We start from the raw sequence: 57671 nt of genomic DNA, 5'->3' as shown, positions 1-57671 counted from the left end.
GAGGCAATTTTTTTTCCTTTCTGTGTATTCATGAGATCTTTCAGCAACAAAAGTTTTTCGTAAAAATGATTGACTGTCGTACCATTAGATTTTTTATACTCTTCTTTCGACATATTCAGCTTCGGTTTAATTTCAGGATCGTACATCAGATTATTTTTAAAGCCCCCAAAATTGAAAGTTCTGGCGATTCCGATGGCCCCTATCGCATCAATTCTGTCAGCGTCTTGCACTATTTTAAGTTCAACAGGGAGATTTTGAGGAACATCATTTCTGTTTTTGAACGAAATATTTTTAATGATAAATAAAACTTTTTCTATCATTTCTTGTGAAGTATTCTGACTTTCCAGAAATTCTTTTGAAACCTTTAATGCCAGTGTTTCGTCACCGTCGTGGAATTTAGGGTCGGCAATATCATGCAAAAGCGCTGCAAGCTCTACAACTTCAAGATTACATTCTTCTGTTTCAGCGATTTTCTTTGCAAGTTTCCAGACTCTTTCAATATGATACCAATCGTGTCCGGCCTCCGCCCCTTTAAGTTTTTCTTTAACAAATTGCACCGTGTTTTCTATCAGGTTCTTCATTTATATCAATTCATTTAAAATAATATTCCAGAGTTTTTTGTTGTAGCTTCTAAAAAAATTAACGTGTCCGATTTCCCCTTTTTCAGATTCGGAGATTTTGATGAGTCTGTGAACGGGTCTTAGATTCGGATACGTTTCATTTAAAAGGCTTTTTACTCCTTTTTCAGTGAGCCATACATCATCCTCTGCTCTGATTACAAAGACTTTTTGCGTTAAATTTTTAGAGTAATCCTCGATTTTATCCAACAAACTATTGGTTGATTTTCTGTTTAAAATTAAGGTTCTCCAGTCATATGCGCAATTTTTTGGAAGACTTTCTCCCAGCCCGAACCATTGTGCAGGGAAATAGCCTAACAATGTTGTCGTTAAGGGTTGCATAATTCCGAAACCAAGATATGCTTCTATTTTTGTTCTGAATTTCAAATTTCCTACAAAAGCATTTTGAGTTCCTACAAAAACAAATTCATCAAACATATCAGAATTTTTATTCATCCCTAAAATTAAAGCCCCAACAGAATGTCCTAAACAATATTTTTTAAAATCTTTAAAATTAAGTCTGATATATTCCGTTAATGCTTTATAATCTTTTGACCCCCAGATTCTCATAGAAGCTTCAAAATTTTTCATTTTTCGGGGTTTGGAAAGTCCGATTCCACGATAATCGTAAGTGATTACGGTAAAGCCTTTTTCAGAAAAATATTTAGCAAAAGAGAAATATATCTGCTGTTTTACTCCTGTCGCGGAATTGATAAGCAAAAGCCGTTGATTGCTCTTTTCAGGTAAAAAAAGATGAGTTACGATTGAGAAAGAATCTTCTGTAGTAAGAACTAACTTTTCCATAGATAAAAGAAAAAATCCACCTATAAAAGTGGAAATTTTAGTTTGTATTTTAGAGTAAGTTCAACACTTTCGATATGTATCAAATAGCTTATGAAATAAAATCTGATAATCTTGGCAGGCCTGTTTGTGATCCTTTTTTAGCAGAGACGCTTGCAGAAACTTCATTTCCGAATTTCACACATTCATCAATATCATTGTTGTGGCACAAAGCAATTGAAAAACCAACAGTAAAGGCATCACCCATTCCCATTTTATAGATCGTGGTGTCCTTGTCATTCCTGCAGTATTTCATTTCGGTTCCGTCAAAATAAACAGTTGAATTGATATCGTCTCTTACAAAAAGCTTATTGAAGTATTTTTTAAGAATTTTTTCCCTCTGCTCTTCTCCGAAAAGGATATGAAGATCACTGCTTTTCGCCACCATAAAATCGAGATTTTCCACAATGCTGTTACTCAGCCGTTGTGCCGGAGAAGCGTACAACCCGACTTTTTTGCCATATTTTTTAGCTTTATTAATCGTAAATTCTACCACATCCATCGAAACCTCTAGCTGAAGGAGAATGAGATCTGCGGTCTGAAAATATTTATCGGCAGCTTCTATATGTTCATTGCTTAAATGATTATTGGCAGCGGGAACCACAACAATGGCAGAACTCCCTTTCGAGCTTGTTACATAAGCCGTTCCGCTGGCATCATGATCTGTTTCAAAAACGAAATCTATGTTTACGTTTTCACTCATCATATTTCTCATGATCTGTTGTCCAACAGGATCCATTCCCACACAACCTATGAAATGAACTTTCGCCCCAAGTCTTGCAGCACCTACCGCCTGATTGGCTCCTTTTCCGCCAAAAAAACTTTCAGTTGTATTCGCAATTACTGTTTCGTTATGGGAAGGAACTTTTTCGGTTTCCAAGATGAGATCTACCGAAGAGCTTCCGACAACGATGATTTTCGGTTGTTGTGATGAGAAATTCATTGCCTTTAATATTAATATTGTGTTGCTTGGGTTTGGTAAATAAAGTTAACTAATCTCAATAAATTCAGTTATTATCTTTACCGGTGAGTGATTTTTATCATAAGCAATATAGCTTGCATAAAATCCTTCCCCATATCCTGTTTCAAAGGCAAAAATAGTTCCAGGATGATTTTCAGAAGGTTTTAAGAATGCATACTGATCGATTGCTCCGTTTTCATCAAAAAAATGTTCATGGAAAAATTCTTCATAAATTCCCATAAAATCTACTCCTTTGCGATGATATAATTTTTGTTCAAGCTGATTAAGGCTATTTTGTGTATCGACATCCATAAAGCATCCCATACCGCTTTCTACAGGATATCCGAAGACTTCTCCATCGGCGAGTTCTTTTACCTCCTGTCCTTCTGTTGTAGCCAGTTTCCAATCTGCAATTTCCTCATTAGTAAAGACTACTTCTACGTAGGCTACGCAGTTGCTTTCCCGTTCTTTATGTACAAGAACCGAAAAATCTCCTTTAGGAAAGTCAGTAGAAAAAGGTTTCATATCATTGGTAACCAACGGATCGCAAGCGACAATCTTTCCACTGGAGAGATAAATTTTCCCGGCCTCAAAACTTTCCAGCAAAGGACTTTCTATAAAGCTTTTGGAGAATAGTTTTTTTATGTTTTCTAAATGTGTCATATTAAATTTAGGCTAAGATTAAGGTTCAGGCTAAACTTGAGACTCAACCTTAACCCGAACCTTTTATTATAAACTCTTTAATTTCTCTTCTAAAATCGCAATCTTATCAAGCGCATCTTTTTGTTTTTTACGCTCAACTTCTACAATTTCAGGTTTTGCATTGGCAACAAACTTTTCGTTGGAAAGCTTTTTGTCTACAGAAATTAAAAATCCTTTTAAATATTTTAATTCTTCCTCGGTTTTCTTTTTTTCTTCTTCCAAATCCAGGTTTTCACTTAAAGGAATTGAAATTTCCGTCGCACCAACTAAAAACGTAAAGCTTGGCTTATCGGTTTTTGTTCCGAAATGAATTTCTGAAACGTTAGCTAATTTTTTAATTACCGATTCATTAGCAAATTCTGAAGCATTTGTGAAAATTTCAACAGCTTCTTTTGGTGAAATTCCTTTTGTCTGACGGTAATTTCTTACCCCAGAAATAATTTCAGATGCCGTTTCGAAGTTTTTAATAATATCTTCATTGAACGATTCCGCTTTTTTCTGTTGAGCAATAATTAATGCATCTTCAATACTTCTCTCTGAAATTGTCTGCCATAATTCCTCTGTTAAGAAAGGCATAAAAGGATGAAGCAATTTCATTAATTCCTCGAAAAGAGCAACTGTTTTATTATAAACTTCTTTAGAAATACCTTCACCATAATTCGGCTTGATCGCTTCTAAATACCAGGAACAGAAATCGTCCCAGATCAATTTATAAATTAAATGCAACGCATCAGAAATTCTGAACTTTTCAAACTGGTCATTAATCTCAACAATTGCTTTATTTAATTTATTTTCGAACCATTCGATTGCCTGAAGTTCTGTTGAATTTGCCGGCTTATCTTCATGATTCCACATATTAATTAAACGGAATGCACTCCAAATTTTTGACATGAAGTTTCTTCCCTGCAACATTAAATCTTCATCAAACAGAAGATCATTTCCAGCTGCAGAACTTAATAAAATTCCTACACGAACACCATCCGCGCCATATTTATCCATCAATTCCAGCGGATCCGGAGAATTTCCTAGAGATTTAGACATCTTTCTTCTTTGCTTATCTCTTACAATTCCTGTAAAATAGACATTTTTGAACGGAACTTCTTTTCTGTACTCCAACCCTGCCATAATCATTCTAGCAACCCAGAAGAAAATAATATCCGGACCTGTTACCAAATCTGATGTCGGGTAATAATAATTGATGTCTTTATTTTCAGGTTCAAGCAAACCGTCAAAAACAGACATTGGCCACAACCATGAGGAGAACCAGGTATCAAGCGCATCTTCGTCCTGTCTCAAATCATCAAGATTAGCTATAATTCCTTTTTGTTCTTCTAAGACAACAAGAGCTTGATATTTATCTTCCGCAACTACAAAATCGTTTTCTCCGTCACCATAATAATAAGCAGGAATTTGTTGTCCCCACCAAAGCTGACGGGAAATATTCCAGTCGCGGATGTTTTCCATCCAGTGTTTATAGGTATTTTTAAACTTTTCAGGATAGAATTTAACCTCATCATCCATTACTACATCCAAAGCAGGTTTTGCAATTTCAGACATTTTCAGGAACCACTGAACAGAAACTTTAGGTTCGATCACCGCGCCCGTTCTTTCAGATGTTCCTACTTTATTTACGTAATCTTCTGCCTTTAACAAGAGATCCTTTTCTTCTAATTCTTTAGCAATCTGCTTTCTTACTTCAAACCTGTTTTTTCCGGCGTAATGTAAACCGTAATCATTTAAATTACCATCATCGTCCAAAGCATCAATCATTTGAAGACTGTGTTTTTGTCCGATTTCATAGTCATTGATATCGTGAGCCGGCGTAATTTTCAAAGCTCCGGTACCGAACTCAATATCCACATATTCGTCTTCGATAATAGGAATTACTCTGTTTACGATGGGTACGATAACTTTTTTACCTTTTAAATGAGCATATCGTTCATCATTAGGATTGATACAAACGGCAGTATCCCCGAAAATAGTTTCAGGACGCGTAGTAGCAACTGACAAATATTCGTCGGTATCTGAGCCTGTCGAAGATTCAATTTTATATTTAAGGAAATATAATTTTCCGTTTTGTTCTTTAAAGATTACTTCTTCGTCGGAAATATTGGTTTTTGCTTCAGGATCCCAGTTTACCATTCTGTAACCGCGATAGATCAGTCCTTTATTGTATAGATCAACAAAAGATTTGATAACCTGCTGAGAAAGTTTTGGTTCCATTGTAAAACGCGTTCTGTCCCAATCGCAAGAGCAACCCAGCTTTTTCAGCTGCTCCAGGATTGTTCCACCGTATTTATCAGTCCAGTCCCAGGCATGTTTTAAGAATTCTTCACGGGTAATGTCAGACTTGCTGATTCCTTCTGATTTCAGTTTAGCAACAACCTTCGCTTCCGTAGCAATAGAAGCGTGGTCTGTTCCCGGAACCCAACAGGCATTGAAGCCCTGCATTCTTGCACGACGGACCAGAACATCCTGAATGGTATTATTCAGCATATGCCCCATGTGTAAGATCCCCGTAACGTTTGGCGGAGGGATGACAACAGTGTAGGGCGGCTTATCATTAGGCTCTGAATGGAAGTATTTGTTTTCCAACCAGTAATTGTACCACTTTTGTTCTGTTTCCTGTGGATTGTACTTTTCTGAAATCTGCATAAATTCTTTTACTTTACTTTACAATTTGCAAAAATAGTCTAAAGAAAAAAAATTTTAAGTATGAATTAAAATAATTTTTAACTTTGTTACTCAAAATTTATCTAACAACATATTTAATATTCAAGAATATGAAAAAATTAATCGCAGGAATTGCTTTATTCGGAACATTCGCATTAGCATCTGCACAAACAATCACATTTGATAAAACTACTTTCGATTACGGTACTATCAAACCTAATTCAGACGGTACAAGATTTTTTACAGTAACAAATACCGGTGATAAACCTCTTGTTCTTTCTAATGTAAAAGCATCTTGTGGATGTACAACTCCGGAATTTAAGACAGATCCTATTATGCCAGGAAAATCTGCTCAGATCAAAGTTGGGTACAATACCGCAATCAATGGAGGATTCAACAAAATGATTGAAGTATTTTCTAATGACCCTGCTAACAGCAGAAGCGTAATCTACATCAAAGGAAATGTAGATCCAAATGCACCGGAGCCTAAACCATTAACTCCTGCAGAACTAAAAGCTAAAGCTAAGGCTGACAAAAAAGCTGCAAAACAAGCTAAAAAAGTAGCTGCAAAGTAAGCTCTACTCAAAAAAAATAGAAGAACCGTCTCGCCGAGGCGGTTTTTTTATTATATTTAAGTAACTGATATAATCTTTAATTAAATATATATGGACATCAACTTTTCGGATGATTTTTTGGTAAAAGGTAAATTTTCAATAAAAAAATCTTCAACAGCATATAAAGGAAAACTTACAAAAGAAGAAGGCGAAAAGTTGCTTATTCTTGAAAAAGTAAAACTTCGTGAGCTTCAGGAAAGATTATACTCCGATGGAAGCCAATCACTTTTGGTTGTACTTCAGGCCATGGATGCTGCCGGAAAAGACAGCATGATAGAACATGTTTTCGGAGGCGTAAATCCGCAAGGGTGTAACGTCATCAGCTTTAAAACCCCAAGCTCAAGAGAATATTCACATGATTTTCTGTGGAGACACTATCTTGCGTTACCCCAAAAAGGTATGATTGGGATTTTTAACAGATCACATTATGAAAGTGTATTGGTTTGTAAAGTTCATCCCGAATATAATCTGAACGAAAAAACTTGGAAATCCTTAAAAGATTTTGATGAAAACTTCTGGAACAACCGCTATGAAAGTATCAGAAATTTTGAAAAACACCTGACTGACAACGGAACAACCATCGTAAAAATATTCTTACACGTTTCTAAAGACGAGCAGAAGAAAAGACTTCTTGACAGAATCAACGAACAGGAAAAAAACTGGAAATTCTCTGCTGCCGATTTGCCTGAAAGAGCACTTTTTGATAAATATATGGACTGCTATGAAACAGCCATCAACGAAACATCGAAAGACTCCGCACCATGGTTTGTTCTTCCGGCAGATGATAAATGGTTTGCAAGAGTAGCAGCCATTCAGATTATTATTGATGCGCTGGAAAAAATGAAGCTTAAATATCCGAAGCTTTCCGAAGAAGATAAAGAAGGATTAAAGGAAGCTAAAAAACAACTGGAAAACGAGAAATAAATTTGGATGGAAGATGGAAGCTTGAAGATGGAGGTTTACAATTATTACGTTTAAAAACTTCCCTCTTCCAGCCTCTGACTTCTAACTTAAAAAACCACGAGAAAATCTGTAAGCCGGATTTTGTTCTTCCGAAGAAGTGCTTGTTATTTATCTGCGTTTTACATTGCTGCAAAACTTGAGCTGATTACCCCTCGGCTTTCAGAGCGAGCAACTCCTATTTTCATTGCTGAAAAGAACCGATATACTTATCATTGCACCACAAAGAGTTTACCTGATTTCACTACAGCCGAACTGTACATCCTTTCTGTTGCACTTGTCCTACCCTCACGGGTGACGGATGTTATCCGCTTTGCTGCTCTACGGTGTCCGGACTTTCCTACCCTTGCCGAAGCAAGAATCAACAAGCCGACTTTCTCGTGGGTGCAAAGATAGGAAATTGCGGGAGATATAAGGTGAATTGTGAATCGTCAATCAAAATTCTTTGTCAATTCTTTTAAAACTATTATTAAATTCTTCTAAAATAAAATTCACCATTCACTTACGAAGTAAAATTGACAATTGACTTATTATTATTATCTTCGTACCACTAAAATTATACATCTGCATTGGCTTCAAAGGAAAAAGAATTTGCGCAGCTTATTAAAGATAATCAGGGGCTGATTATCAAGGTTTCGCGTCTTTATACGAATTCTTTGGAAGATGAAGAAGATCTTTTTCAGGAAATTGTGTTACAATTATGGAGAAGTTATGACTCATTTAAAGGAAATTCTAAAATTTCTACGTGGATGTATCGTGTTGCCCTCAATACAGCTATTACTCTTTTCAGAAAAAAAAGCAAAAGTCTACCTACCAACGAGTTGGATATAAATCATGCAGATTTTATTGAAGATGACGACGAAAAACAACAGCAGGTATCACTTTTGTACACTGTAATAAAAACGCTCCCGAATGTGGAAAGAGCGATTGTAATGATGTATCTGGATGATTTGCCTTATAAGGATATTGCAGAAAACCTCGGGATCACTGAAGTTAATGCTCGTGTGAAAATGAACAGATTAAAGAAAACCCTTAAAGAAAAGATGGAAAAATATGCCTGAATTTGACTTAGATAGCTTTAAGAAAACATGGCAGGAACAACCTGTTCAGAAAAAATACGATGATAATGAGATCCTAAAGATGCTCAACAAAAAATCACGAAATTATGTGAAATACATTTTCTGGATCAGCGTTGCAGAATTTTTACTGTTTTCGGTGATGGGAATATTTTATTTCTTTCAGACTGAAGAAGACAATGGTTTTCTGAACATCTTAGAAAAACTGGGGGCTCAAAAAACGGCTGAAGTTGAAAACAGTTTTGAAAATATTTATTGGGTATTAAAAGTATTAAGCATTATCGTTACGGCTTATTTTGTTTATAAATTCTATCAGAACTACCGTAAAATAAAAATCGAAGAAAATCTGAAAGGATTGATTACCAGAATTATTAAATTCAAAAAAACCGTAAATTCTTTTATTTTAATCAGTATTCTTTTATTAGTAGCATTTACTTCTATTTTTACCATTTTCATATTTTATTCGTTAAGCTCACAGAATGTGGAACCAAAAAATTCTGCGATGATGATATTTGTTGTAGGAGTTATCCTTACGACTGCGTTTTCAGTATTACTGATCTGGCTTTACTATAGACTGGTGTATGGAATTATTATGAGCAAACTCGATAAAAACCTCAAACAGCTGAAAGAAATCGATTCTCAGGAAATGTAAATATAAAAAGCAGAAGTTTGAGATATAATTGTTAATTTTATTTATCCAAATCTTTCACTTTATGCAAATATCCTATGTTCATGGTGCTTCTGACATTCCTTTACTGGGCGAAACCATCGGAAACAATCTTAAAAGAACTGTAGAAAAATTTCCCAATAATGAAGCCCTGATCTGTGTACATCAAAATTACAGAGCAACGTATCAGGAATTTTTTAACCAGACGACCGCTGTTGCCAAAGCATTGATTTTCCTTGGTGTAAAGTCGGGAGAACGCGTAGGAATATGGTCTGCCAACCGTTACGAATGGGTACTTTTACAGTATGCTACCGCAAGAATAGGCGTTATTCTCGTCAACATCAATCCTGCATACCGGACGAGCGAACTGATTTTTGTGATCAATCAATCGGAAATGTCTCATCTATTTTCATCTCTGCGCTTTAAATCAAGTGATTATAAAAACATGATTGCTGATGCCCGGGAATTCTGCTCAAGCCTGAAATCAGAAATTTTCTTTGATGACAGCTGGGAAGATTTTCTTAATAACGGACAGCATATTTCAGACGATGTTCTGCACAACTTTGAAGAACATGTACAATTTGATGATCCAGTAAATATTCAATATACTTCAGGAACTACGGGCTTTCCAAAAGGAGTGACGCTTTCCCATCATAATATTTTAAATAACGGATATTTTATTGGAATAAGGTTAAAATATACCGAAAAAGACAGAGTTTGTATTCCGGTACCATTTTATCATTGTTTCGGAATGGTCATCGGAAACATTTGCTGTACTGCTCACGGAGCATGTATGGTGATTCCTAATGACAGTTTTGATCCTGAAATTACGCTAAAAGTCGTTTCCGATGAAAAATGTACTTCATTGTATGGAGTTCCAACAATGTTTATTGCCGAACTGGCCGTAAAGAATTTTGAAAACTTTGATTTTTCAAGTTTACGAACAGGAGTAATGGCAGGTTCCGTTTGTCCACCCGAAATTATGAAGAAGGTAGAAAGCCTCATGAACATCAAAGAAATGAGCATCTGCTATGGCATGACAGAAACCTCGCCTGTATCTACTCAGACTTTGATCGGAACGCCTTTTGAAAAACAGGTTCATACTGTAGGAACCGTTCAGGATCATCTCGAAATTAAGATTATTGATGAAAATGGAAAAACCGTCAAAAGAGGAGAACATGGTGAACTTTGTACAAGAGGATATTCCGTCATGCTGAAATACTGGAATGATCCTGAAAACACAAGGAAAGTTCTCGACGACTCCCGATGGATGCACACCGGAGATATGGCAACGATGGACGATGAAGGTTATATAACTATTTCAGGAAGAATAAAAGACCTTATAATCCGTGGCGGAGAAAATATTTCCCCTAAAGAAATTGAGGACTTTCTTTACACGTATCCCAATATTCTTGATGTTCAGATCATTGGAGTTCCCAGCGAAAAATTTGGAGAAGAAGTAATGGCCTGGGTGAAAGTAAGAAAAGGCTTTAACGTAACTGAAGAAGAGCTTCTGAATTACTGCAAAGAAAGAATCGCACATTACAAAGTGCCTAAATTCTGGAAATTTGTGGATGATTTCCCGATGACCATTTCAGGGAAAGTACGAAAAGTGGAAATGAGAGAAATTTCTATCCGTGAACTTGGACTGGAAAAAGTAAACAACTGAAATATATTTTGTTTAAAAAATATTAGTTTTAAAATAAAAAAAGCACCTCAAATTGAAGTGCTTTTCTTTTATTAAAGTTCTTTTCTTAATCTCGCTACCGGAATATTAAGCTGTTCTCGGTATTTGGCAATCGTTCTTCTGGCGATATTATAGCCCTGCTCTTTCAGAATCACTACCAAAGCGTCATCTGTAAGAGGTTTTCTTTTATTTTCCTTGCTGATAACTTCAAGAAGGTGCGTTTTAATTTCTTTTGTTGAAACCTCTTCACCATCGTCATTCGTAAGACTGTCGGAAAATAGATCTTTCAAATAAATAATTCCATTTGGAGTATCAGCATACTTGCTTTTAACAACCCTTGAAATAGTTGAAATATCAAAACCGGTAATATCTGCAATATCCTTTAAAATCATCGGTCTCAGCGATTTTTCATCACCTGTAAGAAAATAATCTTTCTGAAATTTTACAATAGCATTAATAGTCTGTAACAATGTATTCTGACGCTGATTAATCGCATCGATATACCATTTGGCCGCATCAAGTTTCTGTTTGATAAATAAAGCTGCCTGTTTATGTTCAGAAGAGGTTTTATCGTGAGAATAGGTTGTTAGAATATCTTTATATTCTTCGGAAATCCTTAATGTTGGAGCATTCTTGCTATTGAGCATTGGAATTACCTGTCCTTCTTTTACCTGAATCACAAAGTCCGGAATAATTTCCTGATTGATTGTGATGGTCTGGGTATCAAAATTTCCACCAACTTTTGGTGACAGCTTTGAAATTTCGTCTAAAGCATCTTTTAGATCTTCTTCTTCGATATCATATTTTTGAATAATTTTGTTGTAATGCTTGTTCGTTAAAGCATCAAACTGATATCTAAGAATATTGGCAGCCAGAGAAACAGCTTTGTCGGAGCTTACTTTTTTCTCAATCTGCAAAAGAAGACATTCCTGCAATCCTCTTGCGCCTACGCCTGGAGGATCCAGTTTTTGAATATAATTTTCAAGAATATCTTCAACATTTTCTTTTGTCGTATAGATCCCCTGAGAAAATGCCAGATCATCAACAATAGATTTGATTTCCCTTCTTAAATATCCGTCGGTGTCTAAATTTCCGATAATATATTCTGCAATTTTCTCATCCTCTTCACTGATGTTCACAAGATGGATTTGCTCAAGAAGATAATCATAGAGGGATTGCCCTTCTGTTAAAAGGCTTTCGTTATCAAATTCCTCATCGTCTGAAGAATAGTTGCTGGACGCAGTTTTATAGTTCGGCTCGTCATCATAAAGATATTGGTCTACATCAAAATCAGTTTGGATGCTTTCTGTACCTTCGCTTTCATACGAATCTTCAAGTGCGGCATATTCATCTTCCTTAGATTCATCTTTTGCGATCTCCAATGCCGGGTTTTCTTCTAACTCTCTTTCAAGTTCCTCCTCAAACTCCAGTGTATGAAGCTGAATCAACTTCATAAGCTGGATCTGCTGGGGAGCCAGCTTTTGTCCTAATTTGAGTTGTAAGTGTTGTTTAAGCATATTACTAGATGGTGTTTTAACATAACATATTTTACGAATTTAGTAAAATATTTTGACAAAAATGAACTTTAGCACGATTTTTGCATTTAACACAACATAATAAGCTATTTAAAAATAAACACAAAAGCCCTGAAGCATGATTTTCAGGGCTTTTTATTTATTATAAATTTAATTTACCGTGATTATAAATATCACAGTTAATAAAAAAATCCTTCTATTTTGTTTAGAAGGATTCGATATTTTTAAAGATAAATATTTTAGAATTCCGCATTTTTCGGTGTCCTAGGAAAAGGAATTACGTCTCTGATATTCGTCATTCCCGTTACGAAAAGAACCAGTCTTTCTAATCCTAATCCGAAACCGGCATGCGGTACGGAACCGAATTTTCTGGTATCCATATACCACCAAAGCTCATGCTCATCAACGTGCATATCTGCCATTTTCTGCTTCAGTACATCCAGTCTGGCTTCTCTTTCAGAACCACCGATGATTTCACCGATTCCCGGGAAAAGAACATCCATTGCAGCAACAGTTTTACCATCATCATTCAGTTTCATGTAGAACGCTTTGATCTCTTTTGGATAATCAAATAGTACTACAGGACTTTCAAAATGCTTTTCAACCAGGTATCTTTCGTGTTCCGACTGAAGATCTGTTCCCCAGTTTTCAACAGGATACTGAAACTTTCCTTTTTTATTTTCTTTTGAATTTAATAAAATTTCAATAGCTTCTGTGTAAGAAACTCTTTTGAAACGTTTAGCAACAACATTTTCAAGTTTTTCAATCAACCCTTCTTTTGCTCTTTCTTTTTCAGGTTTAGACTTTTGCTCTTCCGCAAAACGTTTGTCTAAGAAGTCAAGATCATCTTTACAATGATCTAGTACATACTGAATAACATATTTTAAGAAATCTTCAGCAAGATCGATATTGTCTTCAAGATTGTTGAAAGCCACTTCAGGTTCGATCATCCAGAATTCCGCAAGGTGTCTTGTCGTATTTGAATTTTCTGCACGGAAAGTAGGTCCAAAAGTATAAATTCTTCCCAATCCCATCGCTGCCGTTTCACCTTCAAGCTGCCCGGAAACCGTTAAATTCGTTTTTTTACCGAAAAAATCCTGGGAAAAATCGATATCTCCCTGCTCATCTCTTGGAATATTGTTTAAATCGAAATTGGTAACCCCAAACATTTCCCCTGCTCCTTCTGCATCGGCACCTGTAATAACCGGTGTATTGATGTAAAAGAACTGATTCTGGTTAAAGAATGAATGAATGGCAAAACTTACCGCATGACGTACTCTGAAAACCGCACCAAAAAGATTTGTTCTGAATCTCAAATGCGCCTGATCTCTTAAAGTTTCCAGAGAATGTTTTTTAGGTTGAAGGATTGTTTTATCTCTTTCTTCTGTAAAGTTATCCCCTAAAACTGTAATTTTCTTAGCTAAAATTTCCACGGCCTGGCCTGCTCCCTGGCTTTCCACTACTTCACCGACAATTTTCACGGAAGCTGCGGTACTGATTTTACTGATAATTTCTTCATCGAAATTTTCAAAATCAACAACAATTTGCAAATTATTGATCGTAGAACCATCATTAAGCGCAATAAAGCGATTTGCACGGAATGTTCTTACCCAACCGTAAACCGTAATGTCATGATGTAATACTTTCTTGTAATCCTCCAGGATTTCCTTAATGGTCTGCTTTTTCATTTGTTGATTAAAATTTTTGTGTAAAAATTAATGAGTGCAAAGTTACAAAAAAACAGCGCAACTTGATGATTACACTGTCTTTTTAAAAATCATTTAACCAAATCTATATTTCATAAGTGAAATCAGTTAAAAAAAATGCTTTTCTTTCTTTTTTTACCTTTTTTTATTTTCCAGGCATGATAGGAGCTTGGGACATCATATTGCCATTCCGGAAGAATTAAAATAATCATTATCACATCGATATGAGCTACAAATCCTAAAGCAACCATGAAATAAAAAGCCCATCCTGCCTGCTGAAAGCCGATAAGATACGTGAAAGCGATCAGCAGACTCAATCCCCACATTTTCGATAAAAAAGCATGTGTACATGTTTCTTTCTTAAATTTCAGAATACTGACAATGTAACACAGTGTCTCCATGGCAAGGATTAAAAGAATTCCTTTCCATTCATTTTTAATCAAGTCAGGATTCAGAATATAAGCTGCAAAACCAAGTGAAAGCCAGAAAATCAAATCGGTCTGACTATCCAGTCTTCTTAATTTTTCAGAAGAGACTCCAACTTTCCGGGCGATGATTCCATCGAAAATATCAGTTAATAAACCGAAATACATTAAACTTAAAATAAAAAATCCATACTCTTCTCCTTTGAAATAAGCTAATAAAATGATAATTGGAGCAAGAATAAATCTTATAGCAATTAAAATATAGGGTATAGTTTTCATGGTTTAAAAATTAATAATTGGTAAACTTCTTTTTCCATTTTTATTCCACAAGCCGATTTGCAGCCCTTTCAATTTTTCAGACTTATTGATAAGACCTATCTGCATGCCTTTTCCATCCTTGTTAGAATTATATCCTCCAATTTGTATCCCCCGCATTATTTCTGCATTATTAAAAATCGAAATACTCACACCATTCAATTTTTTGGAATGAACACCTAAAGTTGAGACAAAAAAACCGTTTCCTGTTTCTATATAAGTAGTAAAAAAAGTTCCTGAAATGCCATTCATTGTATGCCCGTAATTATAAAGAGAAAGGGTGAGTCCATTATGACTGATGCCTTTTAAATAGCCTGCAGCTGAAATATTAAGTCCGTTAATCTTTATAAATTCTGTATCCTGATCTTTTTCCGGATCGTACAACATCCAAAATAAAATACCTAACGGGTTAACCTCTATATTTAAGCCATTTACTTTTTGAAGTAGTTCGGTATCTTGCTTTTTAACAATGTATTTTGAATCAAAACCTAACCCAAAAGTCAAACCATTTACTTTATCTGTTTTTTTATTTAAAGGAGTTAAAGCGATTAATTTTGTGTTTTGTATCTTCAAAGTATCATCCTGTGCTTTAATAAAATTAATTATTAAAATGCTCATTATTAATAAAATCCGTATTTTCATAATTCATTATTTAAAAATTGATGATTCAAAATTATTTGCAGATGGTATAAAAATAAATGCGAAAAAAAATTAAAATAAATTTCTAAATTTGTGAAAATCGCAAAAATATGTATCAGGAACTTTTATTAAAGGAAATCAGACGGAAAATAGGTAATAAATCTCTTAATGACGAAATTTCGAATATTCTTAATATAAGCTATGATGCAGCTCACCGTAGAACTTCACAGAAAGCAAAATTCAATTTTGAAGAAGCTATTGAACTGGCAAAATATTTTCAGATTTCCTTAGATCAATTTCAGACCTCCGATCATCAGATTGTTATGAGAAGAACTTCGGCTGTGGCCCAAACCGAGGATTTGGAATCTTTTTTTAAAAATAATCTTAGTGTTTTTGAAAACCTTCCGCTCAGCGATGAAATGACAGTTTATTATTCAGCGAAAGATATTCCGTTTTTTTATACACTTTCAGATACAATGCTTTCTCGTTTTAAAATTTATGTCTGGATGAATCTTCTCAATGCAAAACAGGTCTTCATTCCTTTTTTACAGTTTTCTGCTCCAAATTTTGAAATGAATACGAAAGAATTAAGGAAAAAGTACGAAGAACAGAAGGTTGTAGAACTATGGAACGACATGACCATTTCCAGCATTCTGCAGCAAATTGTTTATTATCATGAAACTGATCTTCTAAAAAATAATGAAGCACAGATTATCCTGCAAGAATTAAAGGAGCTAATAGAATATATCGAACAGAAAACGGAAAGCAATCCGAGATTTCATCTGTACGAAAATGAGCTGATGCATCTTTCCAATGACATCTTTTTCCATCATCCTCAGCAATCGCTTTTTGCTATTCCGACGAATATGTTTGGATATATTTTAATTAATGATATCAAAACATGTGATGAAACAAAAAATTATTTTGACCATCAGATTAAAAATTCAAAATCCCTAAATACTTCCGGCAACAAGGACAGGAAAATATTCTTTAACAGGATGTATGAAAAGATTGAAAATTTAAAACAAAAACGATAACATGAAAAACCTTCGACACGGTGAATTTTTCGGACAGACCAATAAAACCTTACATTTCGACGGGCTGACGATTACAGATACAGAATATACGCATCCTTTCGTCGATTGGCATTATCATGAAAATCCCTATTTCACCTTTCTGCTTCAGGGAAATATGAAAGAGGGAAACAAAAAAGAAATTTACGATTGTTCCGCCGGAACACTGCTGTATCATCATTGGGAAGATGCGCATTACAATATAAAACCGGATGTTTTTACCAGAGGATTTCATGTGGAAATTACAGAAAAATGGTTTGAAAATTTTCAGCTTTCAAAGGATAAAGTTGAAGGAAGTTTTAATATCAAAAATCCGGATTTGAAGTTATTGACTTACCAGATCTTCAAGGAAACAAAATTAAATGATAAGTCTTTTGAAATGACAATCAATCAATTGTTATTAACAATTTTCAGTCAGTTATCCAATCAAAAGGATAATCTGCAGAAGAAACCGGCCTGGGTGAAGCACATTGAAGAAATTCTGCATGAAAATTTTACAGAAAAGCTGAGTTTAGCGGACCTTTCTCAGACGCTCGATATTCACCCAATGCATTTAAGCAGGGATTTTCATAAATATTTCCAGTGTAATTTAGGGGAATACATAAGGAAGCTAAAGATTGAAAAATCCTTGAGTATTTTAAATGATTTTGAATCCTTATCAGAAGTTGCGTTGGAATGCGGGTTTTCTGACCAAATTCATTTTATTCGCTGTTTTAAAGAAAATATAGGGATTACTCCTTTGAAATACAGGAAAATTTTGAAATGAAATTTTCTTCCCCGGATCACACCAATGTATTACAGCTCTTTTTCAGTCTTATCCTTGTCAAGACTCAGAACCTTGACGAGCGTAAACGATATAATCTTCAGAAAACCGCAAAACGTTAATTCCATTCTATTTTTTCGAGAAAGGGATGCCTACTTTTGTTCAGATAAAATTTAAAATGAAAACAATCCTTTTATTCGTTCTGACATTTATTTCAGGACTTTCTTCAGCTCAAAACATTGTTGAGCCTGAAAAGATAGAAAACTCTGTTCAGAAAAATTATTTACATAAAATTGTCTTTTTAGACAAAGCTGTTCCTTTGGAGAACCTGAAAGAATCTGATTTTTCCAAGACGATGACTTTTCAGGAAGACAAAAATTTTGACATCCGTATCTTTCTGGATAATTCTTTGGTCAATTATTTACATCAGCTCGATTCTTCCTTAACCGCTGACGAATTACTTAGAAGAGGAAATTATCAATTTAATTTTATTGTTGACGGAAAACTAATTTACACCGAAAATCTGAATACCGGCGCCGGAACTACAGATAGCAAGAAGGTTAAAACAAGTTTCAGAATTCCATTTTTAAGTACAGCAAATGAAGATTCCTGGGGAAGATATTTGTGGATGAGATTTTATCTTGCCCATGGCGGAATTGATGCCCTCGAAGCAGGAAACCATGTATTGAAAATTGAAATTAAACCTTACCTGAAAACTTCAGCTTTGAAAGTTGGAGATGTGATTGCAACAGGTGAAATTCAGTTAATTGTTCCTCAAAAAAATATTTCAGAAGACAGGATTGCCATCCAAAAAATAATGCCCGACAGCGGATGGAAGGTTTCCGAAGAGAAGTTTAACCAGAAAAAAATCAAGGATTTAAATCGGAAAATCGCAGAAAACAGATTCCGTGAGATTACAGGGATTGTTGTCATCAAAAAAGAAAAACTGTTGTTGGAAGAATATTTTAACGGCTATCAGAGAGACAGTTTAAACGACACTCGTTCCGTTGGAAAATCATTTTCTTCCGCATTGATGGGAATTGCCATCAAAGAAGGTTACCTGAAAAATGAAAATCTGCGCCTGCAAGAATTGTATGACACAAAAAAGTTCAAGAACTATTCTTCTAAAAAGGACAGTGTCACCATTAAAAGTTTGCTGACTATGAGCTCAGGATTTGCTGGAAATGATCAGGATGAAGAATCTCCTGGAAATGAAGAAAATATGTATCCTACAGACAATTGGGTAACATTCGTACTCAACTTACCCATGAGTGAAAACAAAATCGGAAAAACATGGAGTTATTTCACGGCCGGAGTGGTTCTCACAGGTGATATTCTGGACAAAGCTGTTCCGAAAGGCTTAGAAAATTATGCTCAGAAAAAGCTTTTTCATCCTTTAGGAATCACAAATTACCAATGGCAATTTACCCCTCAGCAAAAACCTTCTTTGGCCGGCGGACTGAAAATGAGCGCATTGGATTTCGCAAAATTCGGGCAACTTTACCAAAATAAAGGAATGTGGAACGGCAGGCAGGTTTTAGATAAAAACTGGATCAAAAAATCCTTTACCAATTATTTTACCGGTAACAAAGACTTTGAAGGGTATGGATATCTGTTCTGGAGAAAAGTATATAAAATCGGGAATAAAAGTTTTGAATCGTATCAATCCAGCGGAAATGGCGGAAACAAAATTATTATTTTCACCGGAATCCCTGTCGTGATGGTTATTACAGCCAAAGCTTACAACAAACCTTATGCTCATTTACAGGTTGATAAAATGGTACAGGAATTTTTATTACCCGCAGTTTTATGAGTAATAAGTAATATAGAAAAAATTTGAAATTATAAAAAGGCGGATATGTTTTAACAGCTTATTTGCCTTTTTTTTCAAAATTAGAATTATTCGTCTTTCTTAGAAGAAACTAGAAAGACATCAATAAGACCTTCCGGAAGTTCAGTTTTAATGAATTTCTCATCTCTGTTTACTTCAAGAATCCAGTCTTTTATAATAGGAATTACAATTTCTTTTCCTCCGAAATTGGTAACGAAGTAGTTTTGAGCAGTCTGATCATTAACAGATTCTATAATTCCACAATTGTTATTTTCCTGATCAAAAACCGTAAAGCCGATTACCTCGTGATAATAGAATTGCTTCCCTGAAAGTTTTGGCAATGTAGACAGCGGTAAATAAACATTTTTACCTAAAGACTGATCTACAAGGGCTTCCGTAGAATTTTTAAATAAAATATTGAGAGCATCAGTTTTGCTCCTTGTTGTTTTGGCAATAAAAAAAGGAACCAATAATCCGTTGATTTCAACGAATATTGATTCCAGTTTATTGTAAAGCTCGGGTTGGTCGGTGTCCAGTTTAAGGATTACATTTCCCGCAAGTCCGTGTCTGCGTGTGATTTTTCCTAATAAATAGCAATCTTCTTTACGCATACAGAGCTTTTTTACGCTTCAGTGTTTTCTTCTGTAGATTCAGCAGCAGCTTCTCCTTCTGTCGTTTCTTCAGCAGGTGCATTTGCAGCTTCTTCAGCAGCTTTAGCATCCGCTTCAGCTTGTGCAGCAGCAGCGATTCTTGCTTCGTTTACTTTAGCTTCAGCTTCTAAAGCAGCTTTTTTAGCATCAGACTGAGCTTTAGATAAGCCTTCAACTTTACCTTGTACTTTAGCTTCTTTAGCTTCTACCCAAGCATTGAATCTTTTTTCTGCTTCAGCTTCATCAAAAGCACCTTTAGCAACACCACCTTGTAAGTGTTTTTTGTAAAGAGCACCTTTGTAAGAAAGAATAGCTCTTGCCGTATCAGTTGGCTGAGCACCGTTGTTTAACCACTTTACAGCAGAATCAACATTTAAATCGATTGTTGCAGGGTTAGTAATTGGGTTGTAAGTTCCTAACTTTTCGATGAATTTACCATCTCTTCTAGCTCTGGAATCTGCAACCACGATGTGGAAGAAAGGTTTTCCTTTTTTACCGTGTCTTTGTAATCTGATTTTTACTGACATAATGTTTGAATTTTAAGGGAACTCGTCCCAGTTAAATATTTTAAGAGTGCAAAGATAAACAAAATTTTAAAATCTAATATATTTGAGTAGAATAATTTTAAAGATTATTTTTTCATTACTCTATATAATGATGAGGTTTTATCCTGATAATGTATCTGTAGGTAGTAAACTCCGGCAAGCAAATCCCTGCAATCTATCTTATCGGATAAACGACTGCCTGAAATTGATTTAATTCTTTTTCCAGAAGCATCTGTTACCAAAATTTCTTTGATATTTTTTTTGTTGTCGATAGCAAGAAAATCCGTAACAGGATTGGGATATATGATAAGATTTTCAGCAGGATCTGACGGCTCGTGAGTTCCTAATAAGGTATTATACTCAATAACATAATACAAAGTGTTGTTCTGATAGATATCGTTCCATTGTCCTGCCACCCCAAAAGGCCAATCAGTAAGAGCAAGCCCTAAAGCATGCTGGAAAGAATTAAAGTTGTCGGGTTCATCCCCCCAGTTGTTATAAAGCCCTCCGACCGGATTTCCTGTATAGTCACCTTGCCAAAACTGTGATCCTGTAGCATCATTATTTCCATCCCAGATCCATGTTCCTTCGACTGCCATATCATTTCCTCCTAACCATACATAAGACGCACCTCCTCCATCCGGTGCCATAGTGTTACTATTAACAATTCCCGCATTCTGAACTCCTGAAAAGACTGCATTTTGCTCGTTCTGATCATTAATTTCGGCCAGAAATCCGCCTTTTTCCACTGCGCAAGCCGCAGCGTCAGTCCAGTTCTTATTCTCTTTAACAACCTGATAGGTTTTTCCGTTATAGTTAAAGGAATACACATTTGCCGGATTTAAGCACTGGCTCTTGAGCGGAGCATTGAAAATACCAACGAGAACAATAGATACAGTTTTAAGAATTAGTAATTTTTTTTTCATAAAATTTGTTTTTAATTATTTGAAATTACATAATTATTTTCAACCGCCAAAAAAACGAATCTATCTCATTACGAGGCAGATTCGTTTTTTTTCTTTAAATCAAAATCGATAAAAAATAAGATTAATCAAAATGAAAAATATGCTTTATTTTTTTTAATTAAAATCAAATTATTATAAATATTTTTTATTCCAAATTACCCATATAAAAAAGGCCAAGACATTTCTGATTTTCTTCTATGGTAAGAGATTTTTTCAAATGATCTACAAGTTTAGGAGAACTCCAGTAACAGCCAATTTCGTTGGCTGTACAAGTTAAATACATATTCTGAACAGCCATTGAAACAGCCGCAATTTCTTCCCATTCAGGAACCATACCACTGAAGTTAACAACAATAGAAACAACAACATCAGCCTTATTGATTTTAAAAGCAATATCGTTGTATTTTTTCTCTAAAAACAAGTGTCCAGGCTGAGTAGATTTATAGATCTCCTGCATTTCTACAGCCAGTTTTGCTTTTTCTTCCCCTTTAAACATTTTGAAACGCCAAGGCTTCGTACGCTTATGGTTGGGAGCTAAAGTCGCTGAATGTAAAATTTCATCAATAATTTCCTGAGAAATTTCTGTGTCTGTATAATCTTTTGGGAAAATACTTCTTCTCTGCTCTATGATTTGTTTTAAAATTTCTGATTTATTCATAACAACAAAATTACGAAAAAGCTGGAAGCATGAAGCGTGATGATGGAACTTTAATAAATAGGATAAAAACTTGAAGCCAGATGCCTATCATTTACTTTATTTCTACAAGACCTCTATAATCTTCTGATGAATTTTATTCAATGTAAATTCATCGCCCGGTTTCATCCCCATCATCTTTTTAGCCATCGGGCTTTCTGCGGAAATAGCATAAAACCTATCACCTTCAAAAAAGAATTCTCCTAATGAGACCGAAATGTAAAACCTGGCTTTATTGGTAATTACTAAAGAACCAAGCTGTACTCTTTCCGTTGAATTATTAAGAACTTTAGCCATGTTTCTTTTAAGATCATTCAAAGCACTCAGCTGGCGCTGCATCTGGTAAATTTCCTCCTGCATTTCTTCGCGCATACTGTCATATTTCGGGGTCTTTTTTATATCACGGCTCGCCTCAAGGGTAAATTCGATAAAATTTTTAAGCCTTTCAATCTTTTCGGCAATCACGGTTTTTACATAATCTCTTATGTTATTTTTCTCAAATACTATCTTCTCCATGCATCAGATCTTTTATATAAAGATAATATTTTTTAAATAATTTGTATTTATCTGCAAAAAATTAAAGCTCCGTGCAATAATATATTTTATTTTTCAACTAAATTTTTCAGGTTGTTAAGACCTTCTTCATACGATTTTCCCATCTGGTAATCCATGAAAGGCCGCATTATTTTCATCATGGGATCCTGCTCGGTTTCCATAGTCCAGGTTACTTTTGTTGCATTACCTTCCGGGGAGAGTATAATTTCAGAAGTTGCCTGCCCATCAAACGGTCTTTTAAAAATCATTTCTGTTTTTTGCCTTTTGTTTAGAACCAATTCTTTAATTTCCTGGCAACCCGCTCCGGCATTATCGTTACTGCTGTCCCAGCAATATTTGTCTCCTACTTCACCTGAGTTTCCGGTATAAGCAATTTTCATGGAAGGATCGAGTTTCATCCATGGATTCCATTGATTAAAAGCTTTCATAGAGCTTATCTGTTGCCATACTTTTTCGGCCGGCGCATTCATCACCATTGATTTTTCATAACGATAAACTTTACCAAAAGCCGCCATCGCAATTACAGCGTACACAACAATAAGAAGAAAAATTACTCCGATAATTTTTAGAAATGTTTTCATAGCATGATCTAATTTTATAATTAAAGTTTAAAAATAAAATTAAGAAATATTCAGCGATCTCAACTTTACATATGACAAGATTTATACAATTAAACCATTTTGTCACACCTTTTTGACCGGGCATTATTTTTGAGCATTGATCCTGGAAAATCACGATGATTTAGTACATTTACAATAATTAAAAGAATTAAAAAAATGAACATTTTAACAGAAAAATTTAATACACCATATCATTCAGCCCCTTTCAATCAAATAGAAAATGAAGATTACCTTCCGGCTTTTAAAGAACTTATTCAAAAATCCGAAGAAGAAATCAATACGATTGTAAACAATCCTGAAGAGCCTACATTTGAAAATGTGATTGAAGCGTTGGCTTATTCCGGTGAGGGACTGGATGTAGTTTCCAATATATTTTTTAATTTGAATTCTGCAGAAACAAGTGATGAATTACAGCAAATCGCTCAGGAAGTTTCACCGATTCTAACAGAATATTCATCAAAAATTTCTCAAAACGAAGCTTTATTTAAAAAGATTAAAAAAGTTTACGACGAAAAAGACAAATATCAACTGAACGAAGAACAACAAATGCTGCTGAATGAAACGTATAAAGGATTTGTAAGAAGCGGTGCTTTATTGAATGAAGAAGATAAAGAAAAACTGAAGAAAATAAGTATGGATTTATCTCTGAAGTCCCTTAAGTTCGGGCAAAATGTACTGGCTTCAACGAATAATTATTTTAAACATATCACGCATAAAGAAGATCTGACAGGAATTCCTGAAGCTATTATGGAACAATATGCTGAAGAAGCAAAAGAAAGAAATCTTGATGGTTGGGTCGTTACTTTGCAATATCCCAGCTATGTTCCGTTCATGACGTATGCCGAAAATCGTGAGCTGAGAAAAGAAATCGCACTGGCGAATGGTAAAAAATCTTTTGATGGTGGAAAATTTGATAATCAGAATCTTATTAAAGATCTTCTTAGTTTAAAACAACAAAAAGCGGAATTATTAGGTTATAAAAACTATGCAGAATATGTTTTGGAAGAAAGAATGGCAAAATCGCCAACCAAAGTCATTGATTTTCTGAACGAACTTTTAACCAAAGCAAAACCTTATGCTGATAAAGAGATCGAAGAGCTGAAATCTTTGGCAAAGGCTGATGGAATTCAAGAAATGCATGCTTACGATCATGCTTTCTATGCTGAAAAACTTCGTAAAGCTAAATTTGACCTTAATGATGAAGAATTAAAACCTTATTTTCCATTAAATCAGGTTCAGGATGCTGTTTTTGGATTGGCCGGTCAACTCTTCGGATTAAGTTTTGAGGAGAGAAATGATATACCCAAGTACCATGAAGACGTGAAAGTATATGAAGTTTTTGAGGAAGGAAGCGTGAAGTCGGAAGATGCAACTACCCATCCTGAAAAAAAATTCAAAGCTTTACTTTATGTAGATTATTTTCCAAGAAAAGGCAAAAGAGCCGGCGCATGGATGACAAGCTATAAAAGTCAGTACCAGAAAGGCGGAGAAAATTCACGCCCGCACATTTCAATCGTTTGTAATTTCACCAAACCAACGAAAGATACACCGAGCTTATTGACCTTTCAGGAAGTGACCACTTTATTTCATGAATTTGGGCACGCACTCCACGGAATGCTGGCCAATACACAATATCCTACTCTTTCCGGAACGTCTGTAAAATGGGATTTTGTGGAATTACCATCACAATTCCTTGAAAATTTCTGCTACGAACCTGAATTCCTAAAAACTTTTGCCAAACATTATAAAACGGGAGAAGTTTTACCGGACGAAAAAATTGAAAAAATTGCTCAGTCAAAAAATTTCATGGAAGGCTATCAAACCCTGAGACAAATTGGTTTTGGTTTGCTTGATATGAATTATCATACGAAAGTCGAAGAACTGATCGGCAGAACTGTAAAAGAATTTGAGGACGAGTATACGAAAGCGACTCAGCTTTATCCGGCAAATCCTGAAACGGCGATGAGCCCGAGTTTCTCGCATATTTTCCAGGGCGGATATTCAGCCGGATATTATTCTTACAAATGGGCAGAAGTTTTGGATGCCGACGCTTTTCAGTATTTTAAAGAAAACGGAATTTTCAACCCTGAAATTGCAGCAAAATATAAAATTCTGCTTTCCTCGGGTGGTACAAAAGATCCGATGGAATTATACAAAAGCTTCAGAGGAAGCGAGCCGAAAGTAGAGAGTTTGTTGAAGAGAGCGTTTGAGTAATAATGATTAATATATAAATCAACTTTTAGAAATTGAAAATCCTTACTATACTTTAGCTTTAGCTTATGTGTTAAAAGTCATTAGTATTAACGATTAAGTTCATCTTATTTTCATTACCTTTAATAAAACCAAAAAAGGATTTATATAATTATGAAAGACGAACTATATTTTATAAAAACAGATCCTGTAAGCGCAAAGATTAATCTTTACAACAAACTATGCTGTGAAGAAGACGGAATGCTCACGTATCTCAAAGATAATAAGAAAGACAATCTTGAGATCATCAAAAGTAAGACGCTTGACAATATCGAAAATTTTTCCCGTGAAGAATTTTGCAGTATTTTCAATTGGTTTAATGCTAAATACGGTGCTGACCGTGAAGAAATGAAAACCCAACTTTTCGTACACGGAATTGATGTATTTTATGACATCTCAAATCCGTTATGTATTGAAAACTTTTCACATATTCTTTCAGGGTATGAAGATTATTTACAAAGTAAATTTACTTTCACCGTCAATTCCGAAAGTTTCAATCATTTTCTGATTTATGCTCTCTTTTTCACAGGTCTGGCAAATGCTGAAGAAAAGTATCTTTTTGAGTTTTTAAAACCCGATCACAAAATACTCTATTCACTGGCAGAAAAAGCTTATGATGAAAAAAGGTATGAACTGACTCTGCAACCTGAAATGTATCAATACTTTTCAGATCTTTACGATTGTACAAAGTTTTACAAAGGATCTGTTATTACAATTTAAAAAATTAAGAGACTTTTTTGAGTCTCTTAATTATATTCTGTGAGCCTTTTTTACAAAAAATGATTATTTAATAATCTGACCTTTATAATATTTCTCAAGGAAGAATGAAAGATCTGCTCTGTAGCCAATACCGGATGCCTCAAATCGCCAGCTTCCGCCTTTTTTATACAGCCTCCCGAATTCTACACCTGTCTCAATAGAAAAATCTTCATCGAGTTCGTATTTTGCAATTTCCTGATTGGTTACCGTATCAACAATTCTGATGTAGGAATTTCTGACCTGTCCGAAATTCTGCTTACGTCTTTCGAAATCTTCAATAGTTACAACAAAAAGAATTTCTTCCACATCCTGATTTACTTTTTCAAGATCAACGATAATAGCCTCATCATCGTCACCATCGCTGTTTTTACCATTAGGATCATCACCTGTATGGGTAAGCGCACCATCCGGAGAATTCAGGTTATTATAAAAAACAAAATATTCTTCACTTACCAGCTTTCTGTCACGATCAATCATGATTGCAGAAGCATCAAGGTCAAAATCATATCCCGTTCCTTCATTCGGATCCCAGCCAAGACCGATGGTCATTTTTGTGAATCCAAGTTCAATTCTCTGCCCTTTCTGTAAGTTAATTGCCATATTATATTGAGTGTTTACGTTTCTTGATCTAAGTTATAGCTGTTTCAGGAATTTTCCAAATATTCATTGGTAAAATACCCGTTCAGTAATATCAAAAACAAAAAAAATCCGATCAAATTGACCGGATTGTATTTTTATCAGAAAATCATTAATGAAATTCATATTTTCCGACTACTTTATTTCTTGCCCTGGCCAGCATCGGAATTGAGATAAGACCCATACTCAACATGATTATAATTTGCAAAGGCAATGAAATAAATGAATAGGTCAATCCTATTTCACCACCCAGTTCACCACTTTTCCCCATTGAAATAAATAAGGCCATAAAACCATATTTCATCGCAAGGTTGAATGCACCAATTCCGCCGCTTGCAGGAATAATCATCCCAAAAGTTCCTACAACAAGAATTAAAAACCCATCATCAAAGGTAAAGCCTGAAGTTTCCGGCAAAGCAAAACATACTAAATATGCTGCAAAATAATACGAAACCCAAATTCCTATTGTATAAAGAATGAATTTTCCTTTTTGTTTTAATTTAAAAATTGTTTTCAAGCCTTCAAAAATTCCTAATAAAACTCCAACAATCTTTTTAAAAAAAACATTGTCCTTTATTCTATTTTTAAATATAAAATATAGAATCAATAGTGAAATTAAAGAAACTAAAAATATGTAAAGATAGACAGTAGCATTCTCTAACTTTTTTAAAAACTCCTTTTCTATATATTTCCAAAAAGAAACTATTGTATTGAATTTAAAGATTAATGTTAACCCTAAAAAAATAACCATACAAGCCAGATCCACCACTCTTTCCAAAATAATTGTACCAATAGATTTGTCTACAGGCACTTTTTCTACACCATACAAAGCTGTCGCCCTAGCTACCTCACCACTTCTTGGTATGGTAAGATTCATTAAATAACCGAATGAAATCGACCATAGCGAATTGGAATTTGAAATAGTATGCCCCATAGGTTCCAGCATCAGATTCCAGCGTATTGCCCTGAACCAGTATGCCGCAATTCCGAAACAAGCAGCAAATAAAACCCACCAGTAATTAGCTTTAGATAAAGACTTTTGGATAACCTTAAAATCCAGACCTTTGAGGGCAAACCATAAAAAAAAGCCTGCAAAAGCAAGCGAAATTACTATTGTAAGTATTGATTTTAAAGGACTTTTTGTTTTTTTCTCCATCAGATTACGTCAAAAGATTCGTTTTTTCGTCCGGGAAAACAATTTTTGGCTGAAAATCCTGAGCTTCTTCCGGGGTCATCTGAGCGTAAGCAATAATAATGATGATGTCATCCTTCTGAACTTTTCTTGCTGCCGGACCATTCAGGCAAACCTCTCCTGATTTTCTTTTCCCTTTGATCACATAAGTGTCAAAACGCTCACCATTGTTGACATTAACGATATATACTCTTTCTCCCACGACTAGGCCTGCGGCCTCAATAAGATCTTCATCTATAGTAATACTCCCGATATAATTAAGGTCAGAAGCCGTTACTCTCACCCTGTGAATCTTAGACTTAAAAACTTCTATTAACATACTGCAAATTTATTAATAAAAATCAATAAAACGATTTTTTAGGATGATTTTAAAAGTGGCAGAAACCCAGTAGTTTAATTTCTTTAAATATAATTTTTTAAGTTTTTACTTATAAAATTAATAACTATATCCTGAAAACCTTATTACTTTATACAAAATTCAGGATTTAATAAATACATAAAATAATTTATAAATTTTCATAAAGTCAATACACATAAGCATTTGGCATGATTTTAGTGACGCGTAACGTACATTTTACGTGAAAAATGAAATTATCATATTTGAACCAATTTCATCAAAAAACAAAAAAATTATTTATTTATTTAGAAAAAAATTGCACATATAGAAAATAGTATTATATTTGCTATTATTACGAACTAACTTTAATATTAAAAATTATGAACAAGTCTGAATTAATCGACGCAATCGCAAAAGATGCCGGAATCACTAAAGTTGCAGCTAAAGCCGCTTTAGAATCATTCATCAATAACGTAATGACTACTTTAAAGAAGAAAGACGGAAAAGTTTCTTTAGTAGGATTTGGTACTTTTTCAGTAGCTGAGAGAGCTGCAAGACAAGGTATCAACCCTGCAACTAAAAAACCAATCAAAATTGCTGCTAAAAAAGTTGCTAAATTCAAAGCAGGAGCTGATCTTTCAAACGCAGTTTCCGGAGCTAAGAAAAAATAATCTGTTCAGATTAAAAAAAGCAACCTCATCGCCTGATGAGGTTTTTTTTATTGAAAAAATGGAGATTTGCATAATATTAGTCTATACAAACAATATTTACCCTTTAATTAACCTAAGGCGCTAAACGGGAAATCTTCCAGTCGATACCATTTTCCAGTTTATAAATAATCCTGTCATGCAGACGGTTTGGTCTCCCTTGCCAAAATTCAATCTCATAAGGTTTTGCAATATATCCGCCCCAGTTTTCAGGCCTTGGAACTTCAGTGTTTTCGTATTTTTCTTCAAGATCTTTTAACTTCTGCTCTAAAAATTCTCTGTCTGGGATCTCGCAGCTTTGTGGTGATACCACTGCTCCCAGCTGACTTCCCTTCGGCCTGGAATGAAAATATCCGTCACTAAGATTTTCGGCTATACGTTCAAGATTTGCTTTAATGATGATTTGCCTTTCAAGATTAGGCCAGAAAAAATGAAGACATGCCTTATGAGTTTTTTCTATAGCTTTCCCTTTTCTGCTGTCGTAATTGGTATAAAAAATAAATCCTTCATACGTATAAGCTTTCAGCAAAACCATCCTCGTACGTGGGCAACCATCATCTTCCAACGTGGAAACAGCCATCGCATTAGCCTCAGAAATTACCGGATTTTCACTCGCATCCAGGAACCAGTCTCGAAATTGCTCAATAGGGTTTTGTTTTATCTCACTTTCAATAAGTTGGGATCTCTCGTACACTTTTCTTTTATCGTGCAGGTTTTCCATAAATATTTTTTATTAAATTTGAGTATGAATTACTCCTACAAAGGTAAAATATTAATTTCCACACCTGACATTTCCGGTGATATTTTTTCCCGATCGGTAGTATTGGTTATTGAGCATAACGAACAGGGTGCATTTGGTTTGATTTTAAATAAAAAAAACGGCCAGATGAGCGATAAATTTAAAGACTTTTTCGACTTTAAAATCGAGGTCTACGACGGTGGCCCTGTAGAAAACGACAAGGTTTTCTTTATTATAAAAGGAAAAAAAGTAACGGAAACTTACGTTGAGATTACTCCTGAATTTTATTTAACAGAAGATATTGAAAATATTATCAGCGCCGTTTTGAATGGTGAACTAGATATTAATAATGTAAAAATATTCTCAGGTTATTCCGGATGGACATCGATGCAGCTGGATGGAGAAATTCAGAAAAAAGTATGGACGGTAGTAGATGTTTATAATCTGGATTACACTTTACCGAACGACCAGACCCTCTGGAAATCAATCATGCAGAATCTTGGCGGAGAGTATTTACTTTGGGCAAATTCGCCTGAAGACATTTCTTTAAACTAATATTTTTTTCTGATTTTTGAATTTAACAATTCTTTAGGAGAACGTTAACCAATTTTAATTAAATTATTTCCGTTATTTGTTAAACTAAAAATTCAACGGATATGAAAGGAATACAACTACTCGTTATAACAGTTTTCTCTGCAGCGTTTTTATCTTTCACTCCTGAACATAAAAAATTAATTATCATTGATGCCGGCCATGGCGGAAGCGATATGGGTGCCAACAGAAATGGTATCTACGAAAAAAATATTGTCCTGAACATCGGAAAAGAAATTCAGAAACTCAATTCATCTCAGGATAAATATGAGATTATTATGACAAGAGACAGCGACACTTACAATCAGCTTACGGAGCGAACTACCCTGATTAACAAACTGAATCCTGAATTGGTAATTTCACTTCACGTTAACAGCAGCCCCGACATGGAATCCTTACAGCAAGGTTCGGAAATTTACACTCAAAATACGGAAGCTTCAAAAAATTTAGCCAAAAGAATTTCAAAAAAATTCAATGTACAGAAAATTGAAGAAAAAAATCTTCATATCCTTCGGGAATCTAAAGCCCCAGCAATTCTCATGGAGCTTGGCTTTATCAATAACGTAAAAGATTTGGAATATCTTACCAGCGAAAAGGGGCAAAAAGAAGTTGCTCAAAAATTCGCTGATGTTTTCAATGAATACACTGAATAAAAAATAATTCTGACATTTTCGGAATAAAACCCGGTAAAGGACTTTAATGTTGTTTACCGGGTTTGTCAATTTAAAAACTCTCTCTCCAACTTTTCACCAATTCTGAAAACCTGATATTTTCAAAAGTTTTATTTCGTATTTTACCTACCGAGAAGATTCCTTTTTCATCGGAAATTAAAAGAATTTCTTCGGCTTTCTGAGACTCAAATGCAATAATCTCATGCTCCTGAATATCAGCAAGATTATTTTTATGTAGAAAAGTAACAAAATTTTCCATTAAAGGCGAAATGTACGCACCTTCTGCCTGTTTCGGAATCTTTATAACATTCCCTTCCAAAAAAAGAAGATTACCGGACGAAGCACGCGCAATCCTTTTATTGGGATTCAGGAAAATAACATCGTCGAGATCATTTTCCTGTGCATAGATTTCTCCGTAAATATTTTCCGCACTATGAACACGGATATTGCTCAAAAGATTATTATTAACGTTAATTTCTTTGATTAAATCAAGCTCTAAAGGCCTTTCGTGAATAGCCAGAACATCAGACATCTCCAATACTTCATAATAATAGGAAACAGACGACTTCGACAAGGTGACACCATCCGTATTTCTGAAAACCAGAAAATTGATAATTCCGTTTTCAATCCCACTACCTTCAATAATATCTTTTCTGAAAAGTGACTGAAAAAATTCCAGCGTGTACGACAATGGAATATTCATCCTCATCTTTCTCATGGAAGCCATCAGGAAAAAATAGCATTCTTCGTCCATGATTAATTTTGCATTTCTTACAAAGAACGATACCTTCACAGCATCACCCGAAAGAAACGCTCTGTTTTTCATATGTAACTCTTCTGAAGTAAAATATTGATTTTCCAATTTATTCTGATTTATTATAAAAAAATAATGAACGATAAATCGTTCATCAGTTTTATCTGCAATACTGCCTACATTTAAGCGGCACCTAATTTTATTCTAAGGTTTTCGATAAGATTTTCCCAATACATAGCATTTTCTTCCTCATCTCCTTCTTCACAGAAATCTGTAATATTCAAGGCAAGATCTTCGGTAATATCATCGATTGTGATGGTCATTTCAAAGAAATGCTTCGTTCCTTCATCCTCTTCCCATCTGAAACGTACGAAACCTTCAGGCTTATATCTAATCAAAGTCGCCTTCTCTGCAGGGCCTCCTCCCCAGCTAAAAAAGAAATCATCTCCTTTCTCTGTCACATCATCCGCAAACCATTCAGATAACCCCTCTGCAGTCGCAAGATATTCGTATAATATCTCTGATAAGCAATGCATTGGAAATTCGTAATGGACTTTATGTTTCGCCATATAATCTTTGTTTTAATCGTCCCGCAATATATAAATTAATTTTTTTATTACACAAAAATGTGTTTACTTTTTTATACAATCTTCATGATATTTGTCAGCGATTTTGAAATATTTATTGTATCAGAATTTTACATAAAAACATCGTCCTGAACAGATCTATACTTCAGCAAATTTTTTAAGTATATCCAATTTAAGCTATAAATGCTTCATTATTAAACAAAATAAATGAAAGCATCGAAGTTTTTCGATGCTTTACTAAAGATAAACAACTAAAATTTTAATCTTCATTTAACACATCAAGAATTATCTGACAGCCTTCTATAATTTCTTCTTTTGAAATCGTAAGTGGCGGTGATATTCTGAGATATTCATTTCTGTACAGTTGCCAAAAGACGATCAGTCCTTTTTCCATACACCTCCCGGCAACTTTCAAAGTATATTCCGGAGTTCCAAGATTGACAGCGAGCATTAATCCTTTTCCGTTGATATTTTTAATTTTGGGATGAACAAGAAGATCCCTGTACAGCTTTTCTTTTTCTCCGACCTCGTTCATTAAACCACTTTCCAGAACTTCTTTAAGGGTTGCATAACTGGAAGCAGCAATCAACGGATTACCGCCGAAAGTGGTGATATGACCTAATTTGGGAGAGTGCGACAATGATTCCATTATTTCTTTTGAACTCATAAATGCTCCTACAGGTACTCCTCCACCCATTCCTTTTCCCATCACCAGAATATCCGGAACAATTCCGAAATGCTCAAATGAAAACAGCTTTCCGGTTCTTCCGAATCCCGGCTGGATCTCGTCAAGAATAAGTAATGCCCCTACTTCTTCGCATCTTTTTTTCAGATTGATGAGATAATCATGGTCGGGAACTAAAAATCCTGCAGCTCCCTGAATGGTTTCCATGATAACACATGCCGTTTTATCGGTAATTTTATCAAAATCTTTTTCGTTATTAAACTCAATGAACTTCACCATGGGCAAAAGCGGACGAAACTCTCTTTTGTGAGTTTCGTTTCCGGAAATGCTTAAAGCGCCATGTGTATTTCCATGATAAGAATTTTTAAAAGAAACAATTTCTTCTCTGCCTGTATATCTTTTGGCCAGTTTCAAACTACCGTCAATCGCTTCTGCACCACTGTTTACCAAATAAGTAATTTCTAAAGGATGCGGTGTTGATTCCGCGAGTAGTTTACACAAAGCTACCGGTTTTTCCTGAGCATATTCGCCGTAAACCATTACGTGAAGATATTTCTCTGCCTGCTGCTTAATGGCATTAACTACTTTAGGATGTGAATGCCCCAAGGTATTGGCGGAAACGCCTGCTACAAAATCCAGATATTTTTTTCCGTCGGTACCGTAAATATAGCTTCCTTCCGCCTTTTCCACTTCAAACCCTGCCGCAAATTTTGTAGTCTGCGCCTGATAGGTAAAAAAATCTTTTTGCATTTCCATATTATTGAAAAATTTCAGCAAAGCTAAAAAACATTCATCAAATGCCGAAATTAAACTGGTAAAATTAAAAAATCGCTTACAGTAAACTGTAAGCGACACACCAAATCACAAAATATTAATATAGCTTGTTTATTTCCTATATTAAATATAAGAAAAAAATAAATGAAAAATACATAATTATTAAAAAAAATAAAATTTTAACACTTATAATAAAGTCAATCGATTGATTAACCCCATAAAAAAACATTAAAATTTCAATATTATGAAGATTTCACATTTTAGAGAAGTTTGAAATCGAAAATATAGAATCATTAATCCTAATAGAAAATACCTAATTTTAAGCATATAAAAAACTCACTACTTTTCATTAAAATAGTGAGTTATATATCTTTAAAGATTTAAAATTATCTTCTGACGCGCTTAGGCTTTTTGGCTTCCTCTTTAGCTTTTTCATCTTCGATTACCTTTTGGGCAGAATCGTAAAGCGTATTATCGGACTCATATTTTACTTCAGGATAATTTGGAGTATCAACAAGAATATCCTGCCATTTTAAGATCCGGTCTTTTGTATTCCAGTTAAAATCCGGTAATTTACGTTTCGCAGGTTCAATCATACTCATTGGATATGTATCTGAAGCTGCACCGATATTACATTCTACCACATACAAAGCTTTTTCTTCAAAGATAGCATCAATAATTCCGCATGAGCTAAGAGTTATCCCTATCCGCTCTTTTTGTTTGGTCTGACCATTTTCATCATCAGAATATGTAATTGTCTGACCATTTCCGATCACTTTAGCCTCTCTTATATTATTATCTGCGCCGTAATATACCGTCATCAGCCTTCCTTTCACCTGATTGAATTCATCCTTCATATTCAGGGAATCGACTTTGCTGATCGCAAATGCATTTCCGATAACTTTTAAAGAGTCAATATTTTCTTTTTCTGTGTTAAAATAAGCTTCTACCTTATCACCTGTAACCTGTTTTCCGTTGCTCCATAAGATAGGCTCTGTGTACATATGAAGCACACCATCTGTCTCATTGAAAGCAATAGAATCGGCTCTTCCCTGCGCATTGGATTTGTAAAACCTTCCTTTTCTAAATGCTCTCAGGAAACTTTTTTTCACTTTTACATCCGCAGAATCAGGTTTTTGAAAAGAGAGTATTTTTTCTGCCGCAAAATACATGGAATCTTTTTCTAATGCTTTTACAGCATAAGGATTCTTTGTCATCATTGCAGAATCTTTCTTTTCATAGATCTCTCCGTATCCACCTTTGATCCATCTTCTTTCATTAGGGTCATCCAATGTAACATTTCCGGTTGCTTTTCCGAAACCGGTAAGCTGATTATAATACATTTCGTCTCCGGTAAGGATTTTATCGTTGTAATATACTCTGGAATTCTTATAAAGAAAAGCTTCCTTTGTATTCATATTATAATTCCCTTTGTCTGTAACAATACGGTTTTTGGGATTCTTTTTATTAGTAATGGTGGTTGGCCCATTGATATTGACAATATTGGTATTCTGATTCTGTACAACATTATCTCCCTCAAGCGTATATTGTGCATCTTCTATTTTTACTCTCCCTGAAAGATCAATCGTTCTTGTGGTGAGAAAATACGTTGCGGATTTTGAATACGTCGTACTTTTCCCATCATTGATCGTACCTCCCGTATTGTAATAAGCCTGATTTGAAACCCTGTCGTAATACATGGTTTCTGTTTTGATTACTGTTCCTTTCGGATCAATAAGAACCACATTTTTTCTGGCAATACCACGTTGGGTATTACCGTCGTATTCCATTTCGTCTGCAGTGATTACAGAACCGTCTGCATTTTGAAGTTTTACATTTCCTATTGCTTTTATGAAGTTTTGCTCTTCATAAACAATAACAAGATCTGCATTCAGTAAAGATCCCTGATGTGAAAACTGAACATTTCCGGTAAAATAATTATTACCGTCATATTTTTCATCCTTCCTCAATTCGTCAGAATGAATATGTTTAACTTTTTCCGGAGGCGGAGCGTTTTTCTGTGGAGCCGTTTTAGGAGTAAAATACGGATCTTTCTGCAAAGACTTCTGATTGTCCTGTGCAAAAATAAACGAAGAAATGCATACGAAAAGGCCAATAATCAGCCTAAAGGAAAAGTTAGTCATTCTTTGTACCATAAAAATACAGCGAATGAGAATCAATTTTCACCCCAAATGCTTCTTCAATAGCTTCTTTAATTCCCTGAATTCTCGGGTCACAAAATTCTATAATCTCCTCAATTTCCTTGTCGGAATTTTTTTTGTAGATCACAAGATGATCGTGCTGTTTGTCAAAATAAGATTTCTCGTAAGAAGAGGAAGTAAGTGTTTTCTCACCAAACTGATGTTTACGGATCAGTCCTGCATCAAGGAAAATCTCAATCGTGTTATAAATTGTTGCCTTAGAAACATGATATTTTTTCTGCAGCATCAAAAGGTACAGATCATCCACATTAAAGTGATGATCCATACTGTAAATTTCTTCTAATATTGTATATCGTTCAGGAGTGTTACGGAAACCTTTTTCAAGCAAATAGTTTCTTAAAACATCTTTAATAAGTGCAATATTTTTTTCTTTTTGTATTGTATCCATCAAAAAAATTATCTACAAATTTATTGATTTTTATTTAAATAAATATTGTACCACAATGTTAAAGAATTTAACTATTATGACGCTTATATTCGCATAGCTCTATTCTGGATTTGCCTACACAATCTTCTGTCATCGGTGCCGATTCCACCTCTACATTATGGGAGGTAATTCCCCAGGCTTTGAAATCATCACTTCCGATATACTTAACGAAATTATAAATATTCATGATAATTTTCTCTTTTACGGTAAGAAGTATATCGTTGATATAGGTATTATCTATGATTACATATTTCAGATCCGGCGGAATATTATGAGCTCTCAACGATGGATGGCTGCTTCTTGAAGGAATTGTTCCGTCTGCCATCATATCCCTTAAAACCATATCAAAATAATCATTAATTCTCCTGTCAATTTTAAAACCAAGCATAAAATTAATCTTATAGATCGTTCCCGGAAGCACTTCATCGATAGCATATTTGAAAGTGTATGGATCTTCCTGGTTGGTAATGCTCAAAATGAAATAATGATCGGCTCTTTTTGGTTGTTTTTTAATGATAGAATAGATAATCTTAGATTCTATTTCATCATTTCTTTTGGCTCTGCTGAGGTAAGCAAGATTGGTAGCGTATTTCGGAATCGTCTCATCAAGTTTCATATCCTTAATGATTGGAATATAGTTTTCCAGCTTAATGAATTTGATAAATTTTGTTTTGATAGATCTTCCGTTGTACCATGCATACATACAAACTCCGATAGAGCCTGCCAAAACTACCGTGATCCATCCGCCTTCCATGAATTTAATAATATTAGCACTGAAGAATCCTAATTCTATCGCCAGATAAACCAATGCAAAAACGAGGATAAAAAGCTTGTTTATTCTGTGCTTTAGCAGCCAGAAAACCAAAAGAACAGTCGTCATCAGCATTGTTACAGTGATAGAAAGCCCATAGGCAGCTTCCATTTTTCCTGATTCTTTAAAATGAAGAACCACAACGATACAGAATAACAAAAGTCCCCAGTTGATTCTCGGGATATACATCTGTCCTTTTACCCCTGAAGGATAATCAATTTTCTGATTAGGCCATAAGTTCAGAGACATTGCTTCTGAGAAAATTGTGAATGATCCTGTAATCAAAGCCTGGCTCGCAATAATTGCCGCAGCAGTTGCCAGAATAACTCCGGGAATCACCATCCATTCCTCCATAATTCCGAAGAAAGGATTCACCGCTGAAAAACCCGGTTTATTATAATTGGTTAAAAGCCATGCTCCCTGACCAAGATAATTTAATATCAGCATAATTTTTACAAATCCCCAGCTTACTCTGATGTTTTTTGCCCCGCAATGCCCTAAATCTGAATAAAGAGCCTCTGCACCTGTTGTACAAAGGAAAACAGCTCCTAAAATTATAATAGCACTTGGTGAATTGGCAATCAGTTTATATGCATAGTACGGATTAAAAGATCTCAGAATTTCAAAATTTTCGCTTAGATGGGATAATCCTAATCCGCCCAAAACCAAAAACCAGATTACCATCACGGGTCCGAAGAATTTACCGATAAAGCTTGTTCCAAACTGCTGGACAACAAAAATAACAATTAAAATTGCGATGGTAATGGGAACTACCGGTGTATGAGGATTGTAGATTTCAAGACCTTCAATTGCCGACATCACTGTCAATGACGGAGTGATAACGCCATCTGCAATAAGAGCTGCAGCCCCGACGATGGCAATGAGATACAGCCAGCCTTTTTTAAGGTTTTTCACCAATGAAAAGAGTGCAAGAATTCCTCCTTCCCCTTTATTATCTGCTCTAAGAGCTATAATAACATATTTTACTGTTGTCTGAAGGGTAAGTGTCCAGATGATACAGGAAAGTGCTCCTTCAATATATTCGTTAAAAGGCATCGTACTTCCGCCTACTCTTGCGTTGACGATTGCTTTCATTACGTAAAGCGGCGAAGTCCCGATATCCCCGAAAACAATACCCAGAGAAACCAAAACTCCAATAAAAGAAAGCTTCTTAATGTCAAAATGATGACCGCCTTCTGTAACTTCTGCCATATCAGCTAATTTTATTTTAAACGCGCAAATTTAAGTCAAAATAACAACCCCAAGAATTTTTCTTCATGAATATAATAAATGAAAAAACTTCCTTTCGGAAGTTTTTCTCTATAATTATGTTAATTATTTCACGTACATCGCTTTTTTGATTTCCTCTTTTACTTTTTCAAGTTTTGGGAACCATTCTGCAAATAGAGCCGCAGAGTAAGGAGCAGGCGCATCAGGAGTAGTGATTCTCTTGATTGGAGCATCCAGATGATCAAATGCTTTCTGCTGTACCATATAAGTAATCTCAGAAGCAACAGATCCAAATGGCCATGCTTCTTCAAGAACTACTAATCTGTTTGTCTTTTTAACAGACGCTAAAACAGTATCATAATCTAAAGGACGAACTGTTCTAAGATCAATTACTTCTACAGAAATACCTTCTTTAGACAAATCTTCCGCAGCCTGAATAGCCAGTTTCATGATTTTTCCGAAAGAAACCAACGTTACATCGCTTCCTTCTCTTTTGATATCTGCCTTTCCGATTGGTAGGTAGTATTCTTCTTCAGGAATTTCCATTTTGTCTCCATACATCTGCTCAGATTCCATGAAAATAACCGGATCATTATCCTGAATTGCTGTTTTCAATAATCCTTTTGCATCGTAAGGATTAGAAGGTACAACCACTTTCAATCCCGGACAATTGGCATACCAGCTTTCAAAAGCCTGAGAGTGTGTAGCGCCCAACTGACCTGCAGAAGCTGTAGGACCACGGAAAACGATAGGGCAATTCCACTGACCACCACTCATCTGACGGATTTTTGCAGCATTATTAATAATCTGATCAATTCCCACTAACGAGAAATTGAAGGTCATAAACTCTACGATTGGTCTGTTACCATTCATTGCTGCGCCCACAGAAATCCCTGCGAAACCAAGCTCAGCAATCGGTGTATCGATTATTCTTTTAGGACCAAATTCATCCAGCATTCCTTTTGAAGCCTTATATGCACCATTGTATTCTGCAACTTCCTCACCCATCAAATAAATGGATTCGTCTTTACGCATTTCCTCGCTCATTGCCTGTGCAATTACCTCACGAAAAGTATATTCTGCCATATCTTTTTGAAAAATTTAGAGTACAAAAATAGTGTTTTTTTATTATTCACATAGCAAAAACGACATCTCATTTAATGAAATGCCGCTTATTAATTTTATTTAATGCTAATTAATTAACTTTATGCCACGTTTGCGTTCTTCCAAGAAGAGAAAAGCCCAGATATCCTCTTACATTAAGGTTGTCTCCATCTTTCTTGATGGTACATTTGTAGGTTTTTCCGGTTTTAGGATCTGTTATCGTGCCGCCGGTAAATTCATCTCCATCTTTTTTAAGACCTCTGATGATTTCCATTCCCAGAATAGGCTTATTTTTCCTGTCGTCTTTACAATCTACACAATTAGGGTTTGCCGGTTTTATCAAAAGCTGGGAAACTTTTCCATAATACTGATCTCCTTTTTTATAGATTTCAACAATAGACTTTGCCTGTTTGGTTTCGTCATCTATTGTTTTCCATTTTCCTTCAATCTGCGCAAATGAAAAGACACCCACGAAAGAAAGAATAAATGTTAATACTAATTTTCTCATATTTTTATAGTTTTAATTGTAATAAAATAATTTGGTTGTGTATATGTTGCTAAAAATAGAAATTAATTTCGAAATAAAAAAAATATTTACTATCCGGAACATACATTAAGATAGATGCACTTTAATTCAAATAGTTAAATTGAAATATGCTGAATTTTATTCTCAAACTTAATATAATTTTCTATTAATAACTCTATTCATATAATCCTGATACCATGCTTTGGCTATCTTTTCACCTTTTTCTGCTTCAGGATTTTTTTTCAGTTGCTCCAAAAGGTTTTTCTCAAGTCCAAGATCAGATTTGTAAAAAATACCGACTACATCTTTACCATCGAAACGATAAATATAATTTCCAATGATAAACTGCTCTACGGAACCATCTGAATTAGCGATAATCGGATCATATTTTTTTTCACTCACGAGACTTCTTCCCCAGCTTCTTATTTTTTTATTGTAGCCAATGAGATCTGCTAAGGTAGGATAAATATCAATCTGCTGGGCAAACTCATTATTCACGCCTTTTAACTGATATTCTGGATTTGGAGAATAAAATATTAAAGGAACAGCAAAACGGTTCATAATTTTTTCATATTCAGAATAATACACTTCATTGGTATGATCTCCCGTGAAAACAAAAATCGTATTCTTATACCAAGGCTGTTTTTTAGCCGTTTCAAAATATTTCTTAATGGAATAATCTGTGTATTGAATCGGCTCGTGCATCGGATTCTTTCCTTTTTTAAATTTCCCATTGTATTTCTCAGGAATTTTAAACGGATGATGCGAAGAAGCGGTAAAAACAGTTGCCATAAACGGTTGTTTTTTACCTACATTTTTAGCAAAATATTGTAAAAACGGTTCATCCCAGATCGCCCACATTCCATCAAAATCATTATCGTTATTATATTCTGTTTTACCAAAATAATGTTTAAAACCTAAAATATTTCCAAAACCTAAAAAACCCATGGAACCATTTGGAGCACCGTGATAAAAGGATGTATCATATCCCATTTCATTACAGACAGAAACAATAGATTGGATTTTCTGGTTTGAATACGGCGAACTTGTAAAAGCATCTGTAAGGCTCGGAATTCCCGCTAAAACAGAACTCATCCCATGGATTGATTGTCTGCCATTGGCAAAAGTATTCGGAAAAATAAGACTTTGAGCTGCGAGACTATCCATAAAAGGTGTGTAAGAAACGTAATCTTTTATATTTTTATCCTTATTAAAAGCTCCGGAATATTCTCTGCTAAAAGATTCAACAATAAAAATAACAATATTGGGCTTCTCGGCAACCTTTCTTTCATATAATTTATACGGATGAATATTATCTTCTATAAATTTTTCATCAACGAAATGAACCTCTTTAAAATTATTAGTATTTAACGTTCTGAAAAACGAAAAAGTACTGTTCAGCACCATATTTCCCTGAGAAGGCAGTCTTACAAAACGGTTGGCATCCACCAGATTGATCGGTCTTGTGCTGTGTTTGAAATCTCCACGAATTCCCCCAACCGTAAGAACTGCTGTTAGACAAATCACAATTACAGACCATATAAAATACGGAACAAGCTTTACTGGTTTCTTCTCTGTTATCTTCACTTTTTTGTACAGGAAAACCCACAAGCCCATCAAAATCACAAACCAGATAAGCACAAAAGGATTCTGAACAACCGACGATGTAAAAACCTTGAAGATATTATTCTCATGTTTTGCGACCTGAAGTGCAGCGGAAGTCAGCCTCATCTGGGAAAACTTAAAATAAACCATATCCCCAAAGTTCATCGCATACGCAATTCCGTTGGTGATAAAGTACAGCCAGAAAAGAAATTTCTGATATCCTTTTTTTGTATTAATGATTATTGGAATAATGCTCAGTAAGATAAAAAGTGCGTTGACATATAAAATTGCTGTGGTATCGAACGCAATTCCGTGAAAAGACAGACTGAAATAATCTGACACAGAATCAATTTTTATTAGTCCGCGATTAAAATACCAGAACAAAAAACGCGCAATCTGATAGAAAAAATAAGCTAAAAAAATCCGGTATAACAATACCAGAATTTCCTGTTTTCTAAATTCTTTAAACAATTTCATCCCGCAAATTTACCAAAATAATGCAACAGTAAAACAATATAGTGATATATCAATGTAATATTGTATCAATGAAAAATTGAAGTGATTCAATAATTATTGTTAAATTGTTATACTATTGAATTGGCACATTGTTTAACTAATTTATTGTTTTAATTTTGTGACTATGAATTTTATTAAAAATAATCTTGCCAACGCCATCACATTAGGAAACCTTTTTTCCGGCTGTGTAGGTGCTATTCATCTTATTTTGGGTGATTATCAGACGACTGCCATCTGCCTGATTTTTTCTTTGATTCTGGATTTCTTTGACGGTTTTGTGGCAAGAGCTTTAAAATCAAATTCTAATCTTGGCGTTCAGCTGGATTCATTGGCAGATATGGTGAGCTTCGGGCTGGTTCCAGGTCTGACAGTGTTTAAAATTCTTGAACCATTTGGAAACAATCTTTCAGGAATCACTTTACCTTTTGAGGTTAAATATTTTGGATTGCTGATTACCCTTTTTTCCTGTTTAAGACTCGCTATTTTCAATCTTGATGAAGATCAGAAATATTATTTCAAAGGATTGAATACGCCAAGTAATACCATTTTAATCTTTGGATTATATTATACTGTTATACATGAAGAAATATTTGTTCATTTAGCAAATAACAGTTTGTTAATGATTATTTTAACAATACTTTCGTCATGGCTTCTGATTTCACCGATCAAAATGATCGCGATGAAATTCAAATCGATGAAGCTGCAGGATAATTATCCAAAAATCGCATTATTGATTGGTTCTGTTATTATTTTAATTATCTTTAAAACAGTCGGAATTCCTTTAGTCATCATTTATTATATCTTAATTTCTCTTATCTTTCAAAAACAATTGAAATAGGATAATTCTATCGTAATTCCATTTTCAAATTAACACATTCTCAAATTTTCAAATTATAAAAAATGAACTTAAAATTACATAAACCGCTCTGTATATTTGATTTAGAAACAACAGGAACCAACATCGGAAGAGACCGGATTGTTGAAATCTGCATTTTAAAAGTGAATCCTGATGCCTCGAGAGAAAGTAAAACATGGAAAGTAAATCCTGAAATGCCGATCCCGAAAGAAAGCAGCGAAATCCACGGAATCTATGACGAAGATGTAAAAGATGCGCCTACGTTCAAAGAAATTGCTCCGAAAATCATGGAAATGCTTGCCGGAAGTGATCTGGGAGGTTTTAATTCAAACCGTTTTGATGTTCCTTTACTGGCAGAAGAATTGCTGAGAGTGGGCATTGATTTTGATCTGAGCAAGTTCAGACTAGTAGATGCACAGACGATCTTCCATAAAAAAGAACCGAGAAACCTTAGTGCTGCATATCAATTTTACTGTGGAAAAACATTAGAAAATGCACACTCTGCGGAGGCTGATGTAATGGCAACTTTCGAGGTTCTGGATGCACAGGTCGGAAAGTATGATGATATTCCGAATGAAATCGGACCGTTGAGCGAGTTTACTTTTCATAATAAACACGCAGATCTTGCCGGATTTATCGGGTACAACGAAAAACTGGAGGAAGTTTTCAACTTCGGAAAGTATAAAGGACAGTGTGTGAAAGTTGTGTTTCAAAAGGATCTGGGATACTTCGGATGGCTTCAGAATGCAGAATTTCCTTTGTACACTAAGAAAGTCTTTACGAAAATCCAGTTATCAAGCAGATTTTAATCATGAGCGAACTTGTTAAATTCAAATTTTACGAAACGGCATTGCAAGCCAACAGAGATAAGCAGATTCTGGCTGAAAACGGTATTAACAGCTTTATTGCAAACGAACAGCTGATCCAGTCAGACTGGCTTCTTTCGCAGGCGGTTGGCGGAATCCAACTTCAGGTTTTTGAAGAAGATCTGGAGAAGGCGAATCAGGTTTTGGAGGATTATAAAGAAAATGAAGTGTTTTCTCTGGAAGTTGAACACACCATTGCAGATCCCGAATTTGATTTTGTATGCCCAAAATGTGGATCCAATCATATTTACAGGGATGACAGCGCGACAAGTTTTTTTGGTATTTCAATTCTGACAAGCCATAAATTCGTGTGTTATTACTGTGGAAATGAGTTTACTCATTAGATGCTTCGACAAGCTTGGCATGATATCATATTTCTCATTTTGAAGGATCAAATGTAAAGTAAAAATATATTTAACGCTAAAGCGCGAAGTTTTTTTGAATTTTAATGTGGCTATTTTTTGTCTGCAATGGCGTTTCACTCAGTGATTTTATGTCATTGCGAACAGACTGAAGGTCTGCGAACAAAGTTCAGAAGCGACGAAGCAATCTTCTGTACCACGCAGTTTTTTAGATTGCTTCACCTTCGGTTCGCAATGACAAACTTTGAAAGGGCAACAACTACTCTAGCCCCGATTGCAGCGACATCCTTTTGTGCAGCGGAGCGGAGCAAAAGATATAGCGGAAAGCGGGAAATAGCTCTTAAAAAAGAAAGGAAGCTGAAAGATGGAGGAAGGAAGTTTACTATCATTGAAAAATAAATTGACTAAATAATGTGAGATGAAATTGCTTCGTCGCATGAGCTTATCGCAATGACAAAATAAAAAATTATGAAAATAATCTGTATAGGAAGAAATTACAGCGAACACGCAAAAGAACTGGGAAATGAAATCCCGGAAAGACCAGTCATTTTTATGAAACCTGATACGGCTGTTCTGAAAGGAAATGATTTTTATATTCCTGAGTTTTCAAATGATGTTCATTACGAACTGGAAGTGGTCGTAAAAATTTCAAAAGGGGGAAAATACATCCAGAAAGAAACGGCTCACAAACATTATGAAGAAATCGGACTGGGAATTGATTTTACGGCTCGGGATCTTCAGAGTGACTTGAAGTCAAAAGGTTTACCTTGGGAACTTGCCAAAGGTTTTGATGGCTCTGCTGTAGTTGGAAATTTCTTTAAAAAAGAGGATTTTAATCTTGAATCTTTGAATTTTTCATTATTAAAGAACAAAGAAAAAGTTCAGGACGGAAATACAAAAGATATGATGTTCGGTATTGATGATATTATTGCTTTTGTTTCGCAATATTTTACCTTAAGAGTAGGTGATCTGATTTTTACAGGTACTCCAAAAGGTGTTGGCAAAGTCGAAGAAAACGACATTCTGGAAGCATACCTTGAAGATCAAAAAGTGATTGATATCAGAATATTATAGATAATTTAACACTGCTTTCTGCTATATTTTTCTTAACTTTAGTACACAAAATTAAAGGTTATGGTAAATATTGTATTGCCCGTAGATTTTGGGGACAAAACAGAACAGCTTATAGAAGGGGCCGTAAAATTTGCAAAGCAGGTAAACGGCAGAATTTTCCTTATTCACGTAGCACCATCTGATATTGGTTTTGCAATCGGAGATATGGGATTCCAGTATTTTCCGGAGGTTGAGGAGAACGAAATCAGAGAGGAGCTGGTGCAACTGAACAAAATTCAACAAAGAATTCTCGCTCACGATGTAGATTGCGAACATATTCTAAAACAGGGTATCGCCAAAGATATCATTCTTGAGCATGCACATGAAAAAAAAGCAGACTTTATCGTGATGGGATCACACGGACGAAGCGGAATTTACGATGTCTTTGTAGGGAGCTTAACAAAAGGAATTACTAAAGATTCTAATATTCCTGTGCTGGTATTGCCTATTCATGAATAAATAAACTTAATTATTTAACAATAAAAAAAGCCGACCAAATAGAAATTTGATCGGCTTTTTACTATATAACCAATTAATTAACCTTCTTTTTTGTAGATATTAGGATCATAGTAAGGGAATTTCCCTTCCGTTGGAGAATAGTAGTCTTTGTCTTTATTGTTGCCAAGAGTAGACACCAAAACATAGCACCAGTAGGTAAACAATGCGCAGCAAACAATAAATAAAATCCAGTTTAATACGTTTCCGAATGCATCAAAAAAACCAAACGACCATTTGAAAACTTTGCTTAAGAATAGAAAGAAAGACGTCATTATTTTCCTTTTTTAAATTAACTTTGTACAAATTTATAAAAAATGTTTAAATTACTTTCAAAAGAAAGCAATATTTTTTCAATACCGGTTTATATTGGATTTCTTCTTTTAATAGTAATAACTTTTAACTTTCTGAATTTCAACACCTATGAAGCAATCATTGCCGGAATTACATTTCTTGGGATCGCATTGGGATATTTTTGTTTTCACAGTATTGCACTGAATTATCAGACGCATCTGCCTTTATTTTTATATACATTTTTTATTTTTGGTCTCTATTCCGGAAAAATCGATATCGGACTTGCCGTTTCACTTCTTACCAATTCTTTTCTCCTCTTACTTCTTACCAGTACAAACGAGGATATCAGAAAAAAATCTTATGTGCTGGTAGGATCAATCGTAGCCCTGAATTTCATCTTTCTCCCTACGACGTGGCCAATGGCGGTTTTTGTAATTATTCACGTAATTGCTACTTCTGAGAGAATCGGATTAAATATTTTCAGATTTTTACTGGGCATTTTACTGATTGTTTTCAGTTACTTTTCCGTGATGTTTTTTATGAATTTCACTTCCTGGAATATGGATTATTTTCCCTTCGGTAAAATGACACTTATTACAGATTACCAAAACCTTTTCCCTTTGGTTCCCATTGCGTTGATGCTGATTTATGCTGTGTACGACCATTTCAAAAATTACAATAAGAAAAGTCCGGTCAGCAGATACAAATACACTTTTTTAATGGTTTTTTCTGTTGCTCAGCTTATTACCATTATACTTTACATGAATAAAACTTATGAATATTTACTGCTTCTTGCCTTTCCGTCCACAATTATTCTCAGCCGGATGCTGAGGTTTTTGCCGAAATACTGGATGCAGGAAATATCATTATGGATAATTATTTTCAGTTTAATTGGCTTTAAAGCCGGAACTTATTTTGATTTATTTTAAAAGATTATGATTCAGATAGACGATAAATTGATCTCCGAAGAAATTTTTTCTGAAGAGTTTGTTTGCAACCTTAGCAAATGTAAAGGTGCCTGTTGTGTAGAAGGAGACGTGGGTGCTCCTTTGGATAAAGATGAGCTTGAAATTTTAGATAGTATTTTTGATAAAATTAAGCCCTACCTCACCCCGGAAGGCATCAAAGCGCTGAAAGAACAGGGAACGTGGACGACTGATCCTATGGACGGCATGTATGTAACTCCCATGGTGGAAGACCGCGAATGCGCCTATGTAACCTTTGATGAAAAAGGCATCACGAAATGTGGTATTGAAAAAGCTTACGAAGATGGTGCCGTCGACTGGCAAAAACCAATTTCCTGTCACCTCTATCCGATTCGGGTAACAGAATATTCTTCTTTTACAGCTTTAAATTATCACGAATGGAGCGTTTGCAGTGATGCCTGCGCTTTAGGAAAAGAACTGCAGGTTCCTGTCTACAAATTCCTGAAAACGCCACTAATCAGAAAATATGGAGAAGAATTCTATGATGTCCTGAGTGATGTTGCCGATGAATGGAAAAAAGAATCCGAAGCTTAACATTCGAAATTAAAATAAACCGTCCTGTAAAAAATTAATGAACGGTTTTATTATCAGGAAACTAAATCAAAAAAAGCCGGCTTTCCCGGCTTTTTGATATTAAATGGTTTAGGTTTCTATTTAAAGTCCGCATCAGAAACACCTGAATTAACGGTAATTTTTGTAGTCTTTATAATTACTTTCTGGCCGTTTCCTTCAGCTTCGATTTCCTGCGGGAATTTTATTCCGTCTACGGTCATATAACTTTTTACAATTGCTGTTCCTTCTGCTGCAGTAGATTTGTACAGCAGACCGGTAGAAGCATCAAAGTAGAATTTTCCTTTATCTGAATTTAAAACATTGTAATCTTTTCCGTCAATTTTTTCTACAGTAACCGTTGAAAAATTTGCAGGATCATACGACAATGCGTCGATCACTTTACTTTTCTTTAATTCTGTAATCTTATCAGCCGGAATATCCATTTTCTGACCTCCCTGTTCAAAATATCCCTTCTCACCATCGAAGAACTGAACCATTTTCTGTCCCATCACCGATTGTTCAGACTTGAATTTGTTACCCATTTTCTTAGTTGTCATGGTAATATCCATTCCCTGAACGGTAAGTGTATTCTCTATAAGTGTAGTATTAACGTTTTCCAGTTTATCTTTTCCTCCAAGAGCAGTAAGATAATTATCTATAACTTCTTTCGGTGTTAATTTTGATTTCACAGCTTCCGTCTTAGCGGGAGCGGCAGATGTTTTTTGTGCAGCCACCGGAGCAGCATAAAGCACAGCGCATAAAAACGGAATGATGATCTTTTTCATATACTAAATTTAGACCGTAAATATATGAATATTGAATGATAAATTTTACGGATTATATAATAAAAAAACCACCAAAATGGTGGTTTCAAAATATTTATGATGATATAAATTATTTTTTAAGCTCTTCTAAAAACTCATCGTGAGAGATTGCAGTTTCTTTTTTTGTTGCTTTTTCAAGAATAACATCTTTCAGTTTTGTCATAGCAACTTCAGAAGAAATCTGTCTTACCTGCTCCTGATCTTTCAACATTTCAACAGCATATTTCTGAATTTCTTCATCTCCTAAATGGTGAATTCCGTAGATCGCCAATTGGTTTCTTACTAACTGTTCAGCCTGAGCCAAAACATCTGCGTAATCCAATTGTATTTCGTTATCACTCATCAATTTACCTTCGATGATCTGATATTTTAACTGGTTTTTCTCAGATTCAAGGATTTCTTTCGCCTGCTCTTCAGACTGAATATTCTGGTTAGAGAATAATAACCATTTAACTAAGAAAGATTCAGGAAGCTTTACTTCTTCTTTTTCAGAAATCTGCTCCAATACTTTATTTACAAAGTGAACGTCTGCATTTTGCTGGAAATATTCATCCAGTTCAGCTTTCACTTTTTCTTTCAATTCTTCTTCAGACTTAATATTTCCTTCTCCGTACACTTTATCAAAAAGTTCCTGGTTAAGTTCTGCAAGATTCAAAGAATAGAAATCTTTTACTTTTACCTCAACTTCATTGTGGTGTAAATGCTCAACTTCTTCTTTAGAGAATCCTAATTCTTTAGCCAATTCTTCGTCACCGGCAAGAGTTTCTTTAGAAACTTTTACAGATCCGTCCATTTTTAAACCTTTTACCAATTTGAAAGCTTCTTTGTTTTCAGCAGTAACGGTAACGTTTTTAGGATGGTGGTGGTGTTCTCCTTCCGCATTTTCTTCCACAACCTGAGAAACTTCTAAGGCAATGTAAGAATCTTTAGTGATTTTATCTTGAGGAACCTGCTCAGCGAAACGCTTCTGCATATTTTCGATACTCTTGTTAATTTCTTTTTCAGAAGCTTCAACTTTATAGTGAGGTGCTTCGTATTTAGCCAAATCTATAGTAAAATCAGGCTCGAATCCTACTTCAAAAGCAACTTCCAGCTGATCTGCATTATAATCTAATTGATTTACAGGCTGAGGAACAGGCTGACCAACTAATCTTAATTTGTTTTCGTTGACGTAGTTGTTCAAAGCATCAGAAACCTGCTTATTGATTTCTTCGAATGCAATACCAGCTTCGTATTGTTTTCTAACCATACTTAAAGGCACTTTTCCTTTTCTGAAACCAGGAACTTGCGCATTTTTAGCATAATTAATCAATTGCTTCTCAACTTTTTCTTTATAGTCAGATTTTTCCAATGTCACTGTAAGCAATGCACTTACATCATCATGGTTTTGTGCGGTAACCTTCATTATTGATTAAAATTTTAGGTTGCAAAAATAGGAAAATTTTATGAAAATCTCTATATTAAGCTTAACTTAAAAAGCCAAATAATGTTAAATAAAAAAACCACCGAAAAAAATCAGTGGTTTTGTTAACAAGATTAAGGATATATTAATTGATAATATTATAATTTGCCTGAGCATCGGTTTCCCCTCCCGTATGGGTACCGTAAACAACTCCGTTTCCGCTTGCAGAGGAAGCTTCAGACACAGTTACCGGCTCATGATATAGCGTAAGTACCAGCTGTGCAGGGGCAGAAGTATTTTTAATTGCCGTATTCACCACCCATTTTGTTTTTATTCCGACATGGTTGCCGTCACCTCTTACAAAACCCGGATCGTCAGTACGAGTCAACGTAATATCAGAGTTTGGAAAATTATACACTAAAAAATGCTCATCTACAGCATCTTTTATCTCCTGTGTAGCATCTTCATCGCCATTCTTGAACATTACTTCTACATTATAAGTATGTCCATCAACCAGTTTAACATTCGGATTGGTAGTGCTGTTTACCTGATAATCATACACTACAGAAGTTCCCGTAGATGCATCGGTAACTTTTAGCAGAACATCAGACAATTCTTCCTGTGGAAGATCATCTGCTTCGTCATCACTTCTGTTACAAGAAGTTAAGCTTAAAGAAGCTGATAAAAATAATAATCCCGCGATAAGTGTTGTATTTTTAAAAATATTTTTCATTTTTTTGATTTAAGTAATTAAAATTGATATTTAAGAGTTAAGATAAAATTTCTTCCCATGTCGTCGGCGAAGAAACGAAGTCTGTTCAGATAATCTCTGTACGACTTATTAAATAGGTTACGGACTGAAAAATCAACTCCAAAATTTTTCGACAGTCCCACTCCGGTCTGAAAGTTCCAGAGTGAATATCCGTGCGGAGGAGTAGAAATATCCACCTCCTGATTGTATGCATTGCCGTTTGAATCAAATAATCTGATAGGAATATTGTAAATCGGGAATCTCGTTTGCTTAAGGTAAGTGTTGTTGCTTACATTAAAGTAAAAGTTTTTCCATTCTTTTTTACTGAATTCTAATGAATTATTAAAATTCGGCGGCATCATCATGATTAAAGGTACATCATGAGTGAGATCTTGCCCATACACGTACGCTGCGCTTCCTTTGTAGGCAAGATTATCGGTAATTTTAAGCTGAACATCAAGATCTACGCCGTACATTTTTGCATCAATCTGCTCGTACTTGTACACGACAAAAGCACCACCCCACTGCGTATTTTGATATCCTGAAGGAACTTCATTAATAAAATTTTTGGTGTAAAAGAAATATGGATTCAAAGAAATATTCAACCCTTTTAAAACATTGGCTCTGAAATCTGCCACTACATTAAACTGATTTCCCGTTTCGCTTTTAATCCTCATATCTCCTCTTTCAATAATCGCTGCCGAATGATGCAGTCCGTCTGAAAACAGCTCAGCAACATTCGGAGATCTTGAAACCCTCGCATAGTTGAATTTCAGATCAAAATTCTGGAAAGGACGGTAAACGACTCCTGCGTTTGCCGAAACATTATGATAACTTAACGACGGTTTTGTAAGAATCCTGTTTTGGTTTACTCTCACTTCAAAATCTGAGTAATCAGCAGCATAAAGCTTATTCCAGTCGCTCAGGTCGTACCATTTTGTCACTTCATAATGATCAAAATCGTATCTCCCGCCAACTTCCATATCCAGATCAGGGGTAATTTTATATTTAAAAACAGAATAAATTCCGGCATAATATCTGTCATAATTTGGAACAAGACGTCTTGCTTCCGTATCCGTATTGGAATAATTATTCTGATAGCCTACATTAATTCCAGATTCAAGATTCCATTTTCCTCTTTCTATGATGTGGTCAATATTAAGATCGTTGGTGATCAGCTCGAGATCCAATGCAGGCTTTTTGCTGAGCTCTTCTCCACGACGGATATCATACTCTTGCCTGTGGTTGTATTGAAAGCTGTAAGTGGCCGTAATTTTTCCAAAATTTTCAAATCTCTGGTAAGCAGAAACTTTAGCAATATGATGTTCAATATCCTGTCTCGGATTATCAATACTATAGCTAAAATCCCTTTGATATATAGGCTCCGGAGAAGTAAGTGCTAGATACAGGTCTTCCGAATTGCCTACATGAGAGCTTCTGAGAATTCCTACTGAGCTTTTTGTAAGGTAATAATCAAAAGAAAAACCTTTGTTAAAAGTCATCTTCTGAACTCCAAAGTTAAATCCTGAACTTTGAAGCCCTGTATTCATAAGGCCATACGACGGGGCATCAAGATCTCCAAGCTTTTTAAAACTTCCATTGGTTTTAACGGCCCAGCCATCTTCCCAGGTTTTAGCCAGCTTTACATTGAGACCCGCTCCGCGTCCATTAGATATTCCTGAAAGCGCGACAGCGCCCATGATCGTATCTTTTTTAGGCAGAACCTGAGGCTGCAGAACAACCACTCCTCCTACAGCACCACTACCGTATTTCAGGGCAGAAGCTCCTTTTACCACGTCAATATGTTCAAAATTATTGATATCAACATTAGGGGCGTGTTCAACTCCCCATTCCTGTTCTGCAAGCTTTACGCCATCGTTAAGAATAGCCACGCGGCTTCCGTAAAGACCATGGATAATAGGTTTTGAGATATTATTCCCGGTTTTCAGGGTATTAACACCTGAAATATTGGTGAGCAGGTTGCCGAGGTTCTCTGTAATATTCCGTGAAATCGTCGATTTATCAATCGTTTTCACAACCATACTTCCATTATTCTTATGACTTCCGTGAATCGTCACTGTTTCAATATCCTGAATATGGTGTTCAAGTGTAATGGCCAAATGCAAATCCTGTGTAATTCCTACATTTTCAGTATAATCATTACAATCAGGATGTTTAGCAATGAGTATATAATTTCCCGCAGGAATTTTGCTGAAAGAAAACTTACCGTTTTTATCTGTTTTTGCCGAAAAGTCTCCGATCTTCACGACTGCATTTTCCAGCATGGTTTTATCGTGAAAATCCCTTACAGTTCCTTCTACAGAGTAAGTCTGCTGTGCGTTTGTTAATGCAAATCCACAAAGGATAAGCATAAAACTATAGATCAATTTCATTGTTAAATAGATTGATTACGTACTTCTTAAAGTACTTTTTCGAAAAAATTTTGTTGATTGGATTTTTTTGGAATGAGTTATTTCAATTAACATCAATTAATGCATTGATCTTATTATTCTTAACAACTTAATTATCTATTAATGGTTCAATACTCCATCAAAAAAATATTTAAATTTTTAAAATTTAAGTCAAAAAAAATCCGAAAAGAATCTGTGAATTATGAAATTGCGGGTGGCCCCCGAAGCTGAAAGGTAAATTTTGTCTGAGACCAGATTTTCTCCTGAATAATGATAAGCTGCTTTACCTCATGGGTATAATTTTCGAAGGATAAGCTGAATTCTTCAGGCAATAATGTATTTCCGGTAGCAAGAAAATGACACGCCAGACAGTCCCCGGCTTTTTCTTTTACCAAATTTTTTGAAATGGTATTTTCTGATTTTTTAAAACTAAAATTTTTAAAAACATCTTCAGAACTGTGGCTATGGAAATTCTGAGAAAACATTGCAAGAAAGTATATTCCAAACAACAATTTGGAAATAAAAATTTTCAGATTTCTGCTTTCTTTAAAGACCATTCGTCAAAATTATAAAAATAAATTAAAAATTTACATTAAAGTTTTCTTAAAGTCGAGATAAGACTCAGGAATATGTTGTAATAATTTAGTTTTTGTTACAATTAATACCCTGTTATTTAGATACATAGATGCTTCAACAGGCTCAGCATGACAATTCTAACACTAGCTGTATTATTTAACAATAAATTTACAGCGGTGTTATGCTGAAATTATTGAAGCATCTTTATTTCATGATAATGCAAATAAATCAATCTAATTGAGAACCTAGATATTCCCACTCCTGAAGGGCAAGATCGAGTTCTTCTTTGGTTTTATTATACTTTTCCAGCGTCTCTTCAGAAGGGTTTTCTTTGGTAAATGATGCTTCAAATTCCTCAACTTTTGTTTCCAGCTCGGTAATTTTCTCTTCTACCTTCTTCAGTTTATTCTGAATATTTTTCTGCTCTTTGCTTATAATGGTCGATTGTTGCTGACTTTCTGCTGCCGGTAATTCCTGTTTCTTAGCCTTTACCTCAACCTTATTTTCTTCTCCATGAAGTTTTGCTTTTTCAGCAGAAATTTCGCGGATGGTTTCTTTTTGTCTGTATTCAAGATATTCGTTGATATCGCCTAAAAACTCTTTCATCCGTCCGTCACGGAATTCATAAATTTTATCGCAAAGCCCTTGCAGAAACTCCCTGTCGTGAGAAATTACAATCAATGTTCCTTCAAACTTTTGCAACGCCAACTTGATAATTTCTTTTGACTGAATATCAAGGTGGTTCGTAGGTTCGTCCATGATTAAGGTATTGAACGGACGTAAAAGTAACTTACACAATGCCAGACGGTTTCTCTCGCCCCCGGAAAGCACTTTTGTTTTCTTCGTCACGGCTTCTCCCTGAAACAGGAAGGATCCTAACAAATCTCTTACTCTCGGTCTTGTTTCTTCGGTTGCTGCATCTTCCGCTTCTTCCAAAACAGTTTTATTAGGCGTTAAAACTTCTTCCTGATTTTGGGCAAAATACCCGATATTCACATTATGTCCAAGATTCCAAGAACCTGAATAATCTTTAATATCTCCTGCAAGGATTTTGGCTAATGTTGTTTTTCCCTGACCGTTTTGTCCCAATAGCGCAATTCTGTCACCTCGCTGAACGATAAAATCTACATCATCGAAAATCTGTTTCTGCCCATAAGCCTTTCCTAACTTTTCAGCTTCAAAAATGACTTTTCCGGGAACAACTGACTGTACAAAACGGATATTGAATTTAGAAACGTCTTCATTATCAACCTCGATACGCTCAATTTTATCCAATTTTTTAATAAGAGACTGTGCGAATGATGCTTTGGTAGCACTGGCACGGAACTTATTGATATTGTCTTCCATCTGCTTGATTTCCGCATCCTGATTCTTTTTAGCCTGAATCAGCTTTTCACGGCGGTCTTCTCGCATGATGAGATATTTTGAATAATTGGCTTTGTAATCGTCAACCTTTTTATTATTGATATCAAAAGTACGGTTACAGACAGCCGTCATAAACTGCTTATCGTGACTTACCAGAACAATTGCTCCAGGATAATCTTTCAGGAAGTTTTCCAGCCAGATAATAGATTCCATATCGAGGTGGTTGGTAGGCTCATCGAGAAGCATGATGTCATTCTTTTGAAGAAGTAATTTTGCCAGCTCAATTCTCATTCTCCATCCTCCTGAAAATTCATCGGTAATCTTTTGAAAATCATCTGCTTTAAATCCTAAACCAAACAGTACTTTTTCCATGTCGCCTTCGAGATTGTAAGCGTCGTGGTTCATGAGAAGGTCGTTCAATTCAGTCATTTTATTAATCAGATCGGTGTAAGAATCGCTTTCATAGTCGGTTCTTGTTGCCATCTGATGATTCACCTCTTCCAATTCATTTTTCCATGCGTTGATCTGTTCAAAAGCCTGCATTGTTTCTGCCCAAACAGTTCTTCCTTTTACAAAATCAAGATCCTGCTTCAGGAATCCGATTGTGATGTTTCCTTCAGGCACTACATTCCCTTCATAGAAGTTGATTTCTCCTGAAAGCATTTTCAGCAATGTAGATTTCCCTGCTCCGTTTTTACCGACCAGACCTATCTTATCGTCTTTTTTAATCGTAAAATTTACGTTTTGAAAAAGATAGTTTCCCGAATGATGTAACCCTAAACCTTGAACCGAAAGCATGATAAATAATGATTAATAGTGAATAATGAATTTTCGCGTGCAAAAATACGGAAAATAAAAGAACTGAGTGTAAGAAAAAGAACTTCTTGTAAATGTGGTTCTTAAAAAATGATTTTGTTTAAAAAAAACAAAAAAAAGAGCTGTCTTACCAGGACAGCTCCACACCTAAATTTAAAACTGAAAAAGTACTAACATTTATTGTATAAATTTTCCTTAATCAATATCGTACGGCTCCAATTATCATTATTCGGAATATTGGTACCATATGCGTAATCTACGATAGAATCTTCTATGTGATGTATTTCTAATTGTAATTTTGACTGGCTTACTTTAAGCTGATCGTCGTAATTTCCGGGAACATTCAGTCCGTTATTGATGAATTCTGCATGACCTCCGTCTTCGGAATTTTCCAGAATGGCAGGAAGATATAAACCGAAATTTGCTGAAATATGTGTATAATCTGCCAGTCTTTGATAATCATAAACAGGTTTGATTTCTGTAGAAAGATTCTGTGCATAATTTTCCAGAGTGTTTGAAAAATGTGCTAAATAAGGATGTTCTTCAACATCAATTAAAAAATCGGATTCACTGAAATCAGTACTGAAAATGGGCTTTTCTGCGTTGGATTCTTCTAGCATAAGTTTCCCATAGACCTTAGACAAATCGTTGTGAACATATTCTCTGACAATATAAGCCTGAGAAAAAATTTCGCCCCGATCTACCTTATAATCATTCAGCAGATAATTCCATATTTTATGGCTTTCGGCATCCGTCGCTGTGGTTCTGACTCCATCCAGATAAGCGTGAATTTCTTTATCCACAAGAAAATTAGGAGAAACATAAATCGACTGGGAACCCTCAATGTAACCGCCGCCAATATCAGCATGTGCTCCGGGAACAAAAATTTCTTTCCATGCTGCATTTCCCGTCTCAAATTTTGAATCCTGCATTAATCCTGAATTTTCAAAAAAACCTGTTAACGGAAAAAAATATCTGCTCTCATTTATGGCACAAAGATGAAGTGCTTTTTCTGTTTCGGGCAAAATCATGACGTTATAATCATTAAAAGCTGCAGACTCTACCGTATCAAAAACACCAAGGAATTTCACTTTAATATTTCCTTGAAATGAAGCATTAGGTTTCAGTAATTCATAGCACAAATTTCTGGCAAGCATGGAACCTCTGCTGAATCCGTAGATGTAAAATTCATATTGTTTTGTCGTGTCAGATAGTTTTTTTTTAATAAAAGAAAATGCTTTCTGAAGTTTATCTTCAGAAGAATATCCTTTAAATCCCGCAGGATTCATACAGGTGGCCATCGCAAAATCACTGTCTTCCTGAGTAGTGACGGTTCCGATTCCTTCTACGTAAAGTTTTTCCTCACCATTGAACAGTTGAAACAATTTATAAATATTGGTAATATTTCCGTAATAGCTTTCGTTGTTTTTCGGAGGTTTTTCGGGAGAAACTGCGTTCATCCCGTTATTCCCTGTTCCGTCGAAAAAAATCCCGACAGAAATTATGCTGCTTTTCATGTCACTTTGTGGCTTTATCTTGTATTCATTCTCAGAATGAAACACTTAGTTTTAAGAACTTTTCAAAGTAACGATGAAAAAAAACAGGATGATAGAGTAAAAAGCACTAAATAAAAAATTCCGTATTTCTACGGAATCATATTTTGTCTAAAGGATGGATATTATTAATTATGGCATAAATGACAATCCCAACGGTATTTTTAGCCCCGATTTTTTCCACGATTCTCTGTCTGTGGCTTTCTACAGTTC

General features: G+C 35.1%; 59 protein-coding genes and 1 other RNA gene (2 of these 60 running past the window's edge). 22 read left to right on the top strand and 38 right to left on the bottom strand.

Annotation, left to right across the window (positions count from 1 at the left end; all coding sequences use genetic code 11):
• From BLR30_RS02430 to BLR30_RS02410, 5 genes are all read right to left on the bottom strand, one after another.
• A protein-coding gene (locus tag BLR30_RS02430; protein ID WP_089854133.1) for an HD domain-containing protein crosses the window boundary here: on the bottom strand, positions 1-581 show its 5' portion. 64 nt of this gene lie to the left of the window's left edge; only the first 581 of its 645 coding nucleotides appear in the window; its start codon is at positions 579-581; the stop codon falls past the left edge of the window.
• Positions 582-1421: an alpha/beta hydrolase family protein gene (locus tag BLR30_RS02425; RefSeq protein ID WP_089854129.1), complete on the bottom strand. Its 840-nt coding sequence runs from the start codon at positions 1419-1421 to the stop codon at positions 582-584.
• A gap of 88 nt (positions 1422-1509) precedes the next feature.
• Positions 1510-2400 (bottom strand): ribokinase, encoded by an 891-nt coding sequence (locus BLR30_RS02420; protein ID WP_089854126.1) that lies wholly within the window; start codon positions 2398-2400, stop codon positions 1510-1512.
• 45 nt (positions 2401-2445) lie between these two features.
• Positions 2446-3081, bottom strand: a complete 636-nt coding sequence (locus BLR30_RS02415) for a DUF4241 domain-containing protein (RefSeq protein ID WP_089854123.1) — start codon at positions 3079-3081, stop codon at positions 2446-2448.
• 66 nt (positions 3082-3147) lie between these two features.
• Complete coding sequence (locus BLR30_RS02410; protein ID WP_089854120.1) at positions 3148-5775, bottom strand: valine--tRNA ligase; 2628 nt, start codon at positions 5773-5775, stop codon at positions 3148-3150.
• Positions 5776-5903: 128 nt separating this feature from the next.
• Between BLR30_RS02410 and BLR30_RS02405 the strand changes: the two genes are divergently transcribed.
• Positions 5904-6368 (top strand): DUF1573 domain-containing protein, encoded by a 465-nt coding sequence (locus BLR30_RS02405; RefSeq protein ID WP_089854117.1) that lies wholly within the window; start codon positions 5904-5906, stop codon positions 6366-6368.
• Between the two features lie 90 nt (positions 6369-6458).
• The gene (locus tag BLR30_RS02400) at positions 6459-7331 is read left to right on the top strand and encodes a PPK2 family polyphosphate kinase (protein WP_089854114.1); all 873 of its coding nucleotides are present in this window, start codon (positions 6459-6461) and stop codon (positions 7329-7331) included.
• A 93-nt stretch (positions 7332-7424) separates the two neighbouring features.
• Here the strand turns inward: BLR30_RS02400 and rnpB are convergent.
• Positions 7425-7748: RNase P RNA component class A (gene rnpB / locus BLR30_RS02395), an RNA gene on the bottom strand.
• 188 nt (positions 7749-7936) lie between these two features.
• Between rnpB and BLR30_RS02390 the strand changes: the two genes are divergently transcribed.
• The 3 genes from BLR30_RS02390 to BLR30_RS02380 all read left to right on the top strand — a co-directional run bounded on the left by BLR30_RS02390 (position 7937) and on the right by BLR30_RS02380 (position 10779).
• Complete coding sequence (locus BLR30_RS02390; protein ID WP_042722258.1) at positions 7937-8428, top strand: RNA polymerase sigma factor; 492 nt, start codon at positions 7937-7939, stop codon at positions 8426-8428.
• On the top strand, positions 8421-9095 hold the full coding sequence (locus BLR30_RS02385) for a beta-carotene 15,15'-monooxygenase (RefSeq protein WP_089854111.1): 675 nt from the start codon (positions 8421-8423) through the stop codon (positions 9093-9095). Before BLR30_RS02390 ends, BLR30_RS02385 begins: the two co-directional genes overlap by 8 nt.
• A gap of 61 nt (positions 9096-9156) precedes the next feature.
• Positions 9157-10779, top strand: a complete 1623-nt coding sequence (locus BLR30_RS02380) for an AMP-binding protein (RefSeq protein WP_089854108.1) — start codon at positions 9157-9159, stop codon at positions 10777-10779.
• A 71-nt stretch (positions 10780-10850) separates the two neighbouring features.
• On the opposite strand, the gene rpoN is transcribed toward BLR30_RS02380, so the two are convergent.
• From rpoN to BLR30_RS02360, 4 genes are all read right to left on the bottom strand, one after another.
• Positions 10851-12314: an RNA polymerase factor sigma-54 gene (rpoN, locus tag BLR30_RS02375; protein ID WP_089854105.1), complete on the bottom strand. Its 1464-nt coding sequence runs from the start codon at positions 12312-12314 to the stop codon at positions 10851-10853.
• Positions 12315-12571: 257 nt separating this feature from the next.
• Positions 12572-14020 (bottom strand): asparagine--tRNA ligase, encoded by a 1449-nt coding sequence (gene asnS / locus BLR30_RS02370; RefSeq protein WP_089854102.1) that lies wholly within the window; start codon positions 14018-14020, stop codon positions 12572-12574.
• A 122-nt stretch (positions 14021-14142) separates the two neighbouring features.
• Positions 14143-14742, bottom strand: coding sequence for a CDP-alcohol phosphatidyltransferase family protein (locus BLR30_RS02365; RefSeq protein WP_089854099.1), 600 nt, complete (start codon positions 14740-14742; stop codon positions 14143-14145).
• 3 nt (positions 14743-14745) lie between these two features.
• Positions 14746-15420, bottom strand: a complete 675-nt coding sequence (locus BLR30_RS02360) for an LA_2272 family surface repeat-containing protein (RefSeq protein ID WP_139164572.1) — start codon at positions 15418-15420, stop codon at positions 14746-14748.
• A 107-nt stretch (positions 15421-15527) separates the two neighbouring features.
• Between BLR30_RS02360 and BLR30_RS02355 the strand changes: the two genes are divergently transcribed.
• From BLR30_RS02355 to BLR30_RS02345, 4 genes are read left to right on the top strand one after another with little or no spacing between them, the layout of a single operon-like run.
• Positions 15528-16454: a helix-turn-helix domain-containing protein gene (locus tag BLR30_RS02355; protein WP_089854094.1), complete on the top strand. Its 927-nt coding sequence runs from the start codon at positions 15528-15530 to the stop codon at positions 16452-16454.
• 1 nt (position 16455) lies between these two features.
• Entirely contained in the window at positions 16456-17256 is an 801-nt protein-coding gene (locus BLR30_RS02350; protein WP_089854092.1) for a helix-turn-helix domain-containing protein, read from the top strand.
• Complete coding sequence (locus BLR30_RS17970) at positions 17253-17375, top strand: hypothetical protein (RefSeq protein ID WP_262484099.1); 123 nt, start codon at positions 17253-17255, stop codon at positions 17373-17375. The genes BLR30_RS02350 and BLR30_RS17970 overlap by 4 nt, the downstream gene beginning before the upstream one ends.
• Before the next feature lie 56 nt (positions 17376-17431).
• A complete protein-coding gene (locus BLR30_RS02345; RefSeq protein ID WP_089854633.1) occupies positions 17432-19066 on the top strand; it encodes a serine hydrolase domain-containing protein in 1635 nt (544 codons plus the stop codon).
• An 86-nt stretch (positions 19067-19152) separates the two neighbouring features.
• Here the strand turns inward: BLR30_RS02345 and rimM are convergent, their stop codons facing one another.
• The 6 genes from rimM to BLR30_RS02315 all read right to left on the bottom strand — a co-directional run bounded on the left by rimM (position 19153) and on the right by BLR30_RS02315 (position 23074).
• Complete coding sequence (gene rimM, locus BLR30_RS02340) at positions 19153-19695, bottom strand: ribosome maturation factor RimM (RefSeq protein ID WP_089854089.1); 543 nt, start codon at positions 19693-19695, stop codon at positions 19153-19155.
• An 11-nt stretch (positions 19696-19706) separates the two neighbouring features.
• Complete coding sequence (locus BLR30_RS02335; RefSeq protein WP_089854086.1) at positions 19707-20261, bottom strand: 30S ribosomal protein S16; 555 nt, start codon at positions 20259-20261, stop codon at positions 19707-19709.
• Between the two features lie 104 nt (positions 20262-20365).
• On the bottom strand, positions 20366-21205 hold the full coding sequence (locus BLR30_RS02330) for a T9SS type A sorting domain-containing protein (RefSeq protein WP_089854082.1): 840 nt from the start codon (positions 21203-21205) through the stop codon (positions 20366-20368).
• A gap of 184 nt (positions 21206-21389) precedes the next feature.
• Entirely contained in the window at positions 21390-21902 is a 513-nt protein-coding gene (locus BLR30_RS02325) for a nitroreductase family protein (RefSeq protein WP_089854079.1), read from the bottom strand.
• Positions 21903-22004: 102 nt separating this feature from the next.
• A complete protein-coding gene (locus BLR30_RS02320; protein ID WP_089854075.1) occupies positions 22005-22454 on the bottom strand; it encodes a GreA/GreB family elongation factor in 450 nt (149 codons plus the stop codon).
• Between the two features lie 86 nt (positions 22455-22540).
• The gene (locus tag BLR30_RS02315) at positions 22541-23074 is read right to left on the bottom strand and encodes an SRPBCC family protein (RefSeq protein WP_228400682.1); all 534 of its coding nucleotides are present in this window, start codon (positions 23072-23074) and stop codon (positions 22541-22543) included.
• Positions 23075-23269: 195 nt separating this feature from the next.
• Here BLR30_RS02315 and BLR30_RS02310 point away from each other — a divergent pair, with 195 nt between their 5' ends.
• Together BLR30_RS02310 and BLR30_RS02305 are read left to right on the top strand one after the other, a co-directional pair.
• Positions 23270-25327, top strand: coding sequence for a M3 family metallopeptidase (locus tag BLR30_RS02310; RefSeq protein WP_089854072.1), 2058 nt, complete (start codon positions 23270-23272; stop codon positions 25325-25327).
• 150 nt (positions 25328-25477) lie between these two features.
• A complete protein-coding gene (locus BLR30_RS02305) occupies positions 25478-26083 on the top strand; it encodes a hypothetical protein (protein ID WP_089854069.1) in 606 nt (201 codons plus the stop codon).
• A gap of 63 nt (positions 26084-26146) precedes the next feature.
• Here the strand turns inward: BLR30_RS02305 and BLR30_RS02300 are convergent, their stop codons facing one another.
• From BLR30_RS02300 to panD, 3 genes are all read right to left on the bottom strand, one after another.
• The gene (locus BLR30_RS02300) at positions 26147-26722 is read right to left on the bottom strand and encodes a TerD family protein (RefSeq protein ID WP_089854065.1); all 576 of its coding nucleotides are present in this window, start codon (positions 26720-26722) and stop codon (positions 26147-26149) included.
• Between the two features lie 148 nt (positions 26723-26870).
• Positions 26871-27914, bottom strand: coding sequence for a lysylphosphatidylglycerol synthase transmembrane domain-containing protein (locus tag BLR30_RS02295; protein ID WP_089854063.1), 1044 nt, complete (start codon positions 27912-27914; stop codon positions 26871-26873).
• A gap of 4 nt (positions 27915-27918) precedes the next feature.
• A complete protein-coding gene (panD, locus tag BLR30_RS02290; protein ID WP_072954497.1) occupies positions 27919-28269 on the bottom strand; it encodes an aspartate 1-decarboxylase in 351 nt (116 codons plus the stop codon).
• A gap of 398 nt (positions 28270-28667) precedes the next feature.
• Here panD and BLR30_RS02285 point away from each other — a divergent pair, with 398 nt between their 5' ends.
• A complete protein-coding gene (locus BLR30_RS02285; RefSeq protein WP_029294646.1) occupies positions 28668-28958 on the top strand; it encodes an HU family DNA-binding protein in 291 nt (96 codons plus the stop codon).
• Positions 28959-29070: 112 nt separating this feature from the next.
• Here the strand turns inward: BLR30_RS02285 and pdxH are convergent, their stop codons facing one another.
• On the bottom strand, positions 29071-29715 hold the full coding sequence (gene pdxH / locus BLR30_RS02280; RefSeq protein WP_089854060.1) for a pyridoxamine 5'-phosphate oxidase: 645 nt from the start codon (positions 29713-29715) through the stop codon (positions 29071-29073).
• 24 nt (positions 29716-29739) lie between these two features.
• On the opposite strand from pdxH, the gene BLR30_RS02275 reads away from it, so the two are divergent.
• Both BLR30_RS02275 and BLR30_RS02270 read left to right on the top strand, forming a co-directional pair.
• Positions 29740-30288, top strand: coding sequence for a YqgE/AlgH family protein (locus BLR30_RS02275; protein WP_089854056.1), 549 nt, complete (start codon positions 29740-29742; stop codon positions 30286-30288).
• Between the two features lie 101 nt (positions 30289-30389).
• Positions 30390-30977, top strand: a complete 588-nt coding sequence (locus BLR30_RS02270; RefSeq protein ID WP_089854053.1) for an N-acetylmuramoyl-L-alanine amidase family protein — start codon at positions 30390-30392, stop codon at positions 30975-30977.
• A 70-nt stretch (positions 30978-31047) separates the two neighbouring features.
• On the opposite strand, the gene BLR30_RS02265 is transcribed toward BLR30_RS02270, so the two are convergent.
• From BLR30_RS02265 to BLR30_RS02225, 9 genes are all read right to left on the bottom strand, one after another.
• Positions 31048-31821, bottom strand: a complete 774-nt coding sequence (locus tag BLR30_RS02265) for an aminotransferase class IV (RefSeq protein ID WP_089854049.1) — start codon at positions 31819-31821, stop codon at positions 31048-31050.
• A gap of 110 nt (positions 31822-31931) precedes the next feature.
• Entirely contained in the window at positions 31932-32318 is a 387-nt protein-coding gene (locus BLR30_RS02260; protein ID WP_029294636.1) for an START-like domain-containing protein, read from the bottom strand.
• A gap of 277 nt (positions 32319-32595) precedes the next feature.
• Complete coding sequence (locus BLR30_RS02255; RefSeq protein WP_089854627.1) at positions 32596-33771, bottom strand: aspartate aminotransferase family protein; 1176 nt, start codon at positions 33769-33771, stop codon at positions 32596-32598.
• 410 nt (positions 33772-34181) lie between these two features.
• Positions 34182-35939 (bottom strand): OstA-like protein, encoded by a 1758-nt coding sequence (locus BLR30_RS02250; RefSeq protein ID WP_089854046.1) that lies wholly within the window; start codon positions 35937-35939, stop codon positions 34182-34184.
• Positions 35932-36405, bottom strand: coding sequence for a Fur family transcriptional regulator (locus BLR30_RS02245; protein WP_042720826.1), 474 nt, complete (start codon positions 36403-36405; stop codon positions 35932-35934). Before BLR30_RS02245 ends, BLR30_RS02250 begins: the two co-directional genes overlap by 8 nt.
• A gap of 67 nt (positions 36406-36472) precedes the next feature.
• Positions 36473-38467, bottom strand: coding sequence for a KUP/HAK/KT family potassium transporter (locus tag BLR30_RS02240; protein ID WP_089854043.1), 1995 nt, complete (start codon positions 38465-38467; stop codon positions 36473-36475).
• 123 nt (positions 38468-38590) lie between these two features.
• Positions 38591-39571, bottom strand: coding sequence for a pyruvate dehydrogenase complex E1 component subunit beta (locus tag BLR30_RS02235; protein WP_089854040.1), 981 nt, complete (start codon positions 39569-39571; stop codon positions 38591-38593).
• Positions 39572-39680: 109 nt separating this feature from the next.
• The gene (locus BLR30_RS02230) at positions 39681-40097 is read right to left on the bottom strand and encodes a DUF2147 domain-containing protein (protein WP_089854037.1); all 417 of its coding nucleotides are present in this window, start codon (positions 40095-40097) and stop codon (positions 39681-39683) included.
• 168 nt (positions 40098-40265) lie between these two features.
• Positions 40266-42197, bottom strand: a complete 1932-nt coding sequence (locus BLR30_RS02225) for an LTA synthase family protein (RefSeq protein ID WP_089854035.1) — start codon at positions 42195-42197, stop codon at positions 40266-40268.
• 163 nt (positions 42198-42360) lie between these two features.
• On the opposite strand from BLR30_RS02225, the gene BLR30_RS02220 reads away from it, so the two are divergent.
• The 6 genes from BLR30_RS02220 (at position 42361) to BLR30_RS02195 (ending at position 45892) form a co-directional block, all read left to right on the top strand.
• Positions 42361-43074 carry a CDP-alcohol phosphatidyltransferase family protein gene (locus BLR30_RS02220; protein ID WP_089854032.1) on the top strand — a complete coding sequence of 238 codons (714 nt, stop codon included), beginning with the start codon at positions 42361-42363 and terminating at the stop codon, positions 43072-43074.
• A gap of 62 nt (positions 43075-43136) precedes the next feature.
• On the top strand, positions 43137-43901 hold the full coding sequence (locus BLR30_RS02215) for a 3'-5' exonuclease (RefSeq protein ID WP_089854029.1): 765 nt from the start codon (positions 43137-43139) through the stop codon (positions 43899-43901).
• Between the two features lie 2 nt (positions 43902-43903).
• The gene (locus tag BLR30_RS02210; RefSeq protein ID WP_089854026.1) at positions 43904-44302 is read left to right on the top strand and encodes a putative signal transducing protein; all 399 of its coding nucleotides are present in this window, start codon (positions 43904-43906) and stop codon (positions 44300-44302) included.
• A 126-nt stretch (positions 44303-44428) separates the two neighbouring features.
• Positions 44429-44719 (top strand): hypothetical protein, encoded by a 291-nt coding sequence (locus tag BLR30_RS02205; protein WP_089854023.1) that lies wholly within the window; start codon positions 44429-44431, stop codon positions 44717-44719.
• A gap of 69 nt (positions 44720-44788) precedes the next feature.
• A complete protein-coding gene (locus BLR30_RS02200; RefSeq protein ID WP_089854020.1) occupies positions 44789-45394 on the top strand; it encodes a fumarylacetoacetate hydrolase family protein in 606 nt (201 codons plus the stop codon).
• Positions 45395-45454: 60 nt separating this feature from the next.
• Positions 45455-45892 carry a universal stress protein gene (locus tag BLR30_RS02195; protein ID WP_089854018.1) on the top strand — a complete coding sequence of 146 codons (438 nt, stop codon included), beginning with the start codon at positions 45455-45457 and terminating at the stop codon, positions 45890-45892.
• 77 nt (positions 45893-45969) lie between these two features.
• Here BLR30_RS02195 and BLR30_RS02190 read toward each other — a convergent pair whose 3' ends face one another.
• Entirely contained in the window at positions 45970-46203 is a 234-nt protein-coding gene (locus BLR30_RS02190) for a DUF6341 family protein (RefSeq protein ID WP_089854015.1), read from the bottom strand.
• Between the two features lie 42 nt (positions 46204-46245).
• Between BLR30_RS02190 and BLR30_RS02185 the strand changes: the two genes are divergently transcribed.
• Together BLR30_RS02185 and BLR30_RS02180 are read left to right on the top strand one after the other, a co-directional pair.
• Entirely contained in the window at positions 46246-47151 is a 906-nt protein-coding gene (locus tag BLR30_RS02185) for a DUF6427 family protein (RefSeq protein WP_089854012.1), read from the top strand.
• Between the two features lie 6 nt (positions 47152-47157).
• Complete coding sequence (locus BLR30_RS02180; RefSeq protein ID WP_089854009.1) at positions 47158-47742, top strand: DUF3109 family protein; 585 nt, start codon at positions 47158-47160, stop codon at positions 47740-47742.
• 116 nt (positions 47743-47858) lie between these two features.
• Here the strand turns inward: BLR30_RS02180 and BLR30_RS02175 are convergent, their stop codons facing one another.
• The 8 genes from BLR30_RS02175 to BLR30_RS02140 all read right to left on the bottom strand — a co-directional run.
• Positions 47859-48545: a hypothetical protein gene (locus tag BLR30_RS02175; RefSeq protein ID WP_089854006.1), complete on the bottom strand. Its 687-nt coding sequence runs from the start codon at positions 48543-48545 to the stop codon at positions 47859-47861.
• Between the two features lie 109 nt (positions 48546-48654).
• A complete protein-coding gene (locus BLR30_RS02170) occupies positions 48655-49989 on the bottom strand; it encodes a trigger factor (protein ID WP_089854003.1) in 1335 nt (444 codons plus the stop codon).
• A gap of 142 nt (positions 49990-50131) precedes the next feature.
• Positions 50132-50719 (bottom strand): hypothetical protein, encoded by a 588-nt coding sequence (locus BLR30_RS02165; protein ID WP_089854000.1) that lies wholly within the window; start codon positions 50717-50719, stop codon positions 50132-50134.
• Positions 50720-50736: 17 nt separating this feature from the next.
• Entirely contained in the window at positions 50737-53130 is a 2394-nt protein-coding gene (locus BLR30_RS02160; RefSeq protein ID WP_089853998.1) for a TonB-dependent receptor, read from the bottom strand.
• A 218-nt stretch (positions 53131-53348) separates the two neighbouring features.
• Positions 53349-53705 (bottom strand): hypothetical protein, encoded by a 357-nt coding sequence (locus tag BLR30_RS02155; protein ID WP_089853995.1) that lies wholly within the window; start codon positions 53703-53705, stop codon positions 53349-53351.
• Between the two features lie 247 nt (positions 53706-53952).
• On the bottom strand, positions 53953-55887 hold the full coding sequence (locus BLR30_RS02150) for an ABC-F family ATP-binding cassette domain-containing protein (RefSeq protein WP_089853992.1): 1935 nt from the start codon (positions 55885-55887) through the stop codon (positions 53953-53955).
• Between the two features lie 188 nt (positions 55888-56075).
• Entirely contained in the window at positions 56076-57422 is a 1347-nt protein-coding gene (locus BLR30_RS02145) for a T6SS phospholipase effector Tle1-like catalytic domain-containing protein (RefSeq protein ID WP_089854624.1), read from the bottom strand.
• Positions 57423-57558: 136 nt separating this feature from the next.
• Positions 57559-57671, bottom strand: the 3' end of a protein-coding gene (locus BLR30_RS02140; protein WP_089853989.1) for a response regulator transcription factor. It continues 565 nt past the right edge of the window; 113 of the gene's 678 nt are visible here — the last part of the coding sequence; the start codon falls outside the window, past its right edge; it ends in the stop codon at positions 57559-57561.

Origin of the sequence: Chryseobacterium taeanense, from assembly GCF_900099685.1 — a bacterium.
GTDB lineage: Bacteria > Bacteroidota > Bacteroidia > Flavobacteriales > Weeksellaceae > Chryseobacterium > Chryseobacterium taeanense.
Note: the sequence above shows the minus strand (reverse complement) of the source record. Positions and strands in the feature narration are given on the sequence as shown.

Bases quoted from the DNA above. Each gene is read 5' to 3' on its own strand.
- BLR30_RS02305 (WP_089854069.1), top strand. From the start codon at position 25,478: ATGAAAGACGAACTATATTTTATAAAAACAGATCCTGTAAGCGCAAAG.
- BLR30_RS02170 (WP_089854003.1), bottom strand. From the start codon at position 49,989: ATGAAGGTTACCGCACAAAACCATGATGATGTAAGTGCATTGCTTACA.
- BLR30_RS02150 (WP_089853992.1), bottom strand. From the start codon at position 55,887: ATGCTTTCGGTTCAAGGTTTAGGGTTACATCATTCGGGAAACTATCTT.
- BLR30_RS02180 (WP_089854009.1), top strand. From the start codon at position 47,158: ATGATTCAGATAGACGATAAATTGATCTCCGAAGAAATTTTTTCTGAA.
- BLR30_RS02320 (WP_089854075.1), bottom strand. From the start codon at position 22,454: ATGGAGAAGATAGTATTTGAGAAAAATAACATAAGAGATTATGTAAAA.
- BLR30_RS02415 (WP_089854123.1), bottom strand. From the start codon at position 3,081: ATGACACATTTAGAAAACATAAAAAAACTATTCTCCAAAAGCTTTATA.
- BLR30_RS02420 (WP_089854126.1), bottom strand. From the start codon at position 2,400: ATGAATTTCTCATCACAACAACCGAAAATCATCGTTGTCGGAAGCTCT.
- BLR30_RS02240 (WP_089854043.1), bottom strand. From the start codon at position 38,467: ATGGCAGAAGTTACAGAAGGCGGTCATCATTTTGACATTAAGAAGCTT.
- BLR30_RS02265 (WP_089854049.1), bottom strand. From the start codon at position 31,821: ATGAAAAACAGAGCGTTTCTTTCGGGTGATGCTGTGAAGGTATCGTTC.
- BLR30_RS02285 (WP_029294646.1), top strand. From the start codon at position 28,668: ATGAACAAGTCTGAATTAATCGACGCAATCGCAAAAGATGCCGGAATC.
- rpoN (WP_089854105.1), bottom strand. From the start codon at position 12,314: ATGCTTAAACAACACTTACAACTCAAATTAGGACAAAAGCTGGCTCCC.
- BLR30_RS02405 (WP_089854117.1), top strand. From the start codon at position 5,904: ATGAAAAAATTAATCGCAGGAATTGCTTTATTCGGAACATTCGCATTA.
- BLR30_RS02355 (WP_089854094.1), top strand. From the start codon at position 15,528: ATGTATCAGGAACTTTTATTAAAGGAAATCAGACGGAAAATAGGTAAT.
- BLR30_RS02225 (WP_089854035.1), bottom strand. From the start codon at position 42,197: ATGAAATTGTTTAAAGAATTTAGAAAACAGGAAATTCTGGTATTGTTA.
- BLR30_RS17970 (WP_262484099.1), top strand. From the start codon at position 17,253: ATGAAATTTTCTTCCCCGGATCACACCAATGTATTACAGCTCTTTTTC.
- BLR30_RS02250 (WP_089854046.1), bottom strand. From the start codon at position 35,939: ATGACTAACTTTTCCTTTAGGCTGATTATTGGCCTTTTCGTATGCATT.
- pdxH (WP_089854060.1), bottom strand. From the start codon at position 29,715: ATGGAAAACCTGCACGATAAAAGAAAAGTGTACGAGAGATCCCAACTT.
- BLR30_RS02145 (WP_089854624.1), bottom strand. From the start codon at position 57,422: ATGAAAAGCAGCATAATTTCTGTCGGGATTTTTTTCGACGGAACAGGG.
- BLR30_RS02235 (WP_089854040.1), bottom strand. From the start codon at position 39,571: ATGGCAGAATATACTTTTCGTGAGGTAATTGCACAGGCAATGAGCGAG.
- BLR30_RS02425 (WP_089854129.1), bottom strand. From the start codon at position 1,421: ATGGAAAAGTTAGTTCTTACTACAGAAGATTCTTTCTCAATCGTAACT.
- BLR30_RS02275 (WP_089854056.1), top strand. From the start codon at position 29,740: ATGAATTACTCCTACAAAGGTAAAATATTAATTTCCACACCTGACATT.
- BLR30_RS02255 (WP_089854627.1), bottom strand. From the start codon at position 33,771: ATGCAAAAAGATTTTTTTACCTATCAGGCGCAGACTACAAAATTTGCG.
- BLR30_RS02270 (WP_089854053.1), top strand. From the start codon at position 30,390: ATGAAAGGAATACAACTACTCGTTATAACAGTTTTCTCTGCAGCGTTT.
- BLR30_RS02230 (WP_089854037.1), bottom strand. From the start codon at position 40,097: ATGAGAAAATTAGTATTAACATTTATTCTTTCTTTCGTGGGTGTCTTT.
- BLR30_RS02210 (WP_089854026.1), top strand. From the start codon at position 43,904: ATGAGCGAACTTGTTAAATTCAAATTTTACGAAACGGCATTGCAAGCC.
- BLR30_RS02380 (WP_089854108.1), top strand. From the start codon at position 9,157: ATGCAAATATCCTATGTTCATGGTGCTTCTGACATTCCTTTACTGGGC.
- BLR30_RS02190 (WP_089854015.1), bottom strand. From the start codon at position 46,203: ATGACGTCTTTCTTTCTATTCTTAAGCAAAGTTTTCAAATGGTCGTTT.
- rimM (WP_089854089.1), bottom strand. From the start codon at position 19,695: ATGCGTAAAGAAGATTGCTATTTATTAGGAAAAATCACACGCAGACAC.
- BLR30_RS02295 (WP_089854063.1), bottom strand. From the start codon at position 27,914: ATGGAGAAAAAAACAAAAAGTCCTTTAAAATCAATACTTACAATAGTA.
- BLR30_RS02215 (WP_089854029.1), top strand. From the start codon at position 43,137: ATGAACTTAAAATTACATAAACCGCTCTGTATATTTGATTTAGAAACA.
- BLR30_RS02260 (WP_029294636.1), bottom strand. From the start codon at position 32,318: ATGGCGAAACATAAAGTCCATTACGAATTTCCAATGCATTGCTTATCA.
- BLR30_RS02400 (WP_089854114.1), top strand. From the start codon at position 6,459: ATGGACATCAACTTTTCGGATGATTTTTTGGTAAAAGGTAAATTTTCA.
- BLR30_RS02365 (WP_089854099.1), bottom strand. From the start codon at position 14,742: ATGAAAACTATACCCTATATTTTAATTGCTATAAGATTTATTCTTGCT.
- BLR30_RS02245 (WP_042720826.1), bottom strand. From the start codon at position 36,405: ATGGATACAATACAAAAAGAAAAAAATATTGCACTTATTAAAGATGTT.
- BLR30_RS02310 (WP_089854072.1), top strand. From the start codon at position 23,270: ATGAACATTTTAACAGAAAAATTTAATACACCATATCATTCAGCCCCT.
- BLR30_RS02315 (WP_228400682.1), bottom strand. From the start codon at position 23,074: ATGAAAACATTTCTAAAAATTATCGGAGTAATTTTTCTTCTTATTGTT.
- BLR30_RS02155 (WP_089853995.1), bottom strand. From the start codon at position 53,705: ATGGTCTTTAAAGAAAGCAGAAATCTGAAAATTTTTATTTCCAAATTG.
- BLR30_RS02175 (WP_089854006.1), bottom strand. From the start codon at position 48,545: ATGAAAAAGATCATCATTCCGTTTTTATGCGCTGTGCTTTATGCTGCT.
- BLR30_RS02325 (WP_089854079.1), bottom strand. From the start codon at position 21,902: ATGAATAAATCAGAAATTTTAAAACAAATCATAGAGCAGAGAAGAAGT.
- BLR30_RS02185 (WP_089854012.1), top strand. From the start codon at position 46,246: ATGTTTAAATTACTTTCAAAAGAAAGCAATATTTTTTCAATACCGGTT.
- BLR30_RS02165 (WP_089854000.1), bottom strand. From the start codon at position 50,719: ATGAAAAATATTTTTAAAAATACAACACTTATCGCGGGATTATTATTT.
- BLR30_RS02335 (WP_089854086.1), bottom strand. From the start codon at position 20,261: ATGTCAGTAAAAATCAGATTACAAAGACACGGTAAAAAAGGAAAACCT.
- BLR30_RS02350 (WP_089854092.1), top strand. From the start codon at position 16,456: ATGAAAAACCTTCGACACGGTGAATTTTTCGGACAGACCAATAAAACC.
- BLR30_RS02360 (WP_139164572.1), bottom strand. From the start codon at position 15,420: ATGAAAATACGGATTTTATTAATAATGAGCATTTTAATAATTAATTTT.
- BLR30_RS02345 (WP_089854633.1), top strand. From the start codon at position 17,432: ATGAAAACAATCCTTTTATTCGTTCTGACATTTATTTCAGGACTTTCT.
- BLR30_RS02330 (WP_089854082.1), bottom strand. From the start codon at position 21,205: ATGAAAAAAAAATTACTAATTCTTAAAACTGTATCTATTGTTCTCGTT.
- BLR30_RS02220 (WP_089854032.1), top strand. From the start codon at position 42,361: ATGAATTTTATTAAAAATAATCTTGCCAACGCCATCACATTAGGAAAC.
- BLR30_RS02160 (WP_089853998.1), bottom strand. From the start codon at position 53,130: ATGAAATTGATCTATAGTTTTATGCTTATCCTTTGTGGATTTGCATTA.
- asnS (WP_089854102.1), bottom strand. From the start codon at position 14,020: ATGAAAAAGCAGACCATTAAGGAAATCCTGGAGGATTACAAGAAAGTA.
- BLR30_RS02205 (WP_089854023.1), top strand. From the start codon at position 44,429: ATGGCGTTTCACTCAGTGATTTTATGTCATTGCGAACAGACTGAAGGT.
- BLR30_RS02200 (WP_089854020.1), top strand. From the start codon at position 44,789: ATGAAAATAATCTGTATAGGAAGAAATTACAGCGAACACGCAAAAGAA.
- BLR30_RS02410 (WP_089854120.1), bottom strand. From the start codon at position 5,775: ATGCAGATTTCAGAAAAGTACAATCCACAGGAAACAGAACAAAAGTGG.
- BLR30_RS02385 (WP_089854111.1), top strand. From the start codon at position 8,421: ATGCCTGAATTTGACTTAGATAGCTTTAAGAAAACATGGCAGGAACAA.
- BLR30_RS02300 (WP_089854065.1), bottom strand. From the start codon at position 26,722: ATGGCAATTAACTTACAGAAAGGGCAGAGAATTGAACTTGGATTCACA.
- BLR30_RS02195 (WP_089854018.1), top strand. From the start codon at position 45,455: ATGGTAAATATTGTATTGCCCGTAGATTTTGGGGACAAAACAGAACAG.
- panD (WP_072954497.1), bottom strand. From the start codon at position 28,269: ATGTTAATAGAAGTTTTTAAGTCTAAGATTCACAGGGTGAGAGTAACG.